Here is a 56447-nt window from a genome sequence, read left to right as displayed (position 1 = left end):
TGGATCCGTGAACCTGTAAGGATTCCCGTTCGCATACCTATACCGGTTGAACTGCCCCACCGGCTGCTCATACGCCGTGACCGGATCAACCGACAGGAACACACCCAACTGCGGATCCATGTAGCGCTGCTGCATGTAGATCAGGCCCGTTGCCGAGTCGCTCACATGCCCGGTATACCCCGGCCCGTCCGTGACCTGACCACCGACCACGGCCCCGTAGGGCTCGTAGTCATAGCGCTTGATCACATTGCCGTTGGCATCGCTCTCAGCCACGACCGAGCCCAAGGCGTCCGTGTGGATGTAGGTGACTGTCGTCTGGGCGATTGCGGATGGCGACAGGCCAAGGCCGATCAGCAGCACGCAGGACAGCCAGGCGCCTGTTGCCCCCAGCTTGCGAATTCGATCTCCACATCTCCTGAAGCGGGTAAACACGCCGCCTGCAGTTCCCCCGAACCTGCGCATCCTTCCAATCTCTGAAAGAGCCTTGAAGCAAGGCTGGGTATTCATAGCACAGGAATGACCGGCTGCAGTTGCCAGGTCAGGAACTGTGCAAGGAGCCAAGCGCCTGGGAAGCCGGAGGGGCGGGTAGATCGCGAGACTCAGAAATCGCGGAGTGCCAGCCATGGGCTGGCACTCCTGGGGTTGCCGGCCAGCGGCCGGCACTACCAGAGCATAAAAAAAGCCCCGACCAAGGCCGGGGCTTTTCTACAACTGGTGCCGGAAACAGGAGTCGAACCTGCGACCTACGCATTACGAATGCGCCGCTCTACCAACTGAGCTATTCCGGCGGAGCCCGCGATTTTACGGGCTGGGCGCCCCGGCGGTCAATCCACCCGGCTCAGTCCGCCTCTACCCGGTTGGCACACACCCGCCCAGCCGCGAAATCCTGCAGGTTCCCCAGCGTGATCGCCGAGATCTCCTGCAGCGCCTCCACGGTGAAGAAGCCCTGGTGGCCGGTCACCAGCACGTTGGGGAAGGTCATCAGGCGCTGGAAGGCCTCGTCGTCGATGATCTCGCCGGACAGGTCCTGGAAGAACAGCGCGCTTTCCTGCTCGTACACGTCGATGGCCAGGTGGCCGAGCCGGCGCGACTTCAGCCCGCGGATCACTGCATGGGTATCCACCAATCCGCCGCGCGAGGTGTTGACCAGCATCGCGCCCGGCTTCATCCGCGCCAGCGAGGCGTCATTGATCAGGTGCTGGGTATCGGGCGTCAGCGGGCAGTGCAGCGAGACGATGTCAGCGCGCGCCAGCAGTTCATCCAGCGCAACCATCTCGCCGATACCTGCGAAGGCCGCCGACGGGTACGGGTCGTGCCCCAGCACCGTGCAGCCCATGCCCTTGAAGATGCGCGCGGTGGCCAGGCCGATCTTGCCGGTACCGATGATGCCGACCGTGCGGCCATGCAGGGTGCGCCCGAGCAGGCCATCGAGCATGAAGTTGCCCTCGCGCACGCGGTTGTAGGCACGATGGGTCTGGCGGTTGAGGGTCATCACCAGCGCCAGTGCATGCTCGGCCACGGCTTCGGGCGAGTACGCCGGCACCCGCGCGACGAACAGGTCCAGCGCTTTCGCAGCGGCCAGGTCCACATTGTTGAAGCCCGCACAGCGCAGCAGCACGGCCCGCACACCCAACGCGTGCAGCGCGCGCAGCACCTGCGCATCCAGCCGATCGTTGACGAACACGCAGACCGCGGCGCAGTCCTGTGCCAGCGCTGCGGTATGCACATCCAGCGCGGCATCGAAGTAGACGAACGTGTAACCCTGCCCCGCCGCCTCACGCAGGTTGGCTTCGTCCAGGAAGCGACGGTCGTAGGGTCGGGCGCTGAAGACGGCGATCTGCATGGAAGAACCTGGATGGAATGCCATGCCGACCATACCGCAGCCACGCGTCCGTGGGGATGGCACCGGCGATGCGAACATCGCCGGTGCCCTGTGCCACTCAGAACTTGTAACCCAGCCCCAGCATCACGCCGTTCTGGATCTGCCCGTCACGACGCTCGCCCACGTAGTCGGCCATGATCGACAGGCGTTCGCTGGCGCGGCTGGTCACGCCCAGGTTCCAGGCCAGCACCTGCTCGCCCACGGCCTGGCTGCTTGCCCCGAACACCAGATCCGGTGCTGCGGCGAAGCCGGTGCTGTAGCGCGCCTGCGAGTCGCCCAGTTCCTTCTGCCAGACCACGCGGGCACGCGGGGTAATGCGCTCGCCGTTGTTGCCTTCGAGGGTCCTGAACAGCTGCAGGCCGGCGCCCACGCGGATGCTCTCCAGGCTGCCGCTGCGACCGACCAGTGCACCCGCACCCTGCCCTTCATTGAAGCGCGTGGCCGAGGTACGCGCGTAGTCCACCACCGGCAACAGCGGCTGGATCACCAGGCCCTTGCCCGTGGTGAATGAGAACGCGTGCTCCACCCGCGCGGAGATCGCATCGTTGCTGTACGTGGCACGCAGCGGCTGCTGCAGGCCATCGATACCGCTGACGCTGCGGCGGGTGTCGTGACGCAGGTCTGTGTAGCGCACCGCCGCCGAGAGATAGCCGCGCGAATAGGTCGCGTCCAGGTAGCCGCCCACGTCCAGCGCGCGCACGTCACCACTGAAGTCGGAGCCGTCGCGGCCCTTGGTCGACATATCCGCCGCTGCCACGCTGACGCCCAGGGTGACGCGGTCATCGGCAACGCGGGTATCGGCGCCGACGACGATGCCGCCGATGTTATGGCTCAAGCCTGCCACGCCACCGTCGGCATCGATGCGGCCGTGGCTGGCAAAACCGCGCGCCCACAGGCCATGGTTGCGACCAGGGCCACTGCCTTCACCGCCGCCCGCCGCCGGCTCGACCAGGTGCATGGCCAGCTGGTTGAACAGGCTGCCGTGGCGCATGCCCGGCTGCGCCGACACCGACTGCGCGGCCTGCGAGGCCAGGCCGTCGGCATCACCGCCACTGCGCATCGCGGCCTGGTGCTGCTGCACCACGTTGCCGATGCTGCCCACCAATGCGTTGTCGGCCAGGCGCAGGCTCGCGTGCGCGTCACCGCGCAGGGCACCGGCCTGCTGTGCGATCACGTCACGGTCGGCGAACTGCAGCGCGCCGAGCAGCGACTTCAGGCCACCATCCCTGCGATCGGAAGCGGTCGCCAGCGCACGGCCAAGGGCATCGCCCGAAGCACCATTGGCAAACAGCCCCAGCTGGTCGAAGCCCGGGTTGGCGGTCAACCACAGGCCATCCGCGGTCTGTTTCACGTTGAAGCTCAGCAGCGAGTTGTGGCGTGGGCGGAACACCTCGCCGCCGGTGATGCTGGCGCTGTAGCCGGTGTCCCCCAGGCGCACGACCTCTTCGAAGCCGCCCTGGTAGATCGGGCCCTGCACCAGGTCACGGCGGAAGTCCTGGCCGTAGTAACCCTGCGCCACGTTCAGTTCGAGGAAGGCCCCTTTGGAGATCACCAGCGCGCCGTCGGTCTGCTTGCTGTCGAAGAAACTGCCTACATGCAGGCGGCCACTGCCAGCCCCGCCGTTTTCGGTCACATCGAACAGCACCTTCCCGCCCGGCATGATGTTGACGTAGCCATGGGTGACCAGATCGCCGCCGCGCGGCATCAGGGTCCCGTACACGCGCAGGCGATTGAAGCCATCCTCGCGCCAGGACGGGCGGGTACCGCTGGCCAACGCACTGAGATCCATAGCGGTGCCGGCCACGTCACCATTGCCGACCAGCATGCCTGCGGCCATTACCCGCACCTCCGAAGCGCGCAGGGCGCCGCCTTCCAGCGCGATGGTGCCGTTGTCGACCAGCATGAAGTCGGCACCGGTGGTCGCGGAGGTCCGCCATGTCGCGCCATTGGTCACGCGGATCACGCCCATGGAGTTGTCCAGCGTGGACACATCCAGGTCACCCAGGCGCAGCTTCGACAGCAGCAGGGCCTTGTATGTGGGATCGTTCTGGTAGTCCTGTACCGAGTTCGCGCCGATGCCCTGCGGACCATTGCTGGAGGCGTTGTAGATGCTCTGCGCCAGGTTGATGTAGCTGGACTGCCAGTTGGTGTTCCAGCGCGCGAAGTCATCATCGACGAAGGTCTGCAGCTGGCGACCGGTGCGCAGGTAGCCCGGGTTGATGTCGCCGCTCACGTTGGCGGTGACATTCAACGTATCGCCCGGGTCGCGGTAGCCCTTGGCGGTGATGACCCTGTTGCTGTAGATGTCCTGGCCCGGGAACGACTCCAGCTTGCTGCCGCTGCCATCAGGATCGAAAGTGACCGAGGCACCCGTGGTGCGCGCCGGATCGCGGAACACCAGCAGGCCGTTGGGCTGCACGACTTCATACATGGCCTTGTGCAGCAGCCCGGCATCGATGCCGCCGCCGTAGTTGCCGGTGTAGATCTGGGTCATCCGTGGCGACGGCGTGTAGATCACCTTGCCGCTGTTGCTGGCCGCGTGGATCTGTACCGAATCGACGATCGGCAGATCACCGGCCAGATAGCGTTCGACGCCACCGGACTGCATGATCGAGCAGGACGAAATGCAGTGGCCGGACACGATGGTGTTCAGGCCGGACGTGCGGATCACGCCCTGCAGCCACTCGCCGGCGATCAGCGCGCCACCATTGGAGGTGCGCAGCACCACTTCGCGGATCGGCCGGCCCTCGGCCTGTGCCTTGGCCAGCAACGCGGGCAACGACACCACATCGGCGTAGGTCACCCCGCCGCTCAGGAAGATGCGATCCCCCTGCACGTGATAACTCATTGCCATGACGTCATCAGCCGCCGCGATGGCGCCAACGGCGATCAGCCCGGCCAGGGCCAGGCTCAACTTCGAATGCTTCATACGTTCTCTCTCTCCACCCGCAACACGCGGGTAAGGAGTCAAACGGCAGAGCGCCGGAATCTCCCCCAGCCCGGTCGGCCGGAAAAAATGAATGCATTCACAATGAGAGAGGGGCACCACACACTCTTCCCCATCCGGTCATCGTCGCGTAAAACTCGAAGGCGCACCCGCCAACGTCAGCCGAGGCCAGCCCTGTCCGTTCCGTCCCCCCTGATCCACCACGCGCCGGAGCCACCCGCGCCTGCGGACGCCTTCATCGCGTTCGTACGCGAGGAACGCGCGCCACTGTGCGCGTTCCTGCGCACACGGGGCGTCGGGCCGGAGGATGCAGAGGACATCGCGCAGGACTGCATGGAGCGGCTGATCCGCTATCGCGCGCACGGCACCGACGAACTGCGCCTGCTGCTGTATCGTATCGCGCGCAATCGCCTGGCCGATCGCGGCCGATCGCCGCAGTCGCGACCGCACCTGTCACTGGCCGAGCATGAGGGTCACGACGAGCCCACCAGCCCGTCGCCGGACCCCTTGCGCCAGGCAGAGTCCGGGCAGATGTTGTCCCTGCTGCGGCAGGCCCTTTTCAAATTGCCCGAGCGTGCGCGCGAGGTGTACCTGCTCAACCGGATCACCGGCATGAGCTATACGCAGATCGCGCGGCACTGTGGAATTACAGCCAAGACCGTGGAAAAACACATCGCCCGCGCCCTGCAGGGCCTGCGCCAGGAGTTGGGACCGGATCCGCTGCACAACGACGGGGATACCGAATGAGCAGCCACCGGCACACGGAAGACGCCTCGCTGTTCGCACGCGCCAGCGCCTGGGTGGCGCGGTTGGAGGCCCCGGACTGCACCCCTGCCGAACGCGAGTCGTTCGAAGACTGGCTGGCTGAAGACCCTGCCCATGTCAAAGCCTGGGCGCAGGCCGAAGATCTTTTCCAGCAGGGCCAGGGCCTGGCTGCGGACCCATGGCTGCGGACGGCTGCGGCGCGTGCGGCACGGCCTGCCCGACGCCGCTGGCTGCCTGCTGCGGCCGCGGCCGCTGGTATCTGCCTGGCCATCGGCGTGGGCTGGATGGTAGCGGTGGATGGCAACCCAGCCCCGCAGCGCTTTGCCAATGACACGCATCAGGCGCAGCGGCTGACCCTGCCCGATGGCAGCGTAGCCATGCTCGATGCCGGCACGACGCTGCACGCACGCTTTGGCTGGCGCCACCGCGAGCTGGACCTCGAACGCGGCCGCCTGCAGTTGCAGGTCGCGCCATCGAACAAAGCACTGCATCTGCGCGCCGGCACCAGCACCATCCGCGATATCGGCACCACCTTCCAGGTCGAGCGCCTGCACGATGGCCTGGTCGAGGTCGCGCTGCTGGAGGGTGCGGTGGAAGTCAGCAACGGCGCCGCCCAGCACACCCTGGCCCCTGGCCAGCAACTGCAGGTACTCCCCTCCGGGCGCATCCAGCCCGGTCCAGCGCTGTCCTCCACGGCAGCCGCCGAGGGCTGGCTGCATGGGCAGCTGGTCTTCGATGCCACCCCGCTGTCGATCGTGGTCGAACGCATGAACCGCTATGGCCATGCACCGCTGGTGATCGCCGACCCGGAGATCACCGATCTGGCAGTCAGCGGCACGTTCCGCGCAGGCGACGCACAGGAGTTGCTGTCCGCGCTGGAACTTGGCTGGTCCATTGCTGGCCAGACGCGCCCGGATGGCGCGCTGGAACTGCGCCGCACGTACTGAGGAGGCCCGCGGCGATGGCAGGACCAGGCGCGCTGCAGTGGGGGCTGCTCCGCCCCCTGCTGTGCCTGGCGCTGCTGGTCGCCGCGCCGCCTGCCGCCCTCGCAGGCGATCCGGCTGCCACCCACGACTACCGCATCAACGCTGGCCCGTTGCCCTCGGCATTGCAGCAATGGGCACGGCAAAGCGGCATCGCTCTGGTGTTCGATGCCCGGGAACTGGCGGGGCTCCATGCCAACGGCACCCATGGCCAGGCCGATCCAGCATCGGCCCTGAAACAGCTGGTCGCCGGCATGCCGGTGACCATCCTTCGAACACCGTCCGGTGGCTTCGTGGTCCGCCGCATCCGCGTCGCGCCCGCCGTCACGCCGCCGGTTCCGGCAACGGTGGCGCCGCGCCCGCGCATGCCCCCGCAGTCGCCCCCCCAGGTGGACCTGGCGCCGATCCATGTCACCGGCAGCCGGTTGCCGCGCACCTCCGTGCAGACCACCCTGCCGGTGACCACAATCGATCGCGCAGATATCCTGCGCAGTGGCTACGGCAGCCTGTTCGACCTGCTGCGACACCTGCCCGGCATGAACGGGCTGCCAGCGATGAGCAGCGCACGCAGTGGCGATTCGCAGTACCTGCCTGTCGGTGCAGCCGCCACCACCAGCCTGGATGGCATGGGACCGCGCGCCACCCTGTTCCTGGTCAATGGCCGGCGCCTGCCCCGTTATCCAATGGTGTCCCTGGAACAGGGCGGGCTCACCGACCTGGGCGGCATTCCACTCAGCTTTGTCGAACGCATCGAACTGGTGCGCGGCGGTGCTTCGGCCATCTACGGTGCCGATGCCATGTCCGGCGTGGTCAACATCATCCTCCGCGACCAGGCCGACGGCCCGGAGGCAACGCTGCAGACCGGTCTGAGCAGTCGTGGCGACGCCGGCCAGTACCGCGTGCAGGCCGCCACCGGAGGCCTGCGCGGGAGCGGCGACCGCTGGTTCGCAGGCATCGACCTGCATCGCGTCGATCACCTGGCGGGGGACCAGCGTGACTGGCACGCAGAGACGTCGCAGTACCTGATCGGCGCCTTCCGCGATGGCGACTACTGGCCCGCTACGCACTGCGACGGACCATTGAAACGACGCAATGGCGCCTGCTGGTTCGACAGTTCGCGCCCTCGTTCGCTTCAACCGGCCTCCGATACCGCCTCGGCCTATCTGCGCTACCGGCATGAGCGTGGCCAGGGACGCTACGTCTATGCCGAAGCCCGCGCCAGCCACAACCGGCAGCGTTTCGATCTGGGCCCGACCGCCGTCGCCCTCGGCCTGTACGGCTACACCTTCAACAGTGTCCTGCGCGAAGCCGGCAATGTGCGTCCCCAGGTCCGTGCCACCGACGCCGATCTCACCCTGGGCATCGGTCGGGACCAGGGCAGCCACAGCTGGGACGCCGGCATCAGCGCGCAGCGCAGCGACGTCACCCTGGCCACGCCGGGCACCGTGCGCGCCGAACCGTTCATCGAGGCGGCGCAGTCGCTCAGGTTCCTGCCAGGCTTCGATGCATTGCCCGCCGATGAAGCCACCTCGCTGTTCCCATCGATCCGCAACCGTGGACTTACCGAGCAGTGGCAGGGCTGGTGGGGCATACAGCGCGCATTGATGCCGATGCGGGGCGGCAATGCGCAGCTGGCTACCGGCATCGATCTGCGCCATGAACGCTGGACGTCGCACCCGGACACCCTGCTGAGCCAGGGCGATCTGGCACTGGGGCTGCCGCAGCAGCAGCGGCGCCTGTCGCGGCAGAGTGGCGGCGCGTATGCGGAACTGGGCCTGCCACTCACGTCGGAACTGCGCATGGACCTGGCCGCGCGCTGGGACTACGACGGCGACTACACGGCATTCTCGCCCCGTGCCGGCCTGCGCTGGACGCCAACACCGCACTGGTCGTTCCTGCTGGCCAGCGGCCGCGGCTATCGCGCGCCCAGCCTGTTCGAACAGCGCCGCCCGCCAGGACAGTTCGGCACCCTTACCCTGCCCGTCTCAAGCGCACTGCCACCTTGTGCACAGAGCGAGCCGGACGGCCGCTGCGTGGTCACTGCGGATGTGGAGGAGAACAACGCGCTCAAGGCCGAGAGCTCACGCAGCCATTCGCTGGCGGCGACCTGGTCACCCAGCGATGCGTTCTCGCTTTCGCTGACCCACAACATCGTCGAGCTGCGCAACGAGATCCTCGCGCTGCAACCGGCCGATGCCGTGTGGAACCGTGACACCTGGCAGTTGGATGAGGATGGCAACCTGAGCAGCCTCCGCCTGTCGTTCGACAATATCGGCCGCACCACTTCCCGCAACTGGGTGCTGCGTGGCGAATACCGGGTCGACACCGGCAGCACCGGCCAGTGGTTGTTCTCGCTGGACGCGCTGAAGCAGCAGGAGCTGCGCCGCCGTCGGGACCACGAGCCGGCGATCGACCTGCGCGGGCATGTCACGCCCGAGATGGCGGCGGTCCTCAACGTGCAATGGCAGAACAGCAACTGGGACATCGCCCTGCGCGGCAACCAGGTGGGCCGCACCCGCGCATGGCTGCCCGGCGCCGAGTGCCCGCAGCGGCAGATCGAACAGAACCACTGCATGAATCCGCGCCAGCTGCGCTGGAACCTGCACCTGGCGCGCCGCCTGGGCACACGCGTCATCGCGGCGCTGGACGTGCACAACGTGCTTGATGCGCAACCGGTGAACTACCTGGTCGGCAATGGTGGGCAGTTGCCGGGGCTGGACGATCCACTGGGTCGCTACTACCTGCTTACCCTGCAGTTCCGCTGAGCGTAGTACGCTACGCGGCCTGTTCCACCGGTCTGCCACCTTCCCCATGAAAGCCTATCTCTGGTTCTGGGGCGCGTTCCTGCTGTTCTTCGCGTTGCCCTTCCCCTGCATCCTCTATTTCGGAACCTCCTGGCCGGTGGCGCTGGCTGATCGCAGCGCGCCATGGCTGTCCCTGCTGCTGCTTGTGCTGTCGCTGGCTGCATGGCTCTCTCTGCTGTTCGCGTTCCTGCATTTCCTGCTGCTCGGCCCACCGCGCGCCCTGCATCGCGTCCGCTCGATCCTCGCCGATGGCGAACCGCGCGATGCGCTGATCGAACACGCTGAACAGACCGGCGTACAGGTGCGTGGCTTCGCGCAATGGAAACTGCAGCTGTCCTTCAAGAACCTGTCCGGCACGCCGATCCGCGAACAGCTGCTGGTGGTCGACAGCAAGCCGCAACTGCAGCGCTTCGGCGTCGGCAGGCACGTCGATGCACGCCTGAGCCAGGTGCCGGGCGCGTTCCCGAACGTGGTACTGGACGGTGCCCAGCCCGAACTGGATGTCGCCAGCCTGTGGCGGCGAAGCATCGGCGCAGCGCTCGGCATCGTCCTGGTAGCCGCTGCCTATGTGGCGGCCTACCGGCTGCAGAGCGAGGGCCTTGGCTGGACCTTCCTGTCCTTCGGCCATCCGCTGCTGGTGTGCCCGCTGGTGCTGTGTGGGTACATGTTGGGGCTGCGCCTGCTTGGCCGCCTGCTGCAGGCTGATGCGCGCGGCGACGCGTTGAAGTACCGCGGCATCGGCGTGGAGGCCAGGGTGCTGAAGGTGCGTCAGACCGGCACCTACCTCAACGAACAGCCGCAGGTGGAGTTCCAGCTGGAGTACACCGATCGTGACGGCCGCGTACAGCAGGTGAGCGTGCGCCGCTTCATCCCGCTGATCGATCTAGCCAACATCCCGCGCGAAAACGTGACCCTGCTGTACGACCCGGATGACCGTGGCAACGTGCGCCTGGAGGGCGTATGAAACAGCCGCCCTCCACCCGCGCCGTGTTCCTGGTACTGCTGCTGGTTCTGGCGGGCGTGGCCGTTGCCGGCGGCGCCCTGCAGACCATCAGCGAAACGCTGGGGCATTCGGTACAGCCGGACCGGTTGCCACCCTCCGTCTCGTCACAGTCGCCGCGCGAACAACCTGTATCGCTTGTGCCGTCCCCGGCCGCCTTCCCCGCGGCGAGTACCGCTGCGGCACCCGAGCGCAACAATCGCCTGTTCGATGCGGACTACCTGCAGGCTGCGCGCCAGGCACTGGAGCAGCTGCCGGCACTGGCCGGCCAGAGGCTGACGGTCTTCCATAGCATCCACTTCTATGACGATGGCCGCATCAACCTGGATCTGGTCGATCCGCAGCAGCCGACCCACGTTGACAGCTACCACTTCGAACGTGGCCAGTGGCGCAAGGGCAATCCAGTGAACCCGCAGCAGTTCGCGCCGACCATCAGCCTGCAGCGCAGCAGCACACCCCTGGCCAGCATCGATTTCGAGGCCGTGCCGCGCGTGGCGCAGGCACTGCAGGAACAACGCAACGCGCTGCAGAACCCCGCATCCGAAGTCGGCCACGTCTACGTGATCGTGCGCAAAGGCGGCAAGCTGGTGTGGCTGCCGGATGACGTCGCCGGTGACCGCGAATCCGTGCGCCTGCAGTTCGATGCGCAGGGCACCCTGCGCGGCGTGAACCGCCGATAGGCCACAAAAAAAGGGGACGGAGGGGATTAAGTCGTATGTGCCTTGGTGCGGATTGCGACTTAATCCCCTCCGTCCCCTTTTTCTATTTCACCGAGCGGGCTATGGCGTACTGCGCGCCGTAGTACGTGGACAGCACCAGCACGCTGGCCAGCGGCAGACCGCCGGCGAAGCGGTCCCAGGCCAGCAGTGAATCGCTTGCGACGAACAGCAGCGCACCGGCGGCCGCCCAGCGCGCGCTGCTGGCTTCCACGGCAGCGGGCTGTGGCCGGCGCCACTGGCGTGCCAGTGCCAGCACCGCCATCGAGGCCAGCACCACCACATACGCCAGCACCGGAATGCGCATCGGTGCGGGCAAGTGCGGCCACAGGCCAAGTACGTTGAGCACAGCAAATGTCGCCAGCAGGACGCTGGCGGCGAGCAGGCCACGTCCGGCACGCAGGCCGTCGCGGAAGGCCACGATGTAGCAGAGGTGGGCCAGCAGGAACGCGACCAGCCCCGGCACGAACGCATCCATCGGCAGCATCAACGCGATGTCACCCACGCACGACAGCAGCATGCCGGACAGCACCGCGCGTCGATAGAACGGCTGCGCTGGATCGTGCACGCGCCAGGCGATGGCGGCGATCAGCAGCGTGGTGGCCGGCTTGGCCAGCCAGTGCAGCCAACGCCCGTCGCCATCCAGGAACGCGCCGACGATGGCGAGGACCGCCATCAGCAGGATCACACCATCGCGGGCGCGTGGCTTCATCGCGCCTTCCACAATTCTGCGAGGCGGTCAGGCTTGCCGGCGATACGCTCCAGCACCGGGTACTGCAGGCCACCGTGGTAGGCGATGCTCATCGTTTCGATGCGGTCGAACTGCTTCACCAGCAGCACGATCGGCGCCTTGTCCTTCGCTGCCGCAGCCACCGCGTCCTTCAAGCGCTGGCTGCTGTACTCACGGCCGCCAACCGCGATCACCTTCATGCCCGGTGCAAGACCGGCGTTGAACGCCGGGCTGTCCCAGATCACATCGCCGACCGTACCGCTGTCGAGTACGGTCGCGCCCAGCGAATAGGCGAGCAGTGCCGCCTTGGCGCGTTTTTCCTGTGCCTTGTAGGCGTCGTTCGGGGTATCGCGGTAAACCAGCTTCCAGCCAGCCAGTTCCAGGCCGCCGGTCAACGAACCGTGGCCGTCCAGGCGCCCGCGCAGGAACGTCGCCCAGTCGTACGGCGCGATGCCGTTCAAGGTCGCGACCACATCATCGAAGGTGTATGGGTTGACGTCCCAGTCGCCATTGCCGACGCCGAAGAACGCACGCGCGAAGTCGTCCAGGCTGCGGCGGTTGCCGCTCAGTTCGCGCAGCTTGCCCTCCACTTCCAGCCACAGCATCTGGCCGCCGGAGTAGTAGTCCTCGCTCATCTGGTAGTTGCGGTAGGGCAGCGTGCGGCGCTGGGCGATGGTCGGATCGTTGGTAGTGTCCTGCAGCGGCCGCCAGGCCATGCCCGGTCGGCCACGGTCGTAGGTCGCGGCCACATTGGCCAGCATGTCGCGCGCCTGCGCGGTCGACCACAGCCCCGAACGCGCCGCCAGCACCTGGCCCCAGAACTGGGTCTGGCCCTCGTACACCCACAGCAGGCTGTCGCCCATCGGCACGTTGAAGTTGGCGGTGGCCAGGTCGGCGCCGCGACGGTACTTGCCGTTCCAGGAATGGGTGTACTCGTGCGGCAACAGATCGCGCATCCACGCGTTGCTGTCCCACTCGATGAAGTAGCCCGGGTCAGCGCTGTTCTCGCTGGAACGGTGATGCTCCAGGCCGATGCCACCGAGGCGGTCGGTCAATGCCAGCAGGAACTCATAGTGGTTGTAGTGGCGCGCACCGTAAAGCTTGTCGGCCTGCTGCACCAGCGCGCGATGCATGGTGATCTGCGCCTCGCTCGGCTTCAGTGATTTGGCGTCGTCGGCAAACACATTGAGGTGCACCGGCACCTTCGCGCCCGGGTCGAGATCGATGCGCTGGTAGTGCTCGCCGGCGAACAAGGGCGAATCGACCAGATGGTCATACGAGATCGGCTTGAACACCACGGTGTCACCGTCGCGCCGCGCGGTTTCCAGCGCGGTTGCGAACGACCAGCCCTTGGGCAGGGTCACGCTGGCCTGCGCCTGCAGGTTGCGTGCATCGACGCCGGCCGGATACAGCGAATTGGCGTTCCACTGCAGGTTGAGCATTTCCGGGGTCATCACCACCCGGCCCTGGCTGCCGCCCTGCGAGGACAGGAAGTCGAAGTGGGCGACGATCTCGCTCACGCCCTCGGGCACGTTCACCTTGAACGCATAGACGTTGAACTGGTCACGCTGCCAGGCCAGCGGCTTGCCGTTGGCGGTCACGCGCAGCCCGGCCAACTTGTCGATCGGGCCGGTGGGCGAATGGTTGCCGGGAATCCACTGCGGGTACAGCAGGGTCATCGGGCCGGGCTTGGCCGGCATCGTAGCGGTCACCTTGAAGATGCGCCGGGCCAGATCGCGCGCGTCGACATCGATGCGCAGCAGGCCGGGGGCCACCGCGTTCGCCGGTGGCGAGGTCTGCGCCAGTGCAGGCGTGGCCGCCAGCGCGAACAGCAACGACATCGCCAAGGCTCGGGTCTTCATCGGGCAGGTTCCAACAGCGGAGAATCTTCCGATGCTAGGCCTGTAACGTGCCCTGCCCCATGGCCAAAGGTCATGGGCGGGCCGCCCATCCTTGCGTGCGAAAAAGCGTGCGAACCAAGGTTCGCACCCACCTTGTGCTGGTTTGCACCCACCGTGTGCCAGTTCGCACCCACCAGAGCAGTTCCAGTAGATCCACGCCATGCGTGGATGAGGCGCTTCCCGGTCAGTCGACCAGGCGCAGGCGCAGTTCCTTCGGCAGCGCGAACACCATCGATTCCGGTTCGCCGTCCAGCTCGCCCACGCCGGTGGCGCCCAGTTCGGCCAGGCGCGCCAGCACGCCATCGACCAGCACCTGCGGTGCAGAGGCGCCGGCGGTCACGCCGATGTGCTGCTTGCCTGCCACCCATGCCGGGTCGATCTCGTGCGCGCCGTCGATCAGGTACGACTCCACGCCCTCACGGCGGGCCAGCTCGCTCAAGCGGTTGGAGTTGGAGCTGTTCGGCGAACCGACCACCAGCACCAGGTCGCAGCGCTTGGCCAGATCGCGCACGGCATCCTGGCGGTTCTGCGTGGCGTAGCAGATGTCGTCGTTCTTCGGGCCCTGCATCGCCGGGAAACGCTCGCGCAGCGCATCGATGATCCCGCGCGTGTCATCCACCGACAGCGTGGTCTGGGTGGTGTAGGCGAAGTTTTCCGGCTGGTTGATCTGCAGCGTGGCAACCTGCTCCACGTCTTCCACCAGGTAGATCTGGCCGGTGCCGGCTTCGCGGTTCCACTGGCCCATGGTGCCTTCCACTTCCGGGTGACCGGCGTGGCCGATCAGCACCACGTCACGGCCGGCACGGCAGTGGCGGGCGACTTCGAAGTGGACCTTGGTCACCAGCGGGCAGGTGGCGTCGAACACCTTCAGGCCACGGCGCTCGGCTTCCTGGCGCACGGCCTGGGACACGCCATGGGCGCTGAAGATCACCGTGTTGTTGTCCGGCACTTCGTCGAGTTCCTCGACGAAGATCGCCCCGCGCTGCTTCAGGTCGTCGACCACGAAGCGGTTGTGCACCACTTCATGGCGAACATAGATGGGCGCGCCCAGCGTTTCGATCGCGCGCTTGACGATCTCGATCGCACGATCGACACCGGCACAGAAACCACGCGGGTTGGCGAGCAGCACATCCATCAGTTCAATCTCCCGGCAGCGGCCGGCTTACGGTTTCGGATTGGCATTATCCGCCTTTTTGGCGGACTTGCCGTCGAACAGGCCAAACAGGGCGATGCCGATGGCACCCACCACGATGGCCGAGTCGGCGATGTTGAACGAGGGCCAGGTGTAGCTGCCCACGTACCACTGGATGAAGTCGACCACGTGGCCGTGCACCTGGCGGTCGATCACGTTGCCGATGGCGCCGCCGATGATGAGCGCATACGGCACCGCGGCCTTCCAGTTGCTGCGCGCGGTGCCGCGCAGCCACCACGCCATCAGGCCGCTGATGGCGATCGCCAGTGCGGTGAAGAAGTACTTCTGCCAGCCACCGGCGTCGCTCAGGAAACTGAATGCCGCGCCGGTGTTGTAGGTGCGGTACCAGTTCCAGAAGCCGTCGATGACCACCACCGGCTGGAACTCCGGCAGGCTCGACAGCACCCAGGCCTTGGACCACTGGTCCAGGCCGATGATGGCGGCCGACAGCAGCAGCCAGACCAGGGCGTTCGGATGCGGACGGGGCGCGGCCATCAGAACCAGCTCCGCACTTCGCCGGCGCCGGTCACGTTGCTCACGCAACGGCCGCACAGTTCCGGATGATCGGCGTTGCTGCCGACGTCGGCGCGGTGGTGCCAGCAGCGCACGCACTTGGCCTTGGTGGTCGGCTGGGCGCTGACGAACACCTCGTCGGTGGTCGCCGGGCGCACCTGCACGTCGCCACTGATGAACAGGAAGCGCAGTTCATCGGCCAGCGGCTGCCACTTCGCGGCCTGCTCCTCGTTGGCGGCAATGGTGATCTCCGCTTCCAGCGCGGCACCGATGGCGCCGTTGGCACGCATCGGCTCGAGCACCTTGGCCACCTGCTCGCGCACAGCCAGCAACTGGTCGAAGTCGGTGGCGTTGAGCTGGGCATCGGCCGGCAGCGGCGCCAGGCCGTCGTACCAGGTGGTGAACAGCACGTGGCCGGCGTGTTCGCCCGGCAGGTAGCCCCACAGCTCGTCGGCGGTGAAGGTCAGGATCGGCGCCACCCAGCGGGTGAACGCTTCGGCGATGTGGTACATCGCGCTCTGTGCCGAACGGCGACCGTGCGAATCGGTCGGCATCGTGTACAGGCGATCCTTGGTCACGTCCAGGTACAGCGAGCCCAGGTCCACGCTGCAGAAGTTCAGCAGCAGCTGCACGATCTCGGCCATGTTGTAGCCGTCGTAGGCCGCCTTGATCTTCTCCTGCAGCTCCCACGCGCGATGCACGATCCAGCGGTCCAGCGCGACCATCTGGTCGAGCGGACGCAGGTGCTGTGCCGGATCGAAACCGTCCAGGTTGCCGAGCAGGAAGCGTGCGGTGTTGCGCAGGCGGCGGTAGGCATCGGCGTTGCGCTTGAGGATCTCCTGCGACAGCGACATCTCGTTGCTGTAGTCGGCCGAGGCGATCCACAGGCGCAGGATGTCCGCGCCCAGCTTGTTCATGATGTCCTGCGGCTCGATGCCGTTGCCCAGCGACTTGGACATCTTGCGGCCGTGCTCATCCACGGTGAAGCCGTGGGTCAGGCACTGCTTGTACGGGGCGCGCTTGTCGATCGCCACGCCGGTCAGCAGCGAGGACTGGAACCAGCCGCGGTGCTGGTCGGAACCTTCCAGGTACAGGTCGGCCGGCTTGCCGAAGCCACGCGCCGCAAGCACGCCTTCATGGGTCACGCCCGAGTCGAACCAGACGTCGAGGATGTCGGTGACCTTCTCGTAGTCGGCGGCTTCAGCGCCCAGCAGTTCGGCGGCATCCAGCGAGTACCACACGTCGATGCCCTCGGCTTCGACGCGGTCGGCGACCTGCTGCATCAGCTCCACCGAACGCGGATGGATCTCGCCGGTCTGCCGGTGGGTGAACAGTGCGATCGGCACGCCCCAGGTGCGCTGGCGCGAGATGGTCCAGTCCGGGCGACCGTCGACCATGCTCTGGATGCGCGCCTTGCCCCAGGTCGGGAACCAGCCGACGGTGTCGATGGCGGCCAGCGCATCGTTGCGCAGGTTGGCCTTGTCCATCGAAATGAACCACTGCGGGGTGGCGCGGAACACCACCGGCGTCTTGTGGCGCCAGCAGTGCGGGTAGCTGTGGCGGATCGGATGGAACGCCAGCAGCGAACCGTTGTCGCGCAGCACGCCGACGATGGCTTCCTGTGCCTTCCACAGGTGCTGGCCAGCCAGCACCACGTCACCGGCCGGCGGGGTCGATTCCAGGTACACGCCACGGCCGTCGATCGGGGTCACCTGGCCGGCGTTGTACTTGTCCAGCAGGCCGTACTTCTGGCTGACCACGAAGTCTTCCTGGCCGTGGCCGGGGGCGGTGTGCACCGCACCGGTACCGTCCTCGTCGGAGACGTGGTCGCCGTTGAGCACCAGGATCTCGCGCTCCGGGTAGAACGGGTGCGCCAGCAGCTGGTTCTCCAGCGCCGCACCGGTGGTTTCACCGTGCAGCACCAGGTTTTCGACGCCATAGCGCTGCAGCGCGCGCTCGGCCAGCGCCGCAGCCAGCACCAGCCAACGGCGCTTGCCGTTGTGCGCCGGGCCTTCGGCCAGCACGTAGGTGATCTCCGCGCCCAGCGACACCGCCAGCGAGGCCGGCAGCGTCCACGGGGTGGTGGTCCAGATCGGTACGGCCACTTCCACGTCGGCCGGCACGCTCACGCCGAACGCCTGGCCGATGGCCTGCGCATCGCGTGCGGCGTAGGCCACGTCGATCGCCGGCGATTCCTTTTCCTGGTACTCGATCTCGGCCTCGGCCAGCGCCGAGCCACAGTCGAAGCACCAGTACACCGGCTTGGCGCCACGCACCAGGTGGCCGTTGGCCACAACCTTGGACAGCGCACGGATCTCGTTGGCTTCGAAGTCGAAGCTCAGGGTCTTGTACGGGTTGTCCCAGTCACCGGTCACGCCCAGCCGCTTGAAGTCCACGCGCTGGATATTGATCTGCTCTTCGGCGAACTCGCGGCACTTCTGGCGGAATTCGACGGCGTCGAGCTTGGTGCCGACCTTGCCCCACTTCTTTTCCACCGCGATCTCGATCGGCAGGCCATGGCAGTCCCAGCCCGGCACGTAGGGCGCATCGAAGCCGGCCAGGTAGCGCGACTTGACGATGATGTCCTTCAGGATCTTGTTGACCGCGTGGCCCAGGTGGATGCGGCCGTTGGCGTACGGCGGGCCATCGTGCAGCACGAACAGCGGGCGGCCGGCGGCGTTGTCGCGCAGCTGCTGGTAGAGCCCCTGCGCTTCCCACCGCGCCAGAATGCCCGGCTCGCGCTTGGGCAGGTCGCCGCGCATCGGGAATTCGGTGGCTGGCAGGTTCAGGGTGGTCTTGTAGTCCTGGCTCACGCAGTGGCTCGCAATCTATGTTCGGAAAGGATGGCGCGCGCCTGTTCGGCGTCGCGGTGCATCTGGTCGGTCAGCGCCGCCAGATCATTGAATTTCTCTTCGTCGCGCAGCTTGGCGACGAACTCCACATCGATGTGGCGCCCGTACAGGTCGCCCTGGAAATCGAACAGGTGGGCTTCCAGCAGCGGCTCCACGCCCTCCACCGTCGGGCGGGTGCCGAAGCTGGACACCGACGGCCACGGCTGGTCGAACACGCCATGCACCCAGGTCGCGTAGATGCCCGACAGTGCCGGGGTCTTCGGGAACCGCAGGTTGGCGGTGGGGAAGCCCAGCGTACGGCCGAGCTGGCGCCCGCGCACCACCCGGCCGCTGATCGCGTACGGACGACCCAGCAGATCGTTGGCACGGGCGAAGTCGCCCTGCTGCAGCAGCTGGCGGATGCGGGTGCTGGAAATGCGTTCGCCATGCAGGTCGACCGCTTCAATTTCGCCCGCAGTGAAACCCAGTTCGGCACCCATTTTCTGCAGCAGAGCCAGGTCGCCGCGGCGGCGGTTGCCGAAGCAGAACTCGGGGCCGATCCAGACCTCACGCGCACTCAGGCGCTTGACCAGCAACTGGCGCACGAAGGTCTCGGCCGGCATCGCTGCCATCGCCGCGTCGAATCGCAGCAGGCCGACCGCATCGACACCGAGCTCGCGCAGGATCTCGACCTTGCTGCGCGCCAGGGTCAGCCGCGGCGGCGGTGTGCCCTGGGCGAAGAACTCACGCGGCAGCGGCTCGAACGCCACGGCCACGGCGGCCACGCCCAAGGCGCGCGCGCGGGCAACCGCATGGCGGACCAGCGCACGATGGCCCAGGTGGAGGCCGTCGAATGCACCGATACAGACCACGCTTCCGTTGGGGAACAGCTCCCCGCCCTCGACGCTTCTGAACAGCCTGCTCATCAACTCTCGTTCCGGCCCGACCGGGGCCGCCGCTTCAATGGTGTAACCCTGAAGTATAGCCGCCACAAGCCGCGATCAATGCCCACGCAGATCGCGCGGGCGGAAGCCCATCGCCAGCATGGCTACCGCGTAGGTGGCACCGCCACCGCCAACCAGCAGCGACAGGCTGCCGATCCGCTGCCACACGCTCATCGCCGAGAAGCCTGGCAGCCAGTGCAGCAGGGCCAGCAGCACACCAACCATGGCCGCACAGGCCAGCAGCAGTCGCAGCAGATAGCCGCCCCAGCCCGGCCGGCGCTGGTAGACGTCGGTCTTGCCCAGCCAGTACCACAGCAGGCCCAGGTTCAGGTAACTGGACAGTGCACTGGCAATGCCCAACGCCAGATGCAGGCCCGGCTGCTTGCCGATGGCCGCCATCACGCCCTGCGCCTTCAGCTCGTCCGGCACCATGACCTGGTACAGCACCGCCAGCAGGGCGAAGTTGAACACCATGTTGGCCACCAGCGCGGCCACACCCGCGCGCACCGGGGTCTTGGTGTCCTGGCGTGCGTAGAACGCCGGCAACACCACCTTCAGCAGGGCGAACGCCGGCAGGCCGAAGCTCAGGCCGTACACCGACAGCGCGGTCATGCGGGTATCGAAGGCACTGAACTGGCCGTGCTGGAAGATGGTCGCGATCAGCGGTTCGGCCAGCAGCAGCAGGCCCAGCATGGCCGGCACCGAGATCAGCAGGGTCATCCGCAGGCCCCAGTCCAGCGAACGCGAGAAGCCCTCGCGGTCGGTGCTGACGTGGTGACGGGCCAGCGCCGGCAGGATCACCGTGCCCAGCGCCACGCCGAACACGCCCAGCGGCAGCTCCAGGAAGCGGTCGGCCAGCGACAGCCAGGACTGCGAGCCATCGGTCAGCTTGGCCGCGATGACGGTGTCCAGCAGCAGGTTGATCTGCGCCACCGAGGAGCCGAACAGGGTCGGCACCATCAGCGTCATCACCTTGCGCACGCCCGGATGGCTCCAGCCCCAGCGCGGCAGGGTCAGCAGGTTGATGCCCTTCAGCGAGGGCAGCTGGAACAGCAGCTGCAGGATGCCGGCAGCCAGTACTGCCCAGCCCAGCGCCAGGATCTGCTTTTCCGGGGTGCCGCCCAGCCGCGGGGCCAGCCACAGCGCGCCGGCGATCATGCACAGGTTGAGGATGACCGGGGTCAGCGCCGGCATGGCGAAGCGCTGGAAGCTGTTCAGCGCGCCGCCGGCCAGGGCGGTCAGCGACACGAACAACAGGAACGGGAAGGTCAGGCGGAACAGGTCGACCAGCAGGCCCTGCTTGACCGGATCGGTATCAACGCCACTGGAGAAGACCGAGGCCAGCTGCGGCGCGAAGATCAGCGCCAGCGCAGTGACCAGCATCAGCACCCCGCCCAGGGTGCCGGCGGTGCGGGCCATCAGTTCACGCAGCTCGGCGTGGCTGCGGGTCTCCTTCACTTCCGTGAACACGGGCACGAAAGCAGTGGCGAAAGAGCCTTCGGCGAACAAACGCCGCAGGAAATTGGGTACCCTGAAGGCGACCCAGAAAGCATCAGTGATGGCGTTGGTGCCGAACGTGGTGGTCACCACGAAGTCCCGGACAAGTCCGAGAACGCGCGAGACCATGGTCATGCTGCTGAACGACAGCAGGCCCCGCAACAACTTGGGTGAACTCACTCAGCGTCCCTCTTGACAATCGACTTGACGTGCATTTCTTACGCCATCATACTAGCTAGCTTGCTGTTCCCATAACACCGATTTTTTCAGGAAACCACCACCGTGGCCAATATCAAGTCCGCCAAGAAGCGCGCCAAGCAGACCGTCGTGCGCAACGCGCGCAACGTGGCTCAGCGCTCGATGCTGCGCACCGCTGTCAAGAAAGTGATCAAGGCGCTGGACGCCAACGATGCCGCCGGCGCCGAAGCCGCCTTCGCCGTTGCCCAGCCGATCCTGGATCGCTTCAGCGCGCGTGGCCTGATCCACAAGAACAAGGCTGCTCGCCACAAGAGCCGCCTGAACGACCGCATCAAGGCCCTCAAGGCCGCCTGATCCGGCGTTGCCGCCCTGCCCTTAGGGGCCGGGCAGCAGACAAGAACCCGGCCCCGGCCGGGTTTTTTTGTTGCCAGCGATCCGGGGATTGCCGCAGGTACGGCGGCATTGGCCGGCGGCGTGGACTGGCGGCTGCACCGACGGGGTAGAGTCGACTGTCAGTCGACTGCTCTTCGCGCTACCCGCAATGCCCGCGCTGCGCGCGTTAGTCGACTGACAGTCGACTCTACCCAGCCGACTCTACCCAGCCGACGCCATTACCCAGCCGGAGCCATTACCCAGCCGGAGCCATCACCCAGCCGGAGCCATCACCCCAGCCAGCCCCAACCCCATCGCGCAGTCCACAAAAAACCCGGCCGAAGCCGGGTTTTCACATGGAACCACAACAGCATTACTGCGCGTCGCGGGCTTCCTGCTCTTCTTCCTTCTGGCGATCGAAGAAGGCCATGATCCGGCTCATGATCGGGAAGGTACCTTCGCGGCCCAGCGCGGAGACCAGGAACCACGGCTCCTTCCAGCCCAGCTCGGCGACGATCTGCTCGGCCGCAGCCTTCGCTTCATCCTCGAACATCAGGTCAGCCTTGTTCAGCACCAGCCAGCGCGGCTTCTGCAGCAGTTCCGGATCGTGCTTTTCCAGCTCGCGCTCGATGGCGCGCACCTGCTCGACCGGAGAAATGCCTTCCACCCCACCCTCCATCGGCGAGATGTCCACCAGGTGCAGCAGCAGGCGGGTGCGCTGCAGGTGGCGCAGGAACTGCGCACCCAGGCCGGCACCGTCGGCCGCGCCTTCGATCAGGCCCGGGATGTCGGCAATCACGAAGCTGCGGTAGTTTTCCACCTTCACCACACCCAGGTTCGGGTACAGCGTGGTGAACGGGTAATCGGCCACCTTCGGCGTCGCCGCCGAAACGGCACGGATCAGGGTGCTCTTGCCGGCGTTGGGGAAGCCCAGCAGGCCGACGTCGGCCAGCAGCTTCAGCTCCAGCTTCAGCGTGCGCTCCTCACCCGGCTCGCCCGGCAGCGCCTGGCGCGGCGAGCGGTTGGTCGAGCTCTTGAAGTGCATGTTGCCCAGGCCACCGCGGCCGCCCTTGGCCACCAGCAGGCGGTCTCCGTGCTGGGTCAGGTCGCCGATGACTTCATCGGTGGCAACGTTGATCACCACGGTGCCGACCGGCACGGTGATGGTCAGGTCTTCGCCGCCCTTGCCGTAGGCCTGGCGGCCCATGCCGTTCTCGCCACGCTGCGCCTTGAAGATGCGGTCATGGCGGAAGTCGACCAGGGTATTCAGGTTTTCGTCGGCGCGGATGTACACGCTGCCGCCCGCACCGCCGTCGCCGCCGTCCGGGCCGCCGAGCGGAATGAACTTCTCGCGACGGAAGCCAATGCAGCCGTTGCCGCCGTTGCCGGCGAACACTTCGATTTCTGCTTCGTCTACCAGTTTCATTGTTTCGATGCCTGCGATGGGCGCGGCCTGCCGGCCGTCACCTTGAATGTTATGCCTGCCGATGGCCGGCAGCCCGGCCTGGCCGGTCTTGCTTCAACTCTAACGAAAAGCCCCGCCGAAGCGGGGCTCTTCATGCAGCACCCCCATGCCGAGGCACGGGCGCCGGCGATGCCTGGATCAGGCGTCGGCCGAGACGATGCTGACGGTGCGACGCTTCTTGGCGCCCTTGACCGAGAACTCCACCTTGCCGTCCACGAGGGCGAACAGGGTGTGGTCACGGCCCAGGCCAACGCCGGTGCCCGGGTGGAACTGGGTGCCGCGCTGACGCACGATGATGTTGCCGGCTTCGATGGCCTGGCCGCCGAAGATCTTGACGCCCAGGTACTTCGGGTTGGAGTCGCGACCGTTGCGCGAGGAGCCTACGCCCTTTTTATGTGCCATGACTGCTTCTCCTGATGCTTAGCCGGCGATGCCGGTGATCTCGATTTCGGTGTAGTACTGACGGTGACCCTGACGCTTCATGTGGTGCTTGCGGCGACGGAACTTGATGATCCGGACCTTGTCAGCACGACCCTGGGACAGGACCTTGGCGGTGACGGCAGCGCCCTTCAGCGCATCGCCCAGCTTCACGCCGTCGCTGTCACCCAGCATCAGGATGTTGTCAAACTTGATCTCGCTGCCGACTTCGACTTCGAGCTTTTCAATGCGGAGCTTTTCGCCCTGCGCCACGCGGTATTGCTTACCGCCGGTGACCAGTACTGCGTACATGACCAGGCCTTCCTCTGTAGTTATTGTGGTCTGAGCTGCCGCCATCGAGGGCGGACAGGAGCGGAATTGTACGCAGATCAGCGGGGGCGGGTCAAGTCAACCCCTGAACGTCGAAGGAGACGGCACCGGAAAGGGGTCAGAACCCTTTTCACGCCGTGAAAAGGGTTCTGACCCCTGGCTGACGGCCTGTCTCACAAGGTGAGACACCGGGCTGGCATTGTCGCCCATTGCCCCCATCTGGTCACCTCGGTAGGCTGACCGATTGCCGTTCCCTGCTGGCCCGGCACCCAGCCAACGCCCCCACAACCGGATCCCCCATGGCGATGGATTTCATCCGCATCCGCGGCGCGCGGACGCACAACCTGAAGAACCTCGACCTCGACCTGCCCCGCGACAAGCTGATCGTGATCACCGGCCTGTCCGGCTCGGGCAAGTCCTCGCTGGCGTTCGACACCATCTATGCAGAAGGCCAGCGCCGCTATGTCGAGTCGTTGTCGGCCTATGCGCGCCAGTTCCTGAGCGTGATGGAAAAGCCGGACCTGGACCACATCGAAGGCCTGTCCCCGGCCATCTCGATCGAGCAGAAGTCGACCTCGCACAACCCGCGTTCGACCGTCGGCACGATCACCGAGATCTACGACTACCTGCGCCTGCTGTACGCCCGTGTCGGCACCCCGCGCTGCCCGGACCATGGCTACCCACTGGAAGCGCAGACGGTCAGCCAGATGGTCGACCAGGTGCTGACGCTGGACCCGGAGCAGCGCTACATGCTGCTGGCGCCGGTCATCCGCGACCGCAAGGGCGAGCATGCGCAGGTGTTCGACCAGCTGCGTGCGCAGGGCTTCGTCCGTGTGCGCGTGGACGGCGAGCTGCATGAGATCGACGCGGTGCCGCCGCTGGCACTGCGCCAGAAGCACACCATCGAGGCGGTGATCGACCGCTTCCGCCCGCGCGAGGACATCAAGCAGCGCCTGGCCGAGAGCTTCGAGACCGCGCTGAAGCTGGGCGACGGCATGGCCTCGGTGCAGAGCCTGGACAACACCGAAACCGCGCCGACGCTGTTCTCCTCCAAGTATTCCTGCCCGGTCTGCGATTACTCGCTGCCGGAGCTGGAACCGCGCCTGTTCTCGTTCAACGCACCGATGGGCGCCTGCCCCGGCTGCGATGGCCTGGGCATGGCCGAGTTCTTCGACCCCTCGCGCGTGGTGGTGCATCCCGAACTGTCGCTGGCCGCCGGTGCGGTGCGCGGCTGGGACCGCCGCAATGCCTACTACTTCCAGCTGATCGCTTCGCTGGCCAAGCACTACCGGTTCGACGTCGACGCGGCGTGGAACTCGCTGCCGGCCAAGGTGCAGCAGGCCGTGCTGTACGGCAGCGGCGACGAAGCGATCACCTTCACCTACTTCACCGAAGCCGGTGGCCGCACCCAGCGCAAGCACCGCTTCGAGGGCATCATTCCCAACCTCGAACGCCGCTACAAGGAAACCGAGTCGCCGGCGGTGCGCGAAGAACTGTCCAAGTACATCAGCGAACAGCCGTGCCCGGAATGCCACGGCGCGCGCCTGAACAAGGCGGCTCGCAACGTGTTCGTGGCCGACCGCCCGCTGCCGGACCTGGTGGTGCTGCCGATCGACGAGGCGCTGAAGTTCTTCAGCGAACTGAGCCTGCCGGGCTGGCGTGGCGAAATCGCCGCGAAGATCGTCAAGGAAATCGGCGAACGCCTCGGCTTCCTGGTCGATGTGGGCCTAGATTACCTTACCCTGGAGCGCAAGGCCGACACCCTGTCCGGTGGCGAGGCACAGCGCATCCGCCTGGCCAGCCAGATCGGCGCCGGCCTGGTCGGCGTGATGTACGTGCTCGACGAGCCGTCCATCGGCCTGCACCAGCGCGACAACGAACGCCTGCTCGGCACCCTCACCCGCCTGCGCGACCTGGGCAACACGGTGATCGTGGTGGAGCATGACGAGGATGCGATCCGTCTGGCCGACTATGTGCTGGACATCGGCCCGGGCGCGGGCGTTCATGGCGGCGAGATCGTCGGCCAGGGCACCCTGCAGGACATCCTGGAAGCCCCGCGCTCGCTGACCGGCCAGTACCTGTCCGGCAAGCGCGCGATCGAGATTCCGGCGCGCCGGCACAAACCGAACCCGAAGATGACCCTGCACCTGCGCGGGGCCAGCGGCAACAACCTGAAGGGCGTGGACCTGGCGATTCCGTCGGGCCTGCTGACCTGCGTGACCGGCGTGTCCGGCTCGGGCAAGTCGACCCTGATCAACGACACCCTGTTCTCGCTGGCCGCCAACGAGATCAACGGTTCCTCGCACCCGATCGCCCCGTACAAGGAGATCGATGGCCTGGACCTGTTCGACAAGGTGGTGGACATCGACCAGTCGCCGATCGGCCGCACCCCGCGTTCCAACCCGGCCACTTACACCGGCCTGTTCACTCCACTGCGCGAACTGTTCGCACAGGTGCCTGAGGCGCGTGCGCGCGGCTATTCGCCGGGCCGCTTCAGCTTCAACGTGCGCGGCGGCCGCTGCGAAGCCTGCCAGGGCGACGGCCTGATCAAGGTCGAGATGCACTTCCTGCCGGACGTGTACGTGCCCTGCGACGTCTGCCATGGCAAGCGCTACAACCGCGAAACGCTGGAGATCCTGTACAAGGGTTTCAACATCAACGACGTGCTGGAAATGACCGTCGAGGATGCGCTGAAGCTGTTCGAGCCGGTGCCGTCAATCGCGCGCAAGCTGGAAACGCTGGTCGACGTCGGCCTGAGCTACATCAAGCTGGGCCAGAGCGCGACCACGCTGTCTGGTGGTGAAGCGCAGCGCGTGAAGCTGTCCAAGGAACTGTCGCGCCGCGATACCGGCCGCACCCTGTACATCCTCGACGAACCGACCACCGGCCTGCACTTCCACGACATCGAAGCGCTGCTGGGCGTGCTGCACAAGCTGCGCGACGAGGGCAACACGGTGGTGGTGATCGAGCACAACCTGGACGTGATCAAGACCGCCGACTGGATCGTCGATCTGGGCCCGGAAGGCGGGCATCGCGGTGGCACCATCCTGGTCACCGGCACGCCGGAAGACGTGGCGGCCTGCCCGCAGTCGTACACCGGCCAGTTCCTGGCCCGCATGCTGCCGTCCACCAGCGCGCGCCCGGAACAGCCGGCCGCCGTGGCCAACAAGCCCGATGCCCGCCCGCCGCGCAAGGTGAAGCCTGAGAAGCCGGCCAAGGTGGCGAAGAAGGCGGTGGCTGCCAAGAGCACCGGCAAGGCCAGCAAGAGCACGACCAAGAAGAAGGACGCCTGATGAGCAGCGAACACAAGATCCTGGCCCGCATCCCGATCAGCGTGCGCTGGCGTGACATGGACAGCATGGGTCACGTCAACAACGCCAAGTACATTTCCTACCTGGAGGAAGCGCGCGTGCGCTGGATGCTGGGCGTGGACGGCGTATCGATGACCGACCGCATCGCACCGGTGGTGGCCGCGACCAACGTCAATTACCGGCTGCCGATCGTGTGGCCCAACGACATCGTGGTCGAACTGTTCGTCGAGCGCCTGGGCAACAGCAGCGTGACCATCGGCCACCGCATCGTCGATCAGCAGGACGATTCGAAGCTGTATTCCGATGGCAACGTGGTGGTGGTCTGGATGGATACCCAGACCGGCAAGAGCGCACCGCTGCCGGAGGCGATCCGCAGCGCCTCTACCTGACGCGCCCTGGTGGGTGCCGACCTTGGTCGGCACGCTTTGGCTGCAATGAGGTTGCCGGCCAGCGGCCGGCACGACCGACACTGATCAAAGGACTGACATGATCCACAAGACCGAACTGCGCGACCTGCTGCCCGGCATGGTCCCCTTCCCCACCGACGTCTTTCCCGCCGACCAGGCCTGGCTCGGCCAGCACCTGCTGCCGCTGCTGAAGATCGACCTGGGCGTGCTTCGCCCGGAACTGGCTGGCCAGGTGGCAACGATGCTGTGCCCGATCGAGCCGTACGACGGCTGCATCGGCGAGACCACCGAAGAACACCACAACGATTTCACCGGCACCAACTGGATCGCCTTCGAACTGACCGCCGGCAACCAGATGCGCTTCCTCGGCAACGAGGGCTATTTCATCGGCGATGCGGTACAGGACAAGGACGCACAGGAACACATCGCGCAGATGCGCGAGAGCTACGCCAAGGCCCGCGACTACCATGCCACGCACGGCCGTCTCGCCTGCTACTCGCGCTACGGCAAGGGTGAGGCCAGCGAGCGCGATTATCTGGATACGCTGGGTGGCCCCATTGGTTTCGGCAACTGGACCGAGACCGCGGAGATTCCCGCAGCCTTCGAACTGGGCTTCACCGAGGCGGCCGATGACCCCAATGCTGCGGACGATGCCGAAACGGTGATCATCACCCGCAATGGCAACAAATTCTTCGCCGTGGCCGACGTAGCCGGTTACAACTGGTGTGCCACCGGTGCCGACGCGATCGTGATGCTGTACGAGCCGGTCAGCCGCACGGTGCTGTTCTCTTACGACTGGTCGTAAGCCTGTTTGGTAGTGCCGGCCGCTGGCCGGCATACCGAGTCGCCGGCCAGCGGCCGGCACTGCCATCCCGCTACGGCGCAGCCTTGCGCACGGTCAACGTCGCACTCGCTTCGCTACCCCCTTCCAGCTGCAGCCGCAGCGGCAGCACCTGCCCTTCCTTCAGCGCGCCCTTGCCCTGCATCAGCATCAGGTGCAGGCCGCCGGGCTTGAGCTCGGCACGCGCGCCGGCTGCCAGCGGCAGGCGCTCGATCGCGCGCATCCGGCTGACCCCGTCGACAATCGTGGTCTCGTGCAGCGACACATCACCGAAGCTGCTGCTGGTCGCGCCGGTGATCGCCACCGCCTTGCTGCAGCCATTGTGGATGACGCCGTAGCCGGCGGTCATCGGCATTGCCGGATTCGGAGGCAACCGCGCCCAGCCCTGCTCCACCGTGACGCAGGCCGGTTCGGCGGCCGAGGCCGATGCTGCGGTCGCACACAGGACCCACAGTACGCCAACGAATGGTTTGGTTATCATCGCCCAGGTTCCTTCTTCGCAACGAGACCGCAGCATGACGACGCTCATCGAGGTGATCAACCATGGCCCCATCCGCGAACTGCGCCTGGCACGGCCGCCGGTCAACGCACTGGACACCGAACTGTGCCGGCAGTTGATCCATGCCATCGAGCTGGCCATGGCCGAAGACGCGCATGGCATCGTGCTGTCGGGCAGCGAGCGCGTCTTCACCGGCGGCATGGACGTGCCGCACCTGCTCTCGCATGGCGATGACAAGCACAAGTTGTTGGACACCTGGAACGCCTTCTTTGGCGCCGTGCGCACGCTGGCCGAGAGCCGCATTCCGGTGGTCGCGGCGATCACCGGCCACGCCCCGGCGGGTGGCTGCGTGCTGGCCCTGTGCTGCGACTACCGGGTGATGGCGCGCAGCGCCGATCCGTCGCGGCCGTATGCCATCGGCCTGAACGAAGTGCAGGTCGGCCTGATCGCGCCGGAGGGCATCCAGCGCCTGCTGCGCCGTGCGGTGGGCGTGCACCGCGCCGGTGTGCTGCTGACCACCGGTTCGCTGGTGCCGGCCGAACAGGCGCTGCAGATCGGCCTGGTGGATGAGCTGGCCGAGGGAGACCTGGTGGTGGCACGCGCCATTGCCTGGCTGCAGAACCTGCTCAAGCAACCGCGCCAGCCGATGCTGCTGACCCGCGCGATTGCCCGTGCCGACCTGCATGAGGCGCTGCACCCGGACCTGATCCAGCTGGACCGCTTTGTCGAGGCCTGGTTCGCCCCGGATGCACAGAACGCCCTGCAGGCCCTGGTAGCCCGGCTGGGCAAGTAAACGGTAGTGCCGGGCGCTGGCCGGCAACCGCAGGCGCCCCAGGAGGCTCATGAGGCTGCCGGCCAGCGGCCGGCACTACCGATGATGGGCCGGCCTGCACCGGTATAATCGGGGCCTCTTCACTGCTGTGGCCGCCCCCTTGAACGACACGCCCGAACCCGTCGTCTCCGAGCTGATCGATCTGCTCACGCTGGAGCGGCTGGAGGACAACCTGTTCCGCGGGCAGAGCCGCGACATCGGCACCAAGTACGTGTTCGGCGGGCAGGTGCTGGGCCAGGCGCTGGCCGCAGCGCAGGCCACGGTCGACAATGGCCGCCACGTGCACTCGCTGCATGCCTATTTCCTGCGCGCTGGCAACATCGACCACCCGATCGTCTACGACGTGGACCGCACCCGCGATGGCGGCAGCTTCTCGGTGCGCCGGGTCACCGCGATCCAGCACGGCAAGGTGATCTTCTTCTGCGCGGCCTCGTTCCAGCAGGCCGAGACCGGCGCCGAGCACCAGCACAAGATGCCCGAAGTGCCACAGCCGGAAGACATCGAGCCGAATCGTCCGCTGCCGGCGGAAGTGCTCGAACGCCTGCCGATCAAGGTGCAGCGCTGGCTGTCGCGCGGTGGCCCGTTCGAGTTCCGCCACGTGTACCCGCGCGACGAACTGAACCCGCCCAAGCGCCCGCCCTACCACCAGGTGTGGCTGCGCCTGAGCGAACCGGTGGGCGATGCGCCGGAGCTGCACCAGGCGCTGCTGGCTTACGCCTCCGACTTCCACCTGCTGGGCACGGCGACCTTCCCGCACGGTATCAGCTACTACCACCCGCACGTGCAGATGGCCTCGCTCGACCACGCGATCTGGTTCCACCGCCCGTTCCGCGCCGACGACTGGCTGCTGTATTCGCTGGACAGCCCCAGCGCGCAGGATTCGCGCGGCCTGGCCCGCGGCCAGTTCTTCACCCGCAATGGCGTGCTGGTGGCCAGCACCGCGCAGGAAGGCCTGATCCGCGTCGTTCCCGACCAGGCCGCGGCCGCTGCCGTGCCAGCCAAGGAGTAACCCCATGCGCCAGATCTTCAGCAGCCAGCGCGTGGAAACCGTCGAAGGCGTGGCCGAGCTCCTGCGCGAGCATGGCATCGACGTCAAGGTGACCAACGGGCGCTCGTACAAGACCCGCCGCCGCGGTCAGTTCAGCTATACCGACCTGGGCAACGCCAACGCCTATCCGGCGGTGTGGATCGTACGCGCCGACGACCAGCCGCGCGCGCGTGAAATCCTGCGCGAGGCGCGCCTGCTCGACACCACCCGTCGCGACCACCCGACCGCCGAGTTCGCCTTCCGCGACGCGCCGGAACCGGGCAGCGGCGGCCGCAGCTGGGCCTGGCGCATCCGCATCGCCCTGCTGGTGGTGATCGCCGGCGTGGCGTTGGTGATCGGCCTGCGCCATCGCGGTGCCCCGGCACCGGTCGCACCGGCCCCTGCGCCGCAGGCCCAGCCGCAGCAGGTACAGCCGGCACCGCAGGCCGCGCCGGAAGAGGAAGAAGAAGTCCGGGTCCGCATCCAGCCCTCAAAATGACGCACGGGTAGTGCCGGCCGCCGTCCGGCAGCCACAAAAAGGGGACGGAGGGGATTAAGTCGTTTGAGGCACAAACGACTTAATCCCCTCCGTCCCCTTTTTTGTCATGAGGATGCCGGCCAGCGGCCGGCACTACCGCACAGAAAGTCGGTCACATTGGGCGCGCGGCTCCGTCATGGGACACAATCCCAGCAGGAGAGCCGCCGCCATGACGACGTTCGCCGCATCGATCGACCAGACCCTGGAACGCGAACTGCCGGCCGCCGCCAGCGGTTGCCAGCACGCCTATGGCCGCATCGTGCTGGCTTGCCAGAACACGGTCACCGCCATCGCGCTGGCCATCACCCGCGACCGCCAGGCCAGCGAGGACATCGCCCAGGAAGCCTTCGTCAAGGGCTGGCAGCAGCTGCACCAGCTGCGCAGTTCGACCAGCTTCCTGCCCTGGCTTCGGCAGATCACCCGCAACCTGGCCCGCGATTGGCTGCGTGCACAACGTGGCCGGCCGCTGACCGGCGAGGCCGCCGAGGTGGCGATGGGCATGGCCGCCGACCCTTCACCGGGCGCGGCCGACCGCCTGCAGCGGGTGGAAGAAGAGATCGCCGCCGAGGACATCATTTCAGCGTTGCCGGCCGACAGCCGCGAAGTCCTGCTGCTGTACTACCGCGAAGGGCAGCGCTCGCAACAGGTCGCCGATCTGCTCGGGCTCAGCGATGCGGCCGTGCGCAAGCGCCTGTCACGTGCACGTGCCCTGGTGCGCGACGGCCTGCTGCAGCGCTTCGGTGAGTTCGCGCGCAGCAGCGCGCCGAGCGCCGCATTCGCCACGGCGGTGGCTTCGATGGTACTGGTGGCCGCGCCCGGCACGGCCAGCGCAGCGATCCTGCTCGGCACCGGTGTCGGCGTGGGCGGCAGCAAGCTGGGCCTGGGCGGCGTCAGTGCCGCAGGCGGGGCTGCCATGGGTTCACTGACGGCCGCCGCCAGCCAGCTGCACCTGATTCCCGCCAGCGACTGGGCCACCGTTGCCGGTGGCGTCGTCGGCGGCATCATCGGCAGCTATCTGGGTGGCCGCTTCCTGCTGCGCTTCGCAGACACCCAGCAGGAACGAACAGCAGTGCGGCGCTTCGTGCACCTCAATACGTTCACCGCGATGGTCGTCTGCACCAGCCTGCTGATCTCGCAGATGCTGCAGGTGCCAATCTGGCTGCAACTTGCGATTCTCGTCATCGGCCTGGGTACGGTGAACTACCAGTGCCTGGTGCCGCTGCAGCGCGTGATGGCACCCATGATCGCGCGCGATTCAGCGCGGCGCGGCCGCAGCGGAACCAACTGGAAATATGAATCCGTGTACGGGCGCACCGGCATCATCGGGGCGAACGTATTCGTGATCGGCCTGGTGGTATATGCGCTGATGCGCAACGGAAACGTGTAACGGACAACGCCGGCAGTACGCCGGCGTTGTCATCAATCACTGCATTGAACCTCAGCGCTGCGGCTTCGGCGCAGCGCCATCACGCGGACCGCCATGGCGCGGGCCACCGTGCATCGGGCCCTTGGCAGCGTCGAACTCGGCCTTGCTCAGCTGGCCATCCTTGTTGGTGTCGGCGGCAGCGAACCAGGCATCACGATGCTGCTTCATGCGCAGCTCGCGGTCGGCCTTGTCCAGGTAGCCGTCCTTGTTCAGATCAAGCTGGTCGAAGCGCGCGGCCAGGCGCGGATCGGCCTTGGCTTCCTCGCGGCTGATGCGGCCGTCCTTGTTGACGTCCAGCTTGGCCCAGCGCTCACCGCCGTGGCCACGTCGCCCATGCTGCCAGCGCGGCAGCTCATCGCGCGAGAGCTTGCCGTCCTTGTTCTTGTCCAGCTCGTCGAACTTCGCGGCCAGGCGCGGGTTGGCGGCGGCCTCGCTGCGGTCGATGACGCCGTCGCCGTTGGTGTCCAGCCTGGCCGGGCGCGGCGCGGGCGTGGTCGGGGTGTCGGCCGCCAGCGCGATACCGGAAGCGGAGGTGCCCAGCAGCAGGGCCAGCAGCAGGGGGGTACGGATCATGAGGTCACTCCTGGGGATGGGAACAGCGTCGGGGTGATCACTTCACCCTCGGGAGACAACAACGCCCGGGCGCGACGTCGGTTGACGCTACTGCCGATTCCATTCATCCGCCGGACAGTCGCCGCCACTGCGACAACCTGGGGCTATGCTGTGCCCATGGCGATACATGGCGACAGAGACGACGAACTGCGACTTTTCCAGACCGGCGAGCACCCCTGCGGGTACTGGTCGGACCGGGTGGCACGCGACCTGGCGCTGGACCCGAACGACCGCCGCCTCGGCGCGCTCTATCCACTGGCACTGAGCTGGGGCTTCCGCCGCAGCGGCGACCTGGTCTACCGGCCGCATTGCGCCCACTGCCAGGCCTGCGTGGCGGTGCGCATCCCGGTGGCCCGCTTCGCTCCGGACCGCAGCCAGCGCCGCTGCGCCGCCCGCAATGCCGACCTGGAGGTGCGGATCACCGCCGCCACCGCCCGCGACGACCTGTTCGCGCTGTACCACCGCTACCTCACCCACCGTCACGCCAATGGCGGCATGGACGATCACGGCCCGCACGAGTTCGAGCAGTTCCTGATCGGCAGCTGGTCGCACACACGCTTCATGGAAATGCGCCTGCCCGGCGACGACGGCCAGCCCAGCCAGCTGCTGGGGGTGGCGGTGACCGACGTCACCGAGCACGGGCTGTCGGCGGTCTACACCTTCTTCGACCCGGACCATGCCGCGCGCGGGCTGGGCACCTTCGCGATCCTGCAACAGATCGAATGGGCGCGCCGCGAGGGCCTGCCGCACGTGTATCTGGGCTACTGGATCCGCGGCCACCAGAAGATGGACTACAAGCGTCGCTTCCATCCGCTGGAAGCCTACGATGGCCGCCGCTGGCACGATTTCGACAATGATCTGGACGGGCGCTGACAAACCGCTGACACCGGGCCGGGTGCACAATACGGCCCATGAACATGACCCGCCGCCATCCCCTGATCCTCGCCCTGGCCCTGCTCTGCGGCGCCACCGCCCCCGCCTTCGCCACGTCCCCTGCGATGACCGAAAAGCCGTCCGCTGCGCTGCGCCTGGCCACCTACAACACCTCGCTGTACTCCGACGACGCCGGCGGCCTGATCAAGGAGCTGGAAGGCGACAGCGAGCACGCGCGCAAGATCGCCGCGGTGCTGCAGCAGGTGCGCCCGGACCTGGTGCTGCTGAACGAATTCGACTTCGACGACGCCCATCGCGCCGCCGACCTGTTCCAGAAGCGCTACCTGGAAGTGGCCCAGCCTGGCGGCGGCAAGCCGCTGCACTTCGCCTACCGTTACCTGGCGCCGGTCAATACCGGCGTGCCCAGCGGGCTGGACCTGGACAACAACGGCGTGGTCGGTGGCGAAGGCCGCAGCCGTGGCAATGACGCGTGGGGCTACGGCCTGCACCCGGGCCAGTACGGCATGCTGGTGCTGTCGCGCTATCCGATCGACGAAGCCAAGGTGCGCAGCTTCCAGCTGTTGAAGTGGAGCGCGATGCCCGGCGCGATCCGCCCGGTCGATCCACGTACCGGCAAGAGCTTCTACAACGACCACGTGTGGTCGCAGCTGCGCCTGTCGTCGAAGTCGCATTGGGACGTACCGGTGAAGACCCCGGCCGGCGTGGTGCATGCGCTGGTCTCGCACCCGACCCCGCCGGTGTTCGACGGTCCGGAGAAGCGCAACGCGGCGCGCAACCACGACGAACTGCGCCTGTGGCAGGAATACCTGTCCAAGGGTGACAAGCCGTGGCTGTGCGACGACAAGGGCCAGTGCGGCGGCCTGGCGCAGGACGCGCGCTTCGTGATCCTCGGCGACCTCAACAATGACCCGGTCGATGGCGATGGCCGCCATGAGGCGATCGTCGAACTGATCGAGAACGCCCGCGTGCTGCGCTACCCCACCCCGCGCAGCGTCGGCGGCGAGCAGACCAGCCTGGCCTATGCGGCCAAGGGCATCGAGCGCAAGGGCGCACCGTTCCACGCCACCGGCGATTTCGGCCCGAAGTCCGGCACCATGCGCCTGGACTACGTGCTGCCCTCGACCGGTTTCGAATACGTCGGCAGCGGTATCTTCTGGCCGGCCAATGAAAGCCCGGAAGCGAAGATCGCCGACGGCAGCGACCATCATCTGGTGTGGGTGGACGTGCGGTAGAGCAGCGTACCGACCAACGGTCGGTACCCACCGGGTTTCGGTAGGCGACGACCGTTGGTCGTCGCTCCTTTTTCAGGGGCGCAGTTCGACGCCGATGGCTTCGGCGGCATCACGCGCGATGGCGCGTGCTTCGTCGATGGTTTCCGCGCGCGCCAGGGTCACGCCCACGCGACGATGACCGTGCACGCTCGGCTTGCCGAACAGGCGCACGGCGGTGTCCGGCACCTGCAGCGCGGCGGCGACGTTGTTGAAGTACGGCACGCCCTCGCCGTGTGCCAGCAATGCGCACGATGCCGACGGGCCGCTCTGGCGGATCACCGGAATCGGCAGGCCAAGGATGGCGCGCGCATGCAGCGCGAATTCGCTCAGTTCCTGCGATACCAGCGTCACCAGGCCGGTGTCGTGCGGGCGCGGCGACACTTCGCTGAACCACACCTCATCACCCTTCACGAACAGCTCGACGCCGAACAGGCCCCAGCCGCCAAGGTCGTCGGTGATCGCGCGCGAAATCTCTTCGGCACGCGCCAGCGCGGCGCTCGACATCGGCTGCGGCTGCCAGCTTTCGCGGTAATCACCATCCTTCTGCAGATGGCCGATCGGCGCGCAGAACGAGGTGCCGCCGGCATGGCGCACGGTCAGCAGGGTGATCTCGTAATCGAAATCGATGAAGCCTTCGACGATGCAGCGGCCGGCACCGGCACGGCCACCGGTCTGCGCGTACTCCCACGCCGGGGCGATGTCCGCCTCGCTGCGCAGGGTGCTCTGGCCCTTGCCCGAGGACGACATCACCGGCTTGACCACGCACGGCAGGCCGATGGCGGCCACGGCAGCACGGTATTCGGCCTCGGTATCGACGAAGCGGTACGGCGAGGTCGGCAGGCCCAGGGTCTCGGCGGCGAGGCGGCGGATGCCTTCGCGGTCCATGGTCAGGCGCGCAGCGCGCGCGGTCGGGATCACCCGCAGGCCCTGTTCCTGTTCCAGCTGGACCAGGGTTTCGGTGTGGATGGCCTCGATCTCCGGCACCACCAGGTGCGGCTGCTCCTGGGCGATCAGCGCACGCAGGGCCATCGCGTCGAGCATGTCGATCACGTGCGAGCGGTGCGCGACCTGCATGGCCGGCGCATCGGCATAGCGATCGGCGGCGATCACCTCCACGCCCAGCCGCTGCAGCTCGATGGCCACCTCCTTGCCGAGTTCGCCCGAGCCCAGCAGCAGCACGCGGGTGGCGGAGGGGGACAACGGAGTTCCAAGCTTGGCCATGGCGATTCCAGCAGCGATGTGAAGGCGGGTGGGCATTCTAGCTGGCCGACCGCCCCGGCCACGGCATCCGACGAACGGTAGCCGACAAGTGATATCACTTTGATATCTTCATTCCGAACCCTCAAGGACGTACCGCCATGAAAGAGAAGTCGCTGTCTTCCCTCAACGGCCTCGGCACGCTGGCCGGCGCCCTGCTCGTCGCCCTCGCTGGCGCCGCCCTGTTCGTACTGGGAGTGGCAGCCAAGGCCAGTGCCGGCTCGCCCAACCTGCTGCTGATGCTGCTGGGCGCCCTGCTGGTGGCGCTGGGCGTGTTCATCCTGGCCGGCCTGTACACCATCCAGCCCAACCAGGCCGCCGTGCTGAGCCTGTTCGGCAAGTACGTGGGCACGGTCAAGGACAACGGCCTGCGCTGGAACAACCCCTTCTATGCCAAGCGCCGGGTCAGCCAGCGCGTGCGCAACTTCGAGAGCGGCAAGCTGAAGGTCAACGAGCTGGACGGCAGCCCGATCGAGATCGCTGCGGTGATCGTCTGGCAGGTGGTCGATGCCTCCGAGGCGGTCTACAACGTGGACGACTACGAGAGCTTCGTGCACATCCAGTCGGAATCGGCGTTGCGCGCGATGGCCACCAGCTATCCCTACGACCAGCACGAGGATGGCCAGCTGGCCCTGCGCAGCCACGCCAGCGAGATTTCCCAGCACCTGAAGAACGAGCTGGCCGAGCGTCTGGCCGACGCCGGCGTGCAGGTGATCGACGCACGCATCAGCCACCTGGCCTACGCCGCTGAAATTGCCCAGGCCATGCTGCAGCGTCAGCAGGCCAACGCGGTGATCGCCGCGCGCACGCGCATCGTGGCCGGTGCAGTCGGCATGGTCGAAATGGCCTTGGCCGAACTGCAGAAGAATGGCGTGGTTGAACTGGACGAGGAACGCAAGGCGCACATGGTCAGCAACCTGCTGACCGTGCTGTGCTCGGACCGCGGCACCCAACCGATCGTCAACGCCGGTTCGCTTTACTGAGCCATCCTCGCAACGGGGCGCCCCCACCGCCCCGCCAGGAGTTTTCATGAGTGAGAAGAAAGCCTATCCGCTGCGCATCAATGCCGAGGTCCTGGCAGCGGCACAGCGCTGGGCTGACGACGAGCTGCGCAGCCTCAACGCGCAGATCGAATACGTACTGCGCGACGCCTTGCGCAAGGCAGGACGCCTGCCGAGACCCAAGCCATCGCCGGAGGACAAGGAGTGAGCAAGCGCTGGAGCTACCAGACCATCGAGGTCAAGACGTCCATGATGGGTGTACTCAAGCCCGAGGACATCCAGGCCGAACTCAGCCGCCAGGGCCAACTGGGCTGGGAACTGGTCAACATCATCATCCCGGCGCCGATGCGCCCGGCGATGCTGGTGTTCAAGAAGGAGGCCTGAACCATGGGCGGCAGCGACCCGAAACCCTTTGACGTGGCCGAGAGCTCGCCGCTGCGCGTGCTCTGGATCGTGCTGCCGCTGCTGGCTGCCTTCGTGGCCTGCCTGTATGCGCAGCTGTACAAGGCACCGGCGAGCGCACCCTGGATCGAAGTAACGCTGTCGCCGCCGTGGTTCCGGATGGGCGGCAGTGCTGCATGGAGCCTGCTGGTGATTGCCCTGCTGGGCATTGGACTGGGCACGGCCTTCTTCCGCCGCCGGGTGGAACTGGCCGGCGATGTGCTGGACGTGCGTTCAACGATGTACCGGCGGCGGGTGCCGGTGGCGCAGTTGCGGCTGGACCAGGCCGAGGTGGTCGACCTGCAGCGTGACCGCCGCTACGGCATTCGTGTCAAAACCAATGGCTATTCAATGCCGGGCTTCTACTCGGGCCACTTTCGCCTGCAGGGAGGCGGCAAGGGCTTCGCCCTGGTCACCGACCGTGCGCGTGTGCTCGCCCTGCCGGTCAATGATGGCAGCACGCTGCTGCTCAGTGTGGACCGGCCGCAGGCGCTGCTCGATGCGCTGCGCAAGGTGGCCGCGTCGGCGCCACGGCAGTAAGCTGCGGCGATGCAACGACGCGCCCCCCTGCTGATCAATACCGAGGCCATCGAGCTGTGGCCCGCCGACTTGCTGCGCGCGCGCAGCAACCTGGACGCACGCCTGCTGTCACAGGCGCGTTGGGTGCTGCGGCGCAAGCGTGATGGCCGCTATCTGGCGGTGATACTGGCGCAGGGTGTGCACGCCATGGTGCCGCGCCTGCCGCGCGAACCCGGGGTCGAGGAAGCATTGGCACTGCTGGATGCCGCGGCTGCACGGCCCTTCGGCGCCGGACTGGAAGATCAGTGGCTGCCGCTGGCCGGGTTGCAGCAGCGCCTGCAGCAGCTTGGCCTGGATGCACAGCGCTATGCCGACGACAGCGGCCTGCCGCTGGAATCCGAGCCGTGCCTGCTGCACTTCGCCGGTCGCGACCGCTTTGCACGCCCGTTGTGGCTGCGCCGTGGCGCCGCGCAGGGCTGGCGGCGGATGCGACTGCACGCGGCACGGGATGGAATTGCGCTGGATGCCATCTCCGGCTTCCGCAGCCATGCCTACCAGTTGGGCATCTTCGAACGGAAGCTGGCGCGCGGCTTGAGCGTGGCCGAGATCCTGAAGGTGAATGCCGCACCGGGTTTCAGCGAACACCACAGCGGCCACGCGCTGGACATCGGCACACCGGGCGACGCGCCGGCTGAAGAATCGTTCGAAGCCACCAACGCGTTCGCGTGGCTGCAGGCGCATGCCGGCGGGCACGGCTTCCATCTGAGTTACCCGCACGACAACCCGCACGGCATCGTCTACGAACCGTGGCACTGGTGCTGGAGACCGGCCAACGGCTGAGCCCCTCGTGGCGAAAGCCTGGAGCGGTCAGCGCATGGCCGCGGGATGGAACAAGAGAGCAAAGACAAAAGCGGGTCGCTTCGCTCGAAGCCTCTACAACGGATCAGCGCGCGGCTGTTGGGTCCGCCTTCAAGCGAGCCGAGCACCGCAGGTCCGGCGAGGGCGAAGAGGTGCGGGCGTCTGAGCGCAGCGAGTTCCCGCACCGCCCCTCGACGGGCCGAGGAGCGCAGGGGACCGGTGCGCAGCACCGGCTCGCGGCCGGCGGCGCGATTCTTTTGGTTACTTTTCTTTTCGCGCGAAAAGAAAAGTAACGCCCATGGACGGCGCAGATCGCATCAGCATGGATCGAAGAAACAACCTCGACTCAGTCACCGCCTCAACGCATTGATCGCCAGCAACACCCATCCGGCCATCATGCTGGTGCCCCCGATCGGCGCCATCCGCGTCGGCCACTGCCACAAGGCACCGCCCACCAGGCTGCCGGAAAACAGCAACACGCCCAGCAGCAGCACGTACAGCGCCAGGTGCGCGGTCGCCCCCTGCGCACGCGGGCCAAGCGCCACCAGCACCGCGCCATGCGCGAACGCATACAGTGCCGCCATGTTCAGGTGCTGCTGCGCCAGCGGGTCAGCCACACCGTGCGATGCGTAGGCGGACAGGCCGATCGAGGCCGCCGCCAGCAGCGCACCAAGGCAGGCCAGCAGGGAAGGCTTACGTGCGCGACGTTCCAGGTTGAACATGGGGGCTCCTTGCACAGCGCCCTTTCCGGGCGCCAGATGAAAAAAAACGCGCCGCAATGAGCGGCGCGTTTTCGTGTCCAACACTACATGGGTCAGCCGAGGCTTACTTGACGGCCCAGTAAATGTCGTAGGTACCTTCCGGGGTGAACGACTTGTCGATGCCATCCTTCCAGGTTTCGTACGGACGGTCGATCACTTCGTTGCCGGAGGTCACAGCCCAGGCGCGCAGGCCGTTGCGGGCAACGTCCAGACCCGCCATGTGGCCGGTGTAGGCCGCATGTGCCGAGCGGTGCGGAGCCACGTGCACGTACTTCACCGGAGCGCCACCGTCGATCTTGACGGTCAGGGCCTCAGCGGTGGCACCTTCAGCACCCTTCTTCTTCACCGGCTGGGCGATGTCGAAGGCGTACTTCTCCTGGCCGAAGTCGGTGGTGATGATGCGGAACGGACCGGCGGCTTCAAGGCCATTGGCCTCCATCACGCGCTTGATCCACTCCTGGTTGTCCTTGATGGACTTGGTGATCGTGTCCTGACCGCGGTCCACGTTACCGGCGTTGACGACCAGCAGATCCTCAGCCGGCACATCGACGATGGCCAGATCGGTCAGCGGGGCTTCCGGCGTGCGGTAGTCGACGTTCGGGACGGTGGCCAGCATGTTGGCCATGCGCGACAGGCCCATCTTGATGTCGTCGCCGATCTGGCGGCTGACATACAGGCCTGCATAACGGCCGAACAGGTCGAAGCCGTACTTCACCGAGTAGTCCTGGGTGATCTTCACGTTGCGGCCACCCTTGCCGGTCGGCTCCAGGGTGAAGGTGGTGACCTTGTCGTGACCCTTGGTGGCGTCTTCGATGGCGATCGCAACGCGCTTGTTCTCTTCGGCGTCGGTGATCTTCCAGGAGCCGGTGCCCAGGTCCTTGGAGGTGAAGTCCAGGGTGGCACCCTTGCCGGAGGCCGGGCCGGACAGCTTCAGTTCAACGGCGGGATCGCGCAGTACCAGCGGGTTCCAGTCCTTGAAGCGGCGCAGGCTGCTGACCGTGTCGTACACAATCGTCATCTTGCGGTTGGTCTCGATGCTTTCGGTGATGTGACGCTCGCCCGGCAGACATACGCCAATGATGACGAACAGGCCAGCCACGATCCCCAAGGCGATCAGGAACTCGATAATACGGGTCATTCAGAGAGTCTCCGGGGCCGATCCCACGGCCGGGTTGATTGAAGCGAAGCGCCAATCCTAGCAGGCTTCGCGGGCATTGTTTATCGGGATTGGCGCACCGGTTTCCCTGCCGGCTGCGTATTTGTATGGACAAAGAATTCGAAGGGTAACGCATACCGCTGCCCGGCAAGTAGGGGGGCACCTTGGCCGGAACCCCCTGCCACCACCCAAGTCTTTGTACCGAAACGATTTTCCTCAGACCAGCTGGAGTTCGAACGCCTTCAGTACCGCGCGCGTACGGTCGCGCACACCCAGCTTGGAGAGGATGTTGGACACGTGGTTCTTGATGGTGCCCTCGGCCACGCCCAGCGAGTTGGCGATCTCCTTGTTGGAGAAGCCGCTGGCCATCAGCCGCAGGATCTCGGTCTCGCGGTCGGTCAGCGGGTCCGGGCGGTCCAGGCTGACGAACTCGTTGCGCATGTGCTCCAGGCCCGACAACAGGCGCTGGGTCACCGCCGGCTGTACCAGCGAACCCCCTTCGGCCACGGTACGGATGGCACCGACCAGCTGTGCCAGGGTCACATCCTTGAGCAGGTAACCCTTGGCACCGGCCTTGAGGCCAGCCAGCACCAGCTGATCGTCATCGAAGGTGGTGAGGATGATGGTCGGCGGCAGCTGTTCCTGCCGCGACAGCACCTGCAGCGCTTCCAGTCCGGACATCACCGGCATGCGCATGTCCATCAGGACCACGTCGGGACGCACCTGCGGGATCAGCTCGACCGCCTGCCGGCCATCGCCGGCCTCGGCCACCACCTCGATGCCATCGTCGAGCGCCAGCAGGGAGCGGATTCCCTGCCGCACCAGGGTTTGGTCATCGACCAGGCAGACGCGAATCATCAACGTACTCCTTCAGGAACCTTGGTAAGGGCGGCCACCAGCACCGTTGCCGGCACCGTTGCCCGCAGGCGGAAGCCTTCACCGGGACGGGTCTCGATCTGCAGCTGGCCACCACATTGTTGCAGGCGCTCGCGCATGCCGCGCAAGCCATTGCCCACATTGACCATGTCCGCGCCGACACCGTCGTCGCGGGCCTCCACCACCACCCGGTCCGGGGCTTCACGGTACACCTTGATCCACAGGTGGCGCGCACCGGCGTGGCGCACCGCGTTGGTGATGATCTCCTGCGTGCAGCGCAGCAGGACGTGGGCCCGCTGGGGATCTTCCACGTTCAGCGGATCCTCGATCTCCAGCTGGATGTCCAGCGAGGGCACGTTCTCGGTCAGCGGGCGCAGCGCCGCGGCCAGGTCGATCGCACCGGTCTCGCGCAGCTGGCTGACCACCTCGCGCACGTTGCCCAGCAGCAGTTTGGCCAAGGTGTGGGAGCGCTTCACGTGCTCCAGCGCCTGCCCTTCGGCCAGGTGCCCGGCCACTTCCAGGTTCAGGGTCAGCGCGGTCAGCTGGTGGCCCAGCAGGTCATGCAGCTCGCGCGAGATGCGGGTGCGCTCATTGACGCGGGCACTCTCGGCAAGCAAGGCGCGGGTGGCACGCAGCTCTGAATTGAGCCGGCGCTGTTCGTCGCGCGCCTCGGTCTGCTGCCGGGCAACCAGGCTGGTCACGAAGATGAACATGGAAAAGCCGCCGTACAGCAGCGACTGCATCACCGCTTCGAACAACGGGAAGCGCAGCAGCAAGTAGTAGACCGGGGCCACCGCCAACTGGCTGACCAGCAGCCACAGCACGCCCAGCCGCACCGACAGCATCCACGGGATGACCCCGGCGGCCACCATCATCAGGATGCTGCCCAGGCCCGAGCCGCTGAGGAAGCTGACGCCCAGCGCCGAAATCGTCAGCAGCAGCAGCAGGCCGCGGTCCAGCCAGCTGGTGGGGCTGTCGCTGCGCAGGATGCGGGTCAGCCAGTAATAGGAGGTGCCGAAGGACAGGTAGGCGACGAACAGCAGGACCGCCCAGCCGCCCATGTCACCGCGGCTGTGCAGGTTCTCGAACTGCGAGTACGCCAGGGGCAGACCGACCATGACCCAGGTGAACAGGCCGGCCAGGCGAAGGACGCGGGTATGGCTGAGGACTCCCAACATGCCAGCACTCTACGGGCCCGGCCTGCACACCGCACCCCACGGAAGTCATGCCTGCCCGGTCGCCTGTTCATGCCGCAGCCCACCCCGGGCATGCAATAATCGTGCGCAGGGTCCCTTGATGGACCAACCGCGTTACCCCACGGAGTCACAATGTCGATTGTCATCCGCGACGTGCGCGAGCACGAGCTCGATTCCGTCCTGGCTTTGAACAACAACGCTGGCCTGGCCATCCTTCCCCTGGATGCGGCCCGCCTGCGCCTGTTCTATGAAACCGCTGAGTATTTCCGCGTCGCCGAGCGCGACGGCAACCTGGCCGGCTTCCTGATCGGCTTCGGCAGCGACAGCCAGCACGACAGCAGCAACTTCGCCTGGTTCAAGCAGCAGCTGGACACCCCCTTCTTCTACATCGACCGCATTGTGGTCGCCAGCCGCCGCCGCGGCGGTGGCGTCGGCCGTGCGTTCTATGCCGACGCGCAGAGCTTTGCCGAGCTGCGCTACCCGCAGATGACCTGCGAAGTCTTCCTCGACCACGGCGCCGATGCCGCCCTGCTCTTCCACGGCAGCTTCGGCTTCCGCGAGCTGGGCCAGAACACCATGGCCCAGGTCGATGTGCGTGCCAGCATGCTGGCCAAGGAACTGTGCAGCTACCCGTGGGTCCAGGAGACCTACGGCGGCAAGCTGCCGGATGTGGCATGGACACGCGCCCGGCAGCTGCCGGCGCAGGCACAGCGGCCGACGGGGACCTGAGCGTGGCGGTGAATTTCGATTACGAACAGGCCGGTGAACTGAAGATCGGCCAGGTGGGCATCGCCAACCTTCGCATCCGTACCCTTGATGTCGAACGCCTCGTGCAGGAAATGCGCGAGCGCGTGACCCGTGCGCCGAAGCTGTTCGGCCGCGCGGCGGTGATCCTCGATTTCGGCGGCCTGAGCCAGGTTCCGGACGTGGCCACCGCGCAGGCGCTGGTCGATGGCCTGCGCAGCGCCGGCGTGCTGCCGGTGGCGCTGGCTTATGGCACCAGCGCGGTCGACCTGCTCTCGCAGCAGCTTGGCCTGCCGCTGCTGGCCAAGTTCCGCGCCCAGTACGAACGTGCCGAGGCCGAAGCGGCTCCGCCGCCGCCCGCACCGGAACCGCGCCGCGCCGCGCGCGCCGAACCGAAGCCAGCCCCGGCCGCACCGGTGGCCAAGATCGCCGATGCAGCCGCGCCGCAGCCAGGCCGCATGCAGCTGGGCAACGTGCGTTCGGGCCAGCAGCTGTACGCGGAGAACTGCGACCTGACCGTGATGGCCACCGTCGGCGCCGGCGCCGAGGTCATCGCCGATGGCAGCATCCATATCTACGGCACCCTGCGCGGCCGCGCGCTGGCAGGGGCCCAGGGCAACACCGCGGCACGCATCTTCTGCCGTGATTTCCATGCGGAACTGGTGGCCATTGCAGGCCACTACAAGGTACTGGACGATGTTCCGGACAACCTGCGCGGCAAGGCCGTGCAGGTGTGGCTGGAACAGGACCAGATCAAGATCGCTGCGCTGGACTGACGCAGCCCCAAACTAATGCAGAACCAGGAGAAGTCCTTTGGCTGAAATCATCGTAGTCACCTCCGGCAAGGGCGGCGTGGGCAAGACCACTTCCAGCGCGAGCCTGGCCTGTGGCCTGGCGCGGCGCGGCAAGAAGGTGGCGGTGATCGACTTCGACGTCGGCCTGCGCAACCTCGACCTGATCATGGGGTGCGAACGCCGCGTGGTGTACGACTTCGTCAACGTCGTGCATGGCGAAGCCACCCTCAAGCAGGCCCTGATCAAGGACAAGCGCTTCGACAACCTGTATGTGTTGGCCGCCTCGCAGACCCGCGACAAGGACGCACTGACCCAGGAAGGCGTGGGCAAGGTCCTGAAGGACCTGGCCGCCGATGGCTTCGATTACATCATCTGCGACTCGCCGGCCGGCATCGAAAAGGGAGCGTTCCTGGCGATGTACTTCGCCGACCGCGCCGTGGTGGTGGTGAACCCGGAAGTGTCCTCGGTGCGCGACTCCGACCGCATCATCGGCCTGCTGGACTCGAAGACCCACAAGGCCGAATCCGGCCAGAACGTGCCTGCCTTCCTGCTGCTGACCCGCTACACCCCGCTGCGCGTGGAAACCGGCGAGATGCTCAGCATCGCCGACGTCGAGGAAGTGCTGGGGCTGAAGGCCATCGGCGTGATCCCCGAATCGGGCGACGTGCTCAATGCCTCCAACAAGGGCGAACCGGTGATCCTGGATGTCGAATCCGCTGCCGGCCAGGCGTATGACGACGCCGTCGCGCGCATCCTTGGCGAAGATCGCCCGATGCGCTTCACCAGCGTCGAGAAGAAGGGCTTCTTCAGCAAGCTGTTCGGAGGGTAAGCATGGGCCTGTTCGATTTCCTCAAAGCGAAGAAGACCACCGCCGAAACCGCAAAGAACCGCCTGCAGATCATCATCGCGCAGGAACGCAGCCACCGCGGTGGCCCGGACTACCTGCCGCTGCTGCAGCGCGAGCTGCTGGAAGTGATCAAGAAGTACGTGAACATCGACGTCGATGCGGTCAAGGTCGACCTGGTGAAGGATGGCCAGCACGATGTGCTGGACATCTCCGTGGCGCTGCCTGAAGGCCCGGACAAACCCTGATGCCCCGCCCCGCCCGTGCCTGCATGGGCGGGGCCGCGTGACCTGCATGACCGATACGACAACCGCCGTGGACATCACCTGCGTGGGCGACATCGCCTTCGCCGACGCGCAGTGCCTGCTCGCCGCGCATGGCCTTCGCCTGCACCACGTGGCCGCAGGCGAACCGATTCCCGGCAGCTACTGGGGCGAGCCCGAGGCGGGCATCATCGCCAGCAATGTCTATGTGCGCGATGACACCCCGGTGCATTCGATGCTGCATGAAGCCTGCCACCTGATCGTATTGCCGCCGGAGCGGCGCGCGCAGGTGCACACCGACGCCACCGATTCGGTGGCCGAGGAAGATGCCACCTGCTACCTGCAGATCGTGCTGGCCGGACAGCTGCCTGGTGTTGGCAGTGCGCGGTTGATGGCCGACATGGATGCCTGGGGGTACACGTATCGGCTGGGGTCGACACAGGCGTGGTTCGAGCAGGACGCCGAAGACGCGAAGGCGTGGCTGGTCGAACGCGGGTTGCCGGTGGCGTAAGGCCGCGGGCGCGGTTGGCCACGGGCGCGTGGCGACGCGCCGGACCTTGCGGCGCCCCTCTTTTCACTCGGCGCGGTTCGAGCAGGACGCCGAAGACGCGAAGGCGTGGTTGATCGAGCGCGGCTTGCCGGTGGCGTAACGCATCGGTAGTGCCGGCCGCTGGCCGGCAACCTCACGAACCCGTGAAGCATCACCGGGTTGCCGGCCAGCGGCCGGCACTACCGTATCAGCCCTGCCCTGCCAGCGCGCGCAGGGTGATGCCGACGATGTAAGCCAGGTACGTGCCGGTGGCGTAGCCCATCGTGCCCAGCAGCACGCCCACCGGCGCCAGTGCCGGATGGAACGCCGCGGCCACCACCGGCGCCGAGGCCGGTCCACCGATGTTCGACTGCGAACCGATGGCGAAATAGAAGAACGGCACCTTCAGCAGCTTGCCCAGGCACCACAGCAGCACGATGTGCACGGCAATCCAGATCAGGCCGAGCAGGAACAGCCACGGGCGGTCCAGCAGCGCCACCAGATCCATCTGCATGCCGATGCAGGCGATCAGGAAGTACAGCAGCAGCGAGCCCAGGCGCGATGCGCCCGCGCCTTCCAGCGTGCGCGCACGGGTGAAGCTCAGGCTCAGGCCCAGCGTGGTCGACAGCACCACCACCCACACGAACGGCGCGTCCAGGCTGAACTGCGAGGCCCAGCTGACGTTGGCCTTGAACCATGCTGCGAGCGGCGCGCCGATGGCGTGCGAGAGGCCCACGCCGCCGAAGGCCACCGCCACGATCAGCATCAGGTCGGTGAGGCTGGGAATGCGCTCGTGTTCGGCCTGGAAGCGCGCGATGCGCTCCTTCAGTTCATCGATGGCCGAAGTATCGGCGCCACTGCGCGCGTCGATCTTCGCTGCCCGCCCCGCCAGGAAGATCAGTGCCGCCATCCACACGTAGCCGACACCGACATCGACCACCGCGAACTGGCCGAACGTGGTCGCATTGACGTCGAATACTTCGCGCATTGCCAGCATGTTGGCACCGCCACCGATCCAGCTGCCTGCCAATGCGGCCATGCCGGCCCAGGTGTCACCGGCCACGGTTTCCGGATGCAGCGCGCGCATCGCCAGGAACGCCACCACCGCACCGAGCATGATGCTGGCCGAGGCGCCCAGGTACATCAGCACCAGCTTCGGGCCCAGCCGCAGGATGCCCTTGATGTCCACCGCCAGGGTCAGCAGGATCAGCGCTGCCGGCAGCAGGATGTCGCGTGCGATCGGGTTGTAGAGCTTGGTGTTCTGCCCATCGATCAGGCCGACGGTGTTGTAGATGCCGGGAATCAGGTAGCACAGCAGCAGCGCCGGCACGAACGTGTAGAAGCGCTTCCACAGGCCCTGCTCGCGCGAGGCGGTCCAGAACACGGCGCCAAGGGTGGCGGCGATCAAACCGAAGACGACGATGTCGTTCTGGATCATGCAGGTGCTCTGGGTAGAGCCGGCCGCTGGCCGGCTGCTGTTGGCGGCGGATCATGAGGGTGTGCCGACCAACGGTCGGCCCCCACCGGTAAAGCAGATGGCGAACAAAAGCGCCGCCCCGAAGGGCGGCGCTGCAGTCATCAGTTGCCGATGTGCTGCTTCAGCCAGGCATTGACGGTGTCATGCCACAGGATGCTGTTGTTCGGCTTCAGCACCCAGTGGTTTTCATCCGGGAAGTACAGGAACTTCGATTCGATGCCCTGACGCTGGGCAGCGGTGAACGCGGCCAGGCCCTGCTCGACCGGAATGCGGAAGTCCTGCTGGCCGTGGATGACCAGGATCGGCTTCTTCCAGTCCGCCACGTGGTTGACCGGGTTGAACTTCTCGTAGTTCGCGGCCTTCTGGTACGGCGTGCCGCCCTGCTCCCACTCGGTGAACCACAGCTCTTCGGTGGCGTAGCCCATCATGCGCTGGTCGAACACGCCGTCGTGGTTGACCAGGCACTTGAACGGGCTGTTCCAGTTGCCGGCGATCCAGTTGACCATGAAGCCGCCGTAGCTGGCGCCCAGCGCACAGGCCTTGTCACCGTTGAGGAAGGAGTACTTCTTCAGCGCCGCGTCCCAGCCCTTCTGCAGGTCTTCCAGCGGGCGGTCGCCCCAGTGCTGGCTGATCGCATCGGTGAAGGCCTGTCCGTAGCCTGTGGAACCGTGGAAGTCGATCATCACCACGGCGTAGCCCTGGCCCGCGTAGGTCTGCGGATTCCAACGGTAGCTCCAGCCATTGCCGAAGCTGCCCTGCGGGCCACCGTGGATCAGGAACGCGACCGGGTAGGACTTGCCTTCCTGGTAGTTGTGCGGCTTGACCACATAGCCATGCACGGTGTCGTTGTTCCAGCCCTTGAACTCGAACTGTTCGTAGTCGCCGAAGCTGACCTCCTTCAGCACCTCACCAGCGGCCGGGGTCAGCGCGCGCAGTTCGCCGATGGCCTCGCCCGCAGCCGGCAGCAGGCCGACCAGCACCTGGTCGTTGCTCTTCAGGCTGTTGCGGGTGATCGCCACGCTGTTGCCGGCCACATCCACCGCGGTCACGCTGCCGTCGCCGATCAGCTTGGTGGCCTTGCCGCTGGCCACGTCGATCTGGAACAGCGGGTGTTCGCCAAGGTCATCGGCCGTGGTGTAGATGCTGGCACCATCGGCGGACAGGGTGATGCCGCCCGCCGAGCGATCCCACTGCGGCGCGATTTCGCGGGTCTTGCCGCTGGCCAGGTCCATCGCCATCAGACCGAAGCGGTCGGCCTCGAAGCCCGGGCGCTTCATCGCACGGTAGAACAGAGTCTTGCCGTCCGCACTGAACACAGGGCCGGCATCCCAGGCCGGGTTGGAGGCGGTCAGGTTGACCGGTGCCTGCTTGCCGGCGGCGTCGAAGCGGTACAGGTCGAAGTTGGTCGACCACGGCTCCTGCTTGCCGGCCACGCGGATGCTGGCCACCACGCTGGCGCCGTCCGGCGACCACGCGAAGTCATCATTGCCGCCGAACGGCTTGGACGGCGCATCACCATCGATGGTCGCGCTCAGCGCCGACGCGCCCTTGACCGCACCGGCCTTGGCCGTCGGCAGCGGAGCGACGAACAGGGTGTTGCGGCGACCGTCGTTCCAGGTGTCCCAGTGGCGCACGAACAGCGAATCCCACACCTGGCCGCTGGCCTTGGCGTCCTTCTTTTCCTTCAGCTTCTTCTCGGTGCAGGCCAGGTCCGAGGCACAGGCCTGGAACACGCCGGCGCTGAACAGCACGCGGTCGTCCTGCGGCGACACGTGGTAGCTGTCCACGTCGACCGGGAAATCGGTCAGCTGGCGCGGAGCACCGCCGCTGATCGGCTGCGCGTACAGCTGCTGGCTGCCGTTCCTGGCACTGAGGAAATACACGGTCTGGCCATCGGCCGACAGCGAAGCGGAATTGACGTTCCAGCCGGCCGGGGTGATCTGCTTCGGCGGCGCTGCATCGCGGGTGCGCAGGTTGCGCGCGAACAGCGCGGTGGAGGCCTTCAGGTTGGCATCGACGCTGCGCTTGGCGAACACCACGGTGCCACCGTCAGCGGTCAGCACCGGCGCGGAGACGCGGTCCATGGCCACCATGTCGCGGACTTCCAGGCCACGGGCAGCGGCGACGCTGGGCAGGGCGGCCAGCAGGCTCAGTGGCAGCAGGGCATGACGCAGTTTCATCGGGGTCTCCGCAGGACGGCAAAAAACCGATGGTAGGCCCGTGCGGCCGGGGCTGCCAAGGCCATCGGTCATGGCTGCAGGCAGGCAATCGCCAGAAACAGCAAACCGCGCCGTAGCGCGGTCTGCGGTAGTGCCGGCCGCTGGCCGGCAACCAGGGGTATCACGGGATTCCGGGATTGCCGGCCAGCGGCCGGCACTACCCGTTGAACCCAGGGGCAGAGCCCCCTTACGCCTTGGCGTACTTGCCGGTGCGGTAGATCAGCCAGCCGACCAGGAACAGCACGGCCAGGCCGATCCACTGCGCGCCCGGCAGGTGGAACGGCACGGCCAGCACGTCGGCGCGGCTGCTGACCACGATCGGAATCGCGATGGCGATGCCCATCAGCGCTTCGCCGGTGATCAGGCCGGCGGCGAACAGCACGCCCGGCTTGTGCACGCGGTCGCGGCCTTCTTCGTCATCGGCGCGCACCTTGTGGAAGCGCTCGACCAGGTGGGCGATCAGGCCGCCGAGGAAGATCGGCACCATCAGTTCCAGCGGCAGGTAGATGCCGATGGCGGCGGCCAGCACCGGCACGCGGAAGCGGGCGTTGCGCGCCTTCAGCCAGCTGTCGAAGGCGATGATGGCGGCACCGACCACGGCACCGATGCCGATGAAGGTCCACGGCAGTTCACCACCGAACAGGCCCTTGGCCACCGAGGCCATCAGGTTGGCCTGCGGTGCGGCCAGCGCGTTCGGGTGCAGCTCGGACTTCACGCCGATGCCGTAGGCGGTGGCCAGCAGGTTCAGCACCGGCGCCATGATCAGCGCACACGAGAAGGCACCGATGCCCAGCATCAGCTGCTGCTTCCACGGGGTGGCGCCGACGATGTAGCCGGCCTTGAGGTCCTGCAGGTTGTCACCACCGACCGCAGCGGCGCAGCACACCACCGCACCGATCATGATGGCGGCCACGGCGCCCAGCGGCGCGCCGCCGGCACCGACCGGCTTCAGGCCGTCGGCGCCCAGCAGCACGACCAGCACGGCCGAGGCGAACAGGATGGTGGAGATGGTGATGCCCGAGACCGGGTTGTTGGACGAACCGATCAGGCCGGCCAGGTAGGCCGAGACCGACACGAACAGGAAGCCGGCGACGATCATGATGAGGGTCATCGGGATCGACACGTGCCACTGGCCGACGATGGCCTGGTACAGGGCCAGCAGCGGCAGCACGAAGACCACCAGGGCCACCAGCATCCACTTCATCGGCAGGTCGCGCTCGGTGTGCGCCAGCACCGGGCCACCGCTCTTGCGGGCGGCGGCAAAGCCGCTCTTGACGCCGTTGAGCAGCGACTTGCGCAGCGAGATCAGCGTCCAGATGCCACCGATCAGCATCGCGCCGACACCCAGGTAGCGCATCTTCGCGCCCCAGATGGCGAACGCCGCCTCGGTGGACGAAGCCGCGGCAACCGACGCGGCCAGTGCCGGATCGGTGTTCATGAAGAACGCCTGGTAGATCGGAATGGCGATGTGCCAGGTCAGGATCGAACCGGACACCACCACGATGCCGACGTTGAGGCCGACGATGTAGCCCACGCCCAGCAGTGCCGGCGACAGGTTGGTACCGATGAAGGCGGTGACCTTGGAGCTGCCGACGTAGGCCGAGGTGGCCCAGGCATCCGGGATCAGGCGCATGCCGCTTTCCGCGGCCAGCTTGACGAAGGCACCGATCACCGCCGACAGGCCGAGGATCTTCAGGCCCGGGCCCGGATTCTCACCGGCCTTGAGCACTTCGGCCGCAGCCTTGCCTTCCGGGAACGGAAGCGGGTCTTCGACGATCATCGAACGACGCAGCGGCACCGAGAACAACACGCCCAGCAGGCCGCCGAGGCCGGCGATGCCGAGCACCCACCAGTACTTGAAGTCCGGCCAGTAGCCCATGATCACCAGCGCCGGGATGGTGAAGATCACACCGGCGGCGATCGACGAACCGGCCGAAGCGCCGGTCTGCACGATGTTGTTTTCAAGGATGGAGCCACCGCCCAGCAGGCGCAGCACGCCCATGGAAATCACCGCGGCGGGAATGGCGGTGGCGATGGTCAGGCCTGCGAACAGACCGAGGTAGGCGTTTGCGGCCGACAGCACCACCGCCAGCACGATGGCCAGGGCCACTGCGCGGAAGGTGAGCTGCTTGGGCGCAGCGTCGTGGTTCATGGAAGCCCCTGCTGGCAAAAAATCCCTTGCACGCTAGCGTTCAGGAGGCAGCAAGTCCAGTGCGGTTCGGGAGGGTTGCGGCCAGGTCGGCAGTGAGATAGTCGCTTCTGGCCAAACTCGGCCAACGCATCAAGCGCAGGGGGCACATCCCGGACGGCTGCCGGGCCTCGCGGTCTCTTTGTCCTGCAGGGGCCCGGCCAACCAGTACTGCAGCATCCCAGCCATCATCGTTTGAAGTGCCTCAACGCCCCGTGCATCGTGTTCATGATCTGAACCGATGACGCTGAGCCGCCCGATGAACAACCCACTGCGGATCCGCCCGATCAAATCACCGGTCGTGGCTGTCGTGGCCCTGATCTGCCTGATGCCGCTTTGCGATTACGCATCCGCCTGGAGCCGCATTGGCGCAGTCGAGATCACCGACCACGCCGGTAAACCTTGTTTCGGACTACCCAGGAAAGAGCGCAAGCGTATCGGTAAAACTCCGGAGGTGTTTGGTGTGGAGGTGCATGACGCAATTACTCCACCGCTGCGGCGGCAATGGTCGTTCTACTTTGCCCATCCCGCATCGATCCCACTTCCACCCGGAGCCTGCGTGGTCTACGGAGAAGTGCCAGCCAACGCCATTTCAAGGCAGACGGCGATGCCGCTGCAGCCCGGACGCCTGTACGACGTTTCGCTGTCGGCCACCAGGACCGGCGCCACGCAACACCACAGCGCCCGATTCTGCTTGAAGGCCAACCCCGACGGGAGCCTGCGAGCGATCCAGGTCCACTACGACGAGGCGCTGGGCTGGAGCCCCTCGGTTTGCCTGCCCTGAGCCGACGCGCGCGCTCGTCGGAACCGCCCAGCACGCGCTGGAAAGACGCAATTGTTATGTTATATCCTGTCGCGCCGACCGAACCTCGTACGTGGCCCCTTCCCCCACTACCCGCCTGGCCTCCATCGACCAGCTGCGCGGCACCGTGATGCTGTTGATGTTGCTCGACCACGTGCGCGAGACCTTCTTCCTGCAGCACCAGGTGAGCGACCCGATGGACGCGGCGACGGTCTCTCCCGCGCTGTTCGCCTGCCGTCTGCTGGCCCACCTGTGCGCACCCGTGTTCGTCCTGTTGACCGGCCTGTCGGCCTGGCTGTACGGCCAGCGCCAGGCGGATCCGCGCCGGGCCACGGCCGCGTTCCTGCTCAAGCGCGGGCTGTTCCTGGTCGTGCTGGAACTGACCCTGGTGAATTTCGCCTGGACCTTCCAGCTGCCGCCGGAAACCCTGTACCTGCAGGTGATCTGGGCCATCGGGCTGAGCATGATCGCGCTGGCCGGGCTGCTTTGGCTGCCACGCCCGGCCCTGCTGGTGCTGGCAATCACGGTGGTGGCCGGGCACAACCTGTTCGACGGCTTACGGGTGCAAGGCGATGGCCTGCTGGCGGTGCTGTGGAAAGTGCTGCACCAGCGCGACTGGATCGAGGCCGGCGCACTGCGCCTGCGCACCTCCTATCCGGTGCTGCCGTGGATCGGGGTGATCGCCCTGGGTTATCTGATGGGGCCCTGGTTCGCCCGCGAGCGCGCGCCGGCGCAGCGTCATCACTGGCTGCTGTGGGCAGGCGTCGGTGCGCTGGCCATGTTCGCGCTGCTGCGGTTCGCCAACCAGTATGGAGATGCACCGTGGCAGTACCAGACCAGCGCGTTGCGCACCTGGATGAGCGTGCTCAACATCACCAAGTACCCGCCGTCGCTGCAGTTCCTGCTGTTGACCCTGGGCGTAGGGCTGTTGCTGCTGCGCCTGTACGAATGGCCGCCACTGGCGCGTGCGCTGCGCCCGCTGGCCGATATCGGCGCCGCGCCGATGTTCTTCTACCTGCTGCACCTGTATGTGCTGAAGGCGCTGTACCTGGGCGCGCTGGCGGCCTGGGGGCCGACCCATGGCGAGTTGTATGCCCTGGATTCGGTCAGCGGCCTGCTGCTGGTGGCCTGTGCGCTGGCGGTGGTGCTGTACCCGCCGACCCGGGCATTCGCGCGGTTCAAGGCGCGAAGGCGTGACCTGGCGTGGTTGCGGTACCTGTGATCGCCCAGGCCAGTCCGGCAATCCACGCATGGCGTGGATCTACTGAAAGCGGATCGGGCCACAGGCCTATAATTCCGCGATGAATTCCACCGCTATCGCTTCCGACGACTTCCTGGGCCACCCCAAAGGCGTCTACGTCTGCTTCTTCACCGAAATGTGGGAGCGCTTCTCCTTCTACGGCATGAAGGCGCTGTTGCTGCTGTACCTGACCAAGTACCACCTGTTCGGCGACAAGGCCGGCCTGGACCTGCTCGGCGCCTACGGTGGCCTGGTGTACTGCATCCCTGTATTCGGCGGCATGCTGGCCGACCGCTGGCTGGGCATGCGCCGGGCCGTGCTGTTCGGCGGCATCCTGCTGGTACTCGGCCACCTTGGCATGGCCTTCGAAGGCCACGCTGCGTACCGGGTGAACGGCGAAGTGGTGCGCGACACCTCGGCACTGGCGGTGACCTACCTGTCGCTGGCGCTGATCATCATGGGCGTCGGTTTCCTGAAACCGAACATCTCCACCATTGTCGGCAAGCTGTACGCCAAGGACGATCCGCGCCGCGATTCGGGTTTCTCGCTGTTCTACGCCGGCATCAACCTCGGCGCGCTGTTCTCATCGCTGGTGTGCGGCTTCCTCGGCGAGGCCTACGGCTGGAAGTACGGTTTCGGTGCGGCCGGCATCGGCATGCTGGCCGGCCTGGCCATGTTCCTGTGGGGCCAGAAGTACCTGCAGGGCCACGCCGAGCCGCCGCAACCGGCGGCGTTGAAGCAGAAGGTGCTGGGCCTGCCGCGCGAATGGCTCATCTATCTGTGCGCGGTGCTCGGTGTGTTGCCGGTGGCGTGGCTGATGTGGGCGGCCGGCAACGGCGCGTTCGCGCTGGGCGGTGAAATCAGCCTGGCACTGATGTTGATGGTGGTGGTGCTGGGCGGCGTGCTGGTCTGGTTCGCCTGGTTCACCGGCAGCAAGTGCACGCCGGTACAGCGCCAGCAGATGATCGCGCTGATGGTGCTGATCTTCATGGCGCTGGTGTTCTTCACCATGTACGAGCAGTCCTACGGCTCGTGGGTGACCTTCACCGACCGGCTGCTGACCAAGGACATCGTGCCCTCGCTGGTGATCACCGGCGGTACGCCGCTGCCGTGGTCGATCCTCTCACTGCTGCTGGCACCGCTGGGCTTCGTGGTCAGCGCGCGGTTGTCCGAGCGCCGTCCGGGTTCGGCTGCGCCGCGCACGTTCTTCGCCGCCATCGTCGTGCTGATGCTGGTGCTGCTGGTGCGCGACTGCCTGGTGATTCCGCAGACCGCCGGCTCGCTCACCTATCTCGGCGGCCTGTTCCTGGTGCTGCTGGCACCGGCCTTCGCCGCGCTGTGGACGTGGATGGACCGCCGCGGCTGGGAACCGGGCAAGCCGGTCAAATCAGCCTGGGGCCTGGTGATCGGCGCACTGTCGTTCGTGCCGCTGGCACTGGCCGGGCAGCAGGTTGGCGCCACCGGCGAGATGGCCAGCGTGTGGTGGCTGGTGCTGGCCTACTTCCTGCTGGCCAGTGGCGAGATGTGCCTGTCGCCGGTCGGCCTGTCGGCGGTGACCCAGTTGGCCGTGCCGCGGGTGATGAGCCTGATGATGGGCACCTGGTTCCTGGCCACCGCCTTCTCGGAGACGCTGGCCGCGCTGTTCGGCAAGCTGGCCGCGATCGAGGTGCCGGAAGGCGAATCGCTGGACATGGTGGCCGCCGCCGGTGCCTATGCGCACCTGTTCTGGCTGCTGATGTGGATCGGCCTGGGCTGTGCGCTGGCCGCTTTCATTGCCGCGCCACTGTTGAAGAAGATGATGCACGGGGTGAAGTAAGCCCACGCACAGGCAGGAACCGGGGCGGCGGGTGGATCATCCGCCGCCCTTTGCGTTACGGCGCCCTGCCCTTGCCGTCCGCAGCCGCAGTCGTGGCGGTCTTGCCACCCAAGCTGCGCGACAGGAAGGCCAGCAGCTTGCCGTAGTACTCGCTGCGATGGGCCTGGGTATAGAAGCCGTGCCCTTCGGTCTTGTAGTACAGGCTTTCCACCGGCGTACCGGCACGCTTGAGCGCCGCTTCCATGCGCTCGGTGTGCTGGACCGGGGCGCGCTTGTCCTGGCCACCGGCCGCCAGGAACACCGGCACCTTGATCCGCTCGG

At 66.6% G+C, this 56447-nt stretch carries 52 protein-coding genes and 1 tRNA gene (2 of these 53 running past the window's edge); 28 read left to right on the top strand and 25 right to left on the bottom strand.

Annotated elements, in window-relative coordinates; genetic code table 11:
- The 4 genes from AC5P5S_RS01975 to AC5P5S_RS01960 form a co-directional block, all read right to left on the bottom strand.
- Positions 1 to 432, bottom strand: the beginning of a protein-coding gene (locus tag AC5P5S_RS01975) for an RHS repeat-associated core domain-containing protein (protein ID WP_414487324.1). The gene continues 519 nt to the left of window position 1, outside the view; 432 of the gene's 951 nt are visible here — the first part of the coding sequence; the start codon lies at positions 430 to 432; its stop codon lies off the left edge, out of view.
- 280 nt (positions 433 to 712) lie between these two features.
- Positions 713 to 788: transfer RNA gene (locus tag AC5P5S_RS01970), tRNA-Thr, on the bottom strand.
- Between the two features lie 50 nt (positions 789 to 838).
- A complete protein-coding gene (locus AC5P5S_RS01965; RefSeq protein WP_114618558.1) occupies positions 839 to 1843 on the bottom strand; it encodes a 2-hydroxyacid dehydrogenase in 1005 nt (334 codons plus the stop codon).
- Between the two features lie 97 nt (positions 1844 to 1940).
- Positions 1941 to 4811 carry an autotransporter outer membrane beta-barrel domain-containing protein gene (locus AC5P5S_RS01960; RefSeq protein ID WP_231336784.1) on the bottom strand — a complete coding sequence of 957 codons (2871 nt, stop codon included), beginning with the start codon at positions 4809 to 4811 and terminating at the stop codon, positions 1941 to 1943.
- Between the two features lie 255 nt (positions 4812 to 5066).
- Between AC5P5S_RS01960 and AC5P5S_RS01955 the strand changes: the two genes are divergently transcribed.
- From AC5P5S_RS01955 to AC5P5S_RS01935, 5 genes are read left to right on the top strand one after another with little or no spacing between them, the layout of a single operon-like run.
- Positions 5067 to 5576, top strand: coding sequence for an RNA polymerase sigma factor (locus tag AC5P5S_RS01955; RefSeq protein ID WP_076738471.1), 510 nt, complete (start codon positions 5067 to 5069; stop codon positions 5574 to 5576).
- Positions 5573 to 6541 (top strand): FecR family protein, encoded by a 969-nt coding sequence (locus tag AC5P5S_RS01950; RefSeq protein WP_231336783.1) that lies wholly within the window; start codon positions 5573 to 5575, stop codon positions 6539 to 6541. Before AC5P5S_RS01955 ends, AC5P5S_RS01950 begins: the two co-directional genes overlap by 4 nt.
- Before the next feature lie 14 nt (positions 6542 to 6555).
- A complete protein-coding gene (locus AC5P5S_RS01945) occupies positions 6556 to 9342 on the top strand; it encodes a TonB-dependent receptor (RefSeq protein ID WP_231336782.1) in 2787 nt (928 codons plus the stop codon).
- A gap of 46 nt (positions 9343 to 9388) precedes the next feature.
- On the top strand, positions 9389 to 10345 hold the full coding sequence (locus tag AC5P5S_RS01940) for a hypothetical protein (protein ID WP_087802910.1): 957 nt from the start codon (positions 9389 to 9391) through the stop codon (positions 10343 to 10345).
- Positions 10342 to 11061: a hypothetical protein gene (locus tag AC5P5S_RS01935; RefSeq protein ID WP_231336781.1), complete on the top strand. Its 720-nt coding sequence runs from the start codon at positions 10342 to 10344 to the stop codon at positions 11059 to 11061. The genes AC5P5S_RS01940 and AC5P5S_RS01935 overlap by 4 nt, the downstream gene beginning before the upstream one ends.
- 82 nt (positions 11062 to 11143) lie before the next feature.
- Here the strand turns inward: AC5P5S_RS01935 and AC5P5S_RS01930 are convergent, their stop codons facing one another.
- The 7 genes from AC5P5S_RS01930 to murJ form a co-directional block, all read right to left on the bottom strand.
- Entirely contained in the window at positions 11144 to 11809 is a 666-nt protein-coding gene (locus AC5P5S_RS01930) for a lysoplasmalogenase (protein WP_087802914.1), read from the bottom strand.
- Complete coding sequence (locus AC5P5S_RS01925; RefSeq protein ID WP_231336780.1) at positions 11806 to 13689, bottom strand: M61 family metallopeptidase; 1884 nt, start codon at positions 13687 to 13689, stop codon at positions 11806 to 11808. Before AC5P5S_RS01925 ends, AC5P5S_RS01930 begins: the two co-directional genes overlap by 4 nt.
- Before the next feature lie 223 nt (positions 13690 to 13912).
- Entirely contained in the window at positions 13913 to 14863 is a 951-nt protein-coding gene (ispH, locus tag AC5P5S_RS01920) for a 4-hydroxy-3-methylbut-2-enyl diphosphate reductase (RefSeq protein WP_005408565.1), read from the bottom strand.
- 27 nt (positions 14864 to 14890) lie between these two features.
- The gene (lspA, locus tag AC5P5S_RS01915; RefSeq protein ID WP_231336779.1) at positions 14891 to 15415 is read right to left on the bottom strand and encodes a signal peptidase II; all 525 of its coding nucleotides are present in this window, start codon (positions 15413 to 15415) and stop codon (positions 14891 to 14893) included.
- The gene (gene ileS / locus AC5P5S_RS01910; RefSeq protein WP_111118480.1) at positions 15415 to 18246 is read right to left on the bottom strand and encodes an isoleucine--tRNA ligase; all 2832 of its coding nucleotides are present in this window, start codon (positions 18244 to 18246) and stop codon (positions 15415 to 15417) included. Before ileS ends, lspA begins: the two co-directional genes overlap by 1 nt.
- A complete protein-coding gene (locus AC5P5S_RS01905) occupies positions 18243 to 19190 on the bottom strand; it encodes a bifunctional riboflavin kinase/FAD synthetase (protein WP_012479506.1) in 948 nt (315 codons plus the stop codon). Before AC5P5S_RS01905 ends, ileS begins: the two co-directional genes overlap by 4 nt.
- Positions 19191 to 19265: 75 nt before the next feature.
- Complete coding sequence (murJ, locus tag AC5P5S_RS01900; protein WP_088429653.1) at positions 19266 to 20870, bottom strand: murein biosynthesis integral membrane protein MurJ; 1605 nt, start codon at positions 20868 to 20870, stop codon at positions 19266 to 19268.
- A 117-nt stretch (positions 20871 to 20987) separates the two neighbouring features.
- On the opposite strand from murJ, the gene rpsT reads away from it, so the two are divergent.
- Positions 20988 to 21257 carry a 30S ribosomal protein S20 gene (gene rpsT / locus AC5P5S_RS01895; RefSeq protein ID WP_005408560.1) on the top strand — a complete coding sequence of 90 codons (270 nt, stop codon included), beginning with the start codon at positions 20988 to 20990 and terminating at the stop codon, positions 21255 to 21257.
- A gap of 391 nt (positions 21258 to 21648) precedes the next feature.
- Here the strand turns inward: rpsT and cgtA are convergent, their stop codons facing one another.
- The 3 genes from cgtA to rplU form a co-directional block, all read right to left on the bottom strand.
- Positions 21649 to 22701 carry an Obg family GTPase CgtA gene (gene cgtA / locus AC5P5S_RS01890; protein ID WP_049404715.1) on the bottom strand — a complete coding sequence of 351 codons (1053 nt, stop codon included), beginning with the start codon at positions 22699 to 22701 and terminating at the stop codon, positions 21649 to 21651.
- Between the two features lie 177 nt (positions 22702 to 22878).
- Positions 22879 to 23142, bottom strand: coding sequence for a 50S ribosomal protein L27 (rpmA, locus tag AC5P5S_RS01885; RefSeq protein ID WP_005408558.1), 264 nt, complete (start codon positions 23140 to 23142; stop codon positions 22879 to 22881).
- 18 nt (positions 23143 to 23160) lie between these two features.
- Positions 23161 to 23469, bottom strand: coding sequence for a 50S ribosomal protein L21 (rplU, locus tag AC5P5S_RS01880; RefSeq protein ID WP_005408557.1), 309 nt, complete (start codon positions 23467 to 23469; stop codon positions 23161 to 23163).
- 317 nt (positions 23470 to 23786) lie between these two features.
- Between rplU and uvrA the strand changes: the two genes are divergently transcribed.
- From uvrA to AC5P5S_RS01865, 3 genes are all read left to right on the top strand, one after another.
- Positions 23787 to 26780 carry an excinuclease ABC subunit UvrA gene (uvrA, locus tag AC5P5S_RS01875; protein ID WP_024957497.1) on the top strand — a complete coding sequence of 998 codons (2994 nt, stop codon included), beginning with the start codon at positions 23787 to 23789 and terminating at the stop codon, positions 26778 to 26780.
- The gene (locus AC5P5S_RS01870; RefSeq protein ID WP_033833359.1) at positions 26780 to 27187 is read left to right on the top strand and encodes an acyl-CoA thioesterase; all 408 of its coding nucleotides are present in this window, start codon (positions 26780 to 26782) and stop codon (positions 27185 to 27187) included. The genes uvrA and AC5P5S_RS01870 overlap by 1 nt, the downstream gene beginning before the upstream one ends.
- A gap of 97 nt (positions 27188 to 27284) precedes the next feature.
- Positions 27285 to 28010, top strand: a complete 726-nt coding sequence (locus AC5P5S_RS01865; RefSeq protein WP_005412626.1) for a hypothetical protein — start codon at positions 27285 to 27287, stop codon at positions 28008 to 28010.
- A gap of 70 nt (positions 28011 to 28080) precedes the next feature.
- On the opposite strand, the gene AC5P5S_RS01860 is transcribed toward AC5P5S_RS01865, so the two are convergent.
- Positions 28081 to 28527 (bottom strand): copper chaperone PCu(A)C, encoded by a 447-nt coding sequence (locus AC5P5S_RS01860; RefSeq protein ID WP_005412625.1) that lies wholly within the window; start codon positions 28525 to 28527, stop codon positions 28081 to 28083.
- A gap of 34 nt (positions 28528 to 28561) precedes the next feature.
- Here AC5P5S_RS01860 and AC5P5S_RS01855 point away from each other — a divergent pair, with 34 nt between their 5' ends.
- The 4 genes from AC5P5S_RS01855 to AC5P5S_RS01840 all read left to right on the top strand — a co-directional run bounded on the left by AC5P5S_RS01855 (position 28562) and on the right by AC5P5S_RS01840 (position 32329).
- Complete coding sequence (locus AC5P5S_RS01855; protein ID WP_012479449.1) at positions 28562 to 29338, top strand: enoyl-CoA hydratase/isomerase family protein; 777 nt, start codon at positions 28562 to 28564, stop codon at positions 29336 to 29338.
- Positions 29339 to 29465: 127 nt separating this feature from the next.
- Positions 29466 to 30386, top strand: coding sequence for an acyl-CoA thioesterase II (gene tesB, locus AC5P5S_RS01850; RefSeq protein ID WP_005408551.1), 921 nt, complete (start codon positions 29466 to 29468; stop codon positions 30384 to 30386).
- Between the two features lie 4 nt (positions 30387 to 30390).
- The gene (locus AC5P5S_RS01845) at positions 30391 to 30903 is read left to right on the top strand and encodes a hypothetical protein (RefSeq protein ID WP_012479448.1); all 513 of its coding nucleotides are present in this window, start codon (positions 30391 to 30393) and stop codon (positions 30901 to 30903) included.
- Positions 30904 to 31111: 208 nt separating this feature from the next.
- The gene (locus AC5P5S_RS01840; protein WP_049395529.1) at positions 31112 to 32329 is read left to right on the top strand and encodes an RNA polymerase sigma factor; all 1218 of its coding nucleotides are present in this window, start codon (positions 31112 to 31114) and stop codon (positions 32327 to 32329) included.
- Between the two features lie 51 nt (positions 32330 to 32380).
- On the opposite strand, the gene AC5P5S_RS01835 is transcribed toward AC5P5S_RS01840, so the two are convergent.
- Complete coding sequence (locus tag AC5P5S_RS01835; RefSeq protein WP_005412620.1) at positions 32381 to 32941, bottom strand: EF-hand domain-containing protein; 561 nt, start codon at positions 32939 to 32941, stop codon at positions 32381 to 32383.
- A 156-nt stretch (positions 32942 to 33097) separates the two neighbouring features.
- On the opposite strand from AC5P5S_RS01835, the gene AC5P5S_RS01830 reads away from it, so the two are divergent.
- Positions 33098 to 33853, top strand: a complete 756-nt coding sequence (locus AC5P5S_RS01830; protein ID WP_495276285.1) for an arginyltransferase — start codon at positions 33098 to 33100, stop codon at positions 33851 to 33853.
- A gap of 38 nt (positions 33854 to 33891) precedes the next feature.
- Positions 33892 to 35106 (top strand): endonuclease/exonuclease/phosphatase family protein, encoded by a 1215-nt coding sequence (locus tag AC5P5S_RS01825; protein WP_065183121.1) that lies wholly within the window; start codon positions 33892 to 33894, stop codon positions 35104 to 35106.
- A 72-nt stretch (positions 35107 to 35178) separates the two neighbouring features.
- Here the strand turns inward: AC5P5S_RS01825 and purT are convergent, their stop codons facing one another.
- Positions 35179 to 36366, bottom strand: a complete 1188-nt coding sequence (gene purT / locus AC5P5S_RS01820) for a formate-dependent phosphoribosylglycinamide formyltransferase (protein WP_005412617.1) — start codon at positions 36364 to 36366, stop codon at positions 35179 to 35181.
- 137 nt (positions 36367 to 36503) lie between these two features.
- Between purT and AC5P5S_RS01815 the strand changes: the two genes are divergently transcribed.
- From AC5P5S_RS01815 to AC5P5S_RS01795, 5 genes are read left to right on the top strand one after another with little or no spacing between them, the layout of a single operon-like run.
- Positions 36504 to 37385 (top strand): SPFH domain-containing protein, encoded by an 882-nt coding sequence (locus tag AC5P5S_RS01815; protein WP_005408544.1) that lies wholly within the window; start codon positions 36504 to 36506, stop codon positions 37383 to 37385.
- Positions 37386 to 37431: 46 nt separating this feature from the next.
- A complete protein-coding gene (locus AC5P5S_RS01810) occupies positions 37432 to 37611 on the top strand; it encodes a type II toxin-antitoxin system antitoxin (protein ID WP_049404701.1) in 180 nt (59 codons plus the stop codon).
- Entirely contained in the window at positions 37608 to 37787 is a 180-nt protein-coding gene (locus AC5P5S_RS01805) for a DUF4177 domain-containing protein (protein WP_005412614.1), read from the top strand. The genes AC5P5S_RS01810 and AC5P5S_RS01805 overlap by 4 nt, the downstream gene beginning before the upstream one ends.
- A 3-nt stretch (positions 37788 to 37790) precedes the next feature.
- The gene (locus tag AC5P5S_RS01800; protein ID WP_062606717.1) at positions 37791 to 38384 is read left to right on the top strand and encodes a PH domain-containing protein; all 594 of its coding nucleotides are present in this window, start codon (positions 37791 to 37793) and stop codon (positions 38382 to 38384) included.
- Between the two features lie 9 nt (positions 38385 to 38393).
- Positions 38394 to 39203, top strand: a complete 810-nt coding sequence (locus AC5P5S_RS01795; RefSeq protein WP_060380732.1) for a M15 family metallopeptidase — start codon at positions 38394 to 38396, stop codon at positions 39201 to 39203.
- Positions 39204 to 39571: 368 nt separating this feature from the next.
- Here AC5P5S_RS01795 and AC5P5S_RS01790 read toward each other — a convergent pair whose 3' ends face one another.
- From AC5P5S_RS01790 to AC5P5S_RS01775, 4 genes are all read right to left on the bottom strand, one after another.
- Entirely contained in the window at positions 39572 to 39943 is a 372-nt protein-coding gene (locus AC5P5S_RS01790) for a DUF423 domain-containing protein (protein ID WP_005408539.1), read from the bottom strand.
- A gap of 103 nt (positions 39944 to 40046) precedes the next feature.
- Complete coding sequence (locus AC5P5S_RS01785; RefSeq protein WP_005408538.1) at positions 40047 to 41120, bottom strand: polyketide cyclase; 1074 nt, start codon at positions 41118 to 41120, stop codon at positions 40047 to 40049.
- Positions 41121 to 41354: 234 nt separating this feature from the next.
- Positions 41355 to 41996 carry a response regulator gene (locus AC5P5S_RS01780; RefSeq protein ID WP_005408537.1) on the bottom strand — a complete coding sequence of 214 codons (642 nt, stop codon included), beginning with the start codon at positions 41994 to 41996 and terminating at the stop codon, positions 41355 to 41357.
- Positions 41996 to 43192 carry a sensor histidine kinase gene (locus AC5P5S_RS01775; protein WP_005408536.1) on the bottom strand — a complete coding sequence of 399 codons (1197 nt, stop codon included), beginning with the start codon at positions 43190 to 43192 and terminating at the stop codon, positions 41996 to 41998. The genes AC5P5S_RS01780 and AC5P5S_RS01775 overlap by 1 nt, the downstream gene beginning before the upstream one ends.
- Before the next feature lie 150 nt (positions 43193 to 43342).
- On the opposite strand from AC5P5S_RS01775, the gene AC5P5S_RS01770 reads away from it, so the two are divergent.
- The 5 genes from AC5P5S_RS01770 to AC5P5S_RS01750 are packed head-to-tail and all read left to right on the top strand — an operon-like array spanning position 43343 to position 46366.
- Positions 43343 to 43939 carry a GNAT family N-acetyltransferase gene (locus tag AC5P5S_RS01770; protein WP_005408535.1) on the top strand — a complete coding sequence of 199 codons (597 nt, stop codon included), beginning with the start codon at positions 43343 to 43345 and terminating at the stop codon, positions 43937 to 43939.
- Positions 43885 to 44730 carry a septum site-determining protein MinC gene (gene minC / locus AC5P5S_RS01765; protein WP_043034132.1) on the top strand — a complete coding sequence of 282 codons (846 nt, stop codon included), beginning with the start codon at positions 43885 to 43887 and terminating at the stop codon, positions 44728 to 44730. Before AC5P5S_RS01770 ends, minC begins: the two co-directional genes overlap by 55 nt.
- Before the next feature lie 37 nt (positions 44731 to 44767).
- Positions 44768 to 45577: a septum site-determining protein MinD gene (gene minD / locus AC5P5S_RS01760; protein ID WP_005408533.1), complete on the top strand. Its 810-nt coding sequence runs from the start codon at positions 44768 to 44770 to the stop codon at positions 45575 to 45577.
- Positions 45578 to 45579: 2 nt separating this feature from the next.
- A complete protein-coding gene (gene minE, locus AC5P5S_RS01755) occupies positions 45580 to 45840 on the top strand; it encodes a cell division topological specificity factor MinE (protein ID WP_005408532.1) in 261 nt (86 codons plus the stop codon).
- A gap of 46 nt (positions 45841 to 45886) precedes the next feature.
- Positions 45887 to 46366 carry a hypothetical protein gene (locus AC5P5S_RS01750; RefSeq protein ID WP_005408531.1) on the top strand — a complete coding sequence of 160 codons (480 nt, stop codon included), beginning with the start codon at positions 45887 to 45889 and terminating at the stop codon, positions 46364 to 46366.
- A 226-nt stretch (positions 46367 to 46592) separates the two neighbouring features.
- Here AC5P5S_RS01750 and AC5P5S_RS01745 read toward each other — a convergent pair whose 3' ends face one another.
- The 3 genes from AC5P5S_RS01745 to AC5P5S_RS01735 form a co-directional block, all read right to left on the bottom strand.
- Positions 46593 to 47822 carry a DUF819 family protein gene (locus AC5P5S_RS01745; protein WP_012479439.1) on the bottom strand — a complete coding sequence of 410 codons (1230 nt, stop codon included), beginning with the start codon at positions 47820 to 47822 and terminating at the stop codon, positions 46593 to 46595.
- A gap of 140 nt (positions 47823 to 47962) precedes the next feature.
- Positions 47963 to 50041 (bottom strand): alpha/beta hydrolase family protein, encoded by a 2079-nt coding sequence (locus AC5P5S_RS01740; RefSeq protein WP_044569650.1) that lies wholly within the window; start codon positions 50039 to 50041, stop codon positions 47963 to 47965.
- A gap of 226 nt (positions 50042 to 50267) precedes the next feature.
- On the bottom strand, positions 50268 to 52232 hold the full coding sequence (locus AC5P5S_RS01735; RefSeq protein ID WP_005408528.1) for an OPT family oligopeptide transporter: 1965 nt from the start codon (positions 52230 to 52232) through the stop codon (positions 50268 to 50270).
- 277 nt (positions 52233 to 52509) lie between these two features.
- Here AC5P5S_RS01735 and AC5P5S_RS01730 point away from each other — a divergent pair, with 277 nt between their 5' ends.
- The 3 genes from AC5P5S_RS01730 (at position 52510) to AC5P5S_RS01720 (ending at position 56126) form a co-directional block, all read left to right on the top strand.
- Positions 52510 to 53052, top strand: coding sequence for a hypothetical protein (locus tag AC5P5S_RS01730; protein WP_229298713.1), 543 nt, complete (start codon positions 52510 to 52512; stop codon positions 53050 to 53052).
- 91 nt (positions 53053 to 53143) lie between these two features.
- Positions 53144 to 54292: an acetyltransferase domain-containing protein gene (locus AC5P5S_RS01725; RefSeq protein WP_062606716.1), complete on the top strand. Its 1149-nt coding sequence runs from the start codon at positions 53144 to 53146 to the stop codon at positions 54290 to 54292.
- Positions 54293 to 54371: 79 nt separating this feature from the next.
- Complete coding sequence (locus AC5P5S_RS01720; RefSeq protein WP_012479435.1) at positions 54372 to 56126, top strand: peptide MFS transporter; 1755 nt, start codon at positions 54372 to 54374, stop codon at positions 56124 to 56126.
- Between the two features lie 55 nt (positions 56127 to 56181).
- Here the strand turns inward: AC5P5S_RS01720 and AC5P5S_RS01715 are convergent, their stop codons facing one another.
- Positions 56182 to 56447: the 3' end of an alpha/beta hydrolase family protein gene (locus tag AC5P5S_RS01715; RefSeq protein WP_062606714.1), read on the bottom strand. Its footprint extends 1702 nt past the window's final position; 266 of the gene's 1968 nt are visible here — the last part of the coding sequence; its start codon lies off the right edge, out of view; it ends in the stop codon at positions 56182 to 56184.

This window comes from Stenotrophomonas sp. YJH_SMC_54 (assembly GCF_059368435.1).
The sequence above is the reverse complement of the archived record's forward strand: the minus strand, read 5'-3'. Positions and strand labels throughout refer to the sequence as shown.

Excerpts from the sequence above, each read along its gene's own strand:
- AC5P5S_RS01965 (WP_114618558.1), bottom strand. The coding sequence starts at position 1,843 with ATGCAGATCGCCGTCTTCAGCGCCCGACCCTACGACCGTCGCTTCCTG.
- AC5P5S_RS01960 (WP_231336784.1), bottom strand. The coding sequence starts at position 4,811 with ATGAAGCATTCGAAGTTGAGCCTGGCCCTGGCCGGGCTGATCGCCGTT.
- AC5P5S_RS01950 (WP_231336783.1), top strand. The coding sequence starts at position 5,573 with ATGAGCAGCCACCGGCACACGGAAGACGCCTCGCTGTTCGCACGCGCC.
- AC5P5S_RS01945 (WP_231336782.1), top strand. The coding sequence starts at position 6,556 with ATGGCAGGACCAGGCGCGCTGCAGTGGGGGCTGCTCCGCCCCCTGCTG.
- AC5P5S_RS01940 (WP_087802910.1), top strand. The coding sequence starts at position 9,389 with ATGAAAGCCTATCTCTGGTTCTGGGGCGCGTTCCTGCTGTTCTTCGCG.
- AC5P5S_RS01935 (WP_231336781.1), top strand. The coding sequence starts at position 10,342 with ATGAAACAGCCGCCCTCCACCCGCGCCGTGTTCCTGGTACTGCTGCTG.
- AC5P5S_RS01930 (WP_087802914.1), bottom strand. The coding sequence starts at position 11,809 with ATGAAGCCACGCGCCCGCGATGGTGTGATCCTGCTGATGGCGGTCCTC.
- AC5P5S_RS01925 (WP_231336780.1), bottom strand. The coding sequence starts at position 13,689 with ATGAAGACCCGAGCCTTGGCGATGTCGTTGCTGTTCGCGCTGGCGGCC.
- ispH (WP_005408565.1), bottom strand. The coding sequence starts at position 14,863 with ATGGATGTGCTGCTCGCCAACCCGCGTGGTTTCTGTGCCGGTGTCGAT.
- lspA (WP_231336779.1), bottom strand. The coding sequence starts at position 15,415 with ATGGCCGCGCCCCGTCCGCATCCGAACGCCCTGGTCTGGCTGCTGCTG.
- AC5P5S_RS01905 (WP_012479506.1), bottom strand. The coding sequence starts at position 19,190 with ATGAGCAGGCTGTTCAGAAGCGTCGAGGGCGGGGAGCTGTTCCCCAAC.
- cgtA (WP_049404715.1), bottom strand. The coding sequence starts at position 22,701 with ATGAAACTGGTAGACGAAGCAGAAATCGAAGTGTTCGCCGGCAACGGC.
- rpmA (WP_005408558.1), bottom strand. The coding sequence starts at position 23,142 with ATGGCACATAAAAAGGGCGTAGGCTCCTCGCGCAACGGTCGCGACTCC.
- rplU (WP_005408557.1), bottom strand. The coding sequence starts at position 23,469 with ATGTACGCAGTACTGGTCACCGGCGGTAAGCAATACCGCGTGGCGCAG.
- uvrA (WP_024957497.1), top strand. The coding sequence starts at position 23,787 with ATGGCGATGGATTTCATCCGCATCCGCGGCGCGCGGACGCACAACCTG.
- AC5P5S_RS01870 (WP_033833359.1), top strand. The coding sequence starts at position 26,780 with ATGAGCAGCGAACACAAGATCCTGGCCCGCATCCCGATCAGCGTGCGC.
- AC5P5S_RS01865 (WP_005412626.1), top strand. The coding sequence starts at position 27,285 with ATGATCCACAAGACCGAACTGCGCGACCTGCTGCCCGGCATGGTCCCC.
- AC5P5S_RS01860 (WP_005412625.1), bottom strand. The coding sequence starts at position 28,527 with ATGATAACCAAACCATTCGTTGGCGTACTGTGGGTCCTGTGTGCGACC.
- AC5P5S_RS01855 (WP_012479449.1), top strand. The coding sequence starts at position 28,562 with ATGACGACGCTCATCGAGGTGATCAACCATGGCCCCATCCGCGAACTG.
- AC5P5S_RS01845 (WP_012479448.1), top strand. The coding sequence starts at position 30,391 with ATGCGCCAGATCTTCAGCAGCCAGCGCGTGGAAACCGTCGAAGGCGTG.
- AC5P5S_RS01840 (WP_049395529.1), top strand. The coding sequence starts at position 31,112 with ATGACGACGTTCGCCGCATCGATCGACCAGACCCTGGAACGCGAACTG.
- AC5P5S_RS01835 (WP_005412620.1), bottom strand. The coding sequence starts at position 32,941 with ATGATCCGTACCCCCCTGCTGCTGGCCCTGCTGCTGGGCACCTCCGCT.
- AC5P5S_RS01830 (WP_495276285.1), top strand. The coding sequence starts at position 33,098 with ATGGCGATACATGGCGACAGAGACGACGAACTGCGACTTTTCCAGACC.
- AC5P5S_RS01825 (WP_065183121.1), top strand. The coding sequence starts at position 33,892 with ATGAACATGACCCGCCGCCATCCCCTGATCCTCGCCCTGGCCCTGCTC.
- purT (WP_005412617.1), bottom strand. The coding sequence starts at position 36,366 with ATGGCCAAGCTTGGAACTCCGTTGTCCCCCTCCGCCACCCGCGTGCTG.
- AC5P5S_RS01815 (WP_005408544.1), top strand. The coding sequence starts at position 36,504 with ATGAAAGAGAAGTCGCTGTCTTCCCTCAACGGCCTCGGCACGCTGGCC.
- AC5P5S_RS01810 (WP_049404701.1), top strand. The coding sequence starts at position 37,432 with ATGAGTGAGAAGAAAGCCTATCCGCTGCGCATCAATGCCGAGGTCCTG.
- AC5P5S_RS01800 (WP_062606717.1), top strand. The coding sequence starts at position 37,791 with ATGGGCGGCAGCGACCCGAAACCCTTTGACGTGGCCGAGAGCTCGCCG.
- AC5P5S_RS01795 (WP_060380732.1), top strand. The coding sequence starts at position 38,394 with ATGCAACGACGCGCCCCCCTGCTGATCAATACCGAGGCCATCGAGCTG.
- AC5P5S_RS01790 (WP_005408539.1), bottom strand. The coding sequence starts at position 39,943 with ATGTTCAACCTGGAACGTCGCGCACGTAAGCCTTCCCTGCTGGCCTGC.
- AC5P5S_RS01785 (WP_005408538.1), bottom strand. The coding sequence starts at position 41,120 with ATGACCCGTATTATCGAGTTCCTGATCGCCTTGGGGATCGTGGCTGGC.
- AC5P5S_RS01780 (WP_005408537.1), bottom strand. The coding sequence starts at position 41,996 with ATGATTCGCGTCTGCCTGGTCGATGACCAAACCCTGGTGCGGCAGGGA.
- AC5P5S_RS01775 (WP_005408536.1), bottom strand. The coding sequence starts at position 43,192 with ATGTTGGGAGTCCTCAGCCATACCCGCGTCCTTCGCCTGGCCGGCCTG.
- AC5P5S_RS01770 (WP_005408535.1), top strand. The coding sequence starts at position 43,343 with ATGTCGATTGTCATCCGCGACGTGCGCGAGCACGAGCTCGATTCCGTC.
- minC (WP_043034132.1), top strand. The coding sequence starts at position 43,885 with ATGGACACGCGCCCGGCAGCTGCCGGCGCAGGCACAGCGGCCGACGGG.
- minE (WP_005408532.1), top strand. The coding sequence starts at position 45,580 with ATGGGCCTGTTCGATTTCCTCAAAGCGAAGAAGACCACCGCCGAAACC.
- AC5P5S_RS01750 (WP_005408531.1), top strand. The coding sequence starts at position 45,887 with ATGACCGATACGACAACCGCCGTGGACATCACCTGCGTGGGCGACATC.
- AC5P5S_RS01745 (WP_012479439.1), bottom strand. The coding sequence starts at position 47,822 with ATGATCCAGAACGACATCGTCGTCTTCGGTTTGATCGCCGCCACCCTT.
- AC5P5S_RS01740 (WP_044569650.1), bottom strand. The coding sequence starts at position 50,041 with ATGAAACTGCGTCATGCCCTGCTGCCACTGAGCCTGCTGGCCGCCCTG.
- AC5P5S_RS01735 (WP_005408528.1), bottom strand. The coding sequence starts at position 52,232 with ATGAACCACGACGCTGCGCCCAAGCAGCTCACCTTCCGCGCAGTGGCC.
- AC5P5S_RS01730 (WP_229298713.1), top strand. The coding sequence starts at position 52,510 with ATGACGCTGAGCCGCCCGATGAACAACCCACTGCGGATCCGCCCGATC.
- AC5P5S_RS01720 (WP_012479435.1), top strand. The coding sequence starts at position 54,372 with ATGAATTCCACCGCTATCGCTTCCGACGACTTCCTGGGCCACCCCAAA.